Below are 57,671 nucleotides of genomic sequence, written 5' to 3' on the forward strand. Positions count from 1 at the left end.
GTATTTGGCCCAGGAGAAACGAAAGTAGCGCATTATCCAAACGAATATATAGAAGTTGATAAAATGATAGCTGCCGCAAAAATTATTGCATGTACATTACTAGATTGGTGTGAGGTGAAAAAATGAAATACTATGAATCTTTTAGAGAACAGACGAATGGCCATACAGTAGAAGGCGTTTTGGACTATTTTAATAAACGTATTCGAGTAGACCACTACACAGGAAATATTGAGAGAATCATCCAAACAATTGACGAATTAGCAGAGAAACATTCTTTCACTAAATGTATTGTTAAAGGAAAGGGAGAGCATGTTTCAACATGGCTCTCTTTCGGTTTTTTATTAGAAGCAACAATACCACATTATTTTCAAGGTCACGATGCATACTTCTTCGTGAAATTTAATAATGATGAAAGACGAAATAGTATTCATTGGGCTGAGGAAGATACTATTTTAAGCGGTGTAAAAGCAAAAGAAGTAAAGGAAAAAATAGTTCCGGAAAAATTCCTATTAAGAAAAGCGACAGAAGAGGACGCAGAAGAATTAGCAGCTGTCTTTGGAGAAGTATTTGAAGTGTATCCGACTCCTTTAAACGAAGCGAGTTATGTAAAACAAACGATGAAAGAAGACGATACAATTTACTATGTGTATGAATTCGAGGGGAAAATAATTAGTACAGCGTCTGCAGAAATGAATATAAAAGAAGGAAATGCAGAATTAACGAATTGTGCGACCTTACCCGAATATCGTAAACATGGGTTTATGAAAAGTTTATTAATTAAGTTAGAAGAAGAACTTCAAGAAAAATCGATTTTCTGTTCTTATACAATTGCTCGATCGCTTTCTTTCGGAATGAATGCAGCCTTTCATCAGTTAGGCTATACGTATACAGGAAGATTGGCGAACAATTGCTACATTTTTGATAAGCTAGAAGATATGAATATATGGGTAAAAGATTTGTCTAAATAGTACGTTATAAAAATAGAACGGAATCGTCATGCTTATAATCGCACATAGGTGTGCCGGAAATTCGGCATAGTATTTGCTGGATTTTCGGCAAGAGGGGGGATGACATTGCTAGCAGTTTCGACACAAGAAGTCATTGAGGCGATTTTGGGCAGTATTGATGAGGCTATACACGCAGTAGATGAAAATGGTATTACAATTTTCTATAATACTGTAGCTGCAAAACACGATGGATCAAAAATTGAAAAAGTGTTAGGTAAACATTTGTTAGAAGCGTTTCCTTCTTTATCTAGGGAAACAAGTACGTTGATGAAAGTATTAGATACAAAAAAGCCAATCGTTCATCAAGTGCAGCATTATCAAAACTTAAATGGGGAAGACATTTGTACAGTAAATACGACGTTACCTATTTTCATAGATGGAAATATTGCTGGAGCTGTTGAAATTGCAAAAGATTATTCCACAGTACAAAAACTTACCGATACAATAGTCGATTTGCAGTCGAAAATAAAGCGGTCATCTAGAAAAAAAGCGGTCAAAAAGGATGTTGCATTTGAAACGATCGTGACGAATGATGCTCGGTTTAAACAGACGAAAGAATTAGCACAAAAAGTAGCCCCAACCGATGCGAATGTTTTAATATATGGGGAAACAGGAACAGGGAAAGAGTTATTTGTACAAGCGATTCATGAAGCCTCTAAGCGAAAGAACAAGCCGTTTATTGCACAAAACTGTGCAGCTTTGCCAGAGTCTCTATTAGAAAGTTTATTGTTTGGAACGACGAAAGGTAGTTATACGGGGGCAATTGAACGAGCGGGATTATTTGAACTTGTAGATGGAGGGACATTGTTTTTAGATGAACTGAATTCAATGCCACTCGATTTACAAGCGAAAATGCTACGTGTATTAGAAGATGGTGTTATTCGTCGTATTGGTGATAATAAGACGAGAAAAGTAGATGTTCGCGTTATTACCGCAATGAATCAGCCACCAGAAATATGTTTAAAAGAGAATAAAATTCGCACTGATTTATACTATCGATTAAATGTCTTTTCATTATATATTCCGCCGCTCCGTGAAAGAACGGAGGATGTATTATTGTTAGCCTCTTATTTTTTGAAAGAATATAATAAAAGTTATAAAAAAGGTGTACTTCAAATGGATAAGGAAGCGAAAGAAAGACTACAAGCTTACCAATGGCCTGGAAATGTTCGGGAGTTAAAACATACGATTGAACATGCTGTCATTATTGCAGAAGGGAATACATTAACAGCTAATTGTTTACCGCGTACATTTCGGAAAGAGAGTTTTCCAAAGAAGAAGGGCATATTGCCTCTTAGAGAAGCACTTCATCAAACGGAAAAAGAATTAATAGATCAAGCGTTAATTGAAACAGAAGGGAATATATTACAAGCTGCAAAAATGTTAGGTATCCCTCGTCAGACGCTTCAATATAAACTGAGTAAGTACGACAAAACCGCCGAATAATTGGCGGTTTTTGTGTGTTTGCACCAATAAAAGAGCGTTTACATATATAAAAAGTAATGAATATGATAGTATGTATGGATTTCATACAGTGCTTAAAAATATTTTTTTCGCTTATATAATAGGGTTATCCGTACATTTACTTATCAATAAAGTAAAGTTGGCATAACTATTGCTTATATAAAGGATGAGCGTATAAAAAGGGGGAATAGCAATGTTACATGATGTATACAAACCAAATCGTCACTGGAAGGATATCGAATTATGGAAAGATGTTACTGAAGAGCAATGGAATGATTGGGTTTGGCAATTAACGAATACGATCAAAACGTTAGATGACTTAAAGAAAGTGATTAACTTAACACCTGATGAAGAAGAGGGCGTTAAAATTTCAACGAAAACGATCCCGTTAAATATTACACCGTACTATGCTTGGTTAATGAATCCTGATGACCCACGCTGTCCGATTCGGATGCAATCTGTACCGATCTCGGAAGAGTTATATAAAACAAAATATGATTTAGAAGATCCGCTTCATGAAGATGAAGATTCACCAGTTCCAGGGTTAACACATCGTTATCCTGACCGCGTACTATTCTTAGTAACGAATCAATGTTCTATGTATTGTCGTTACTGTACACGCCGTCGTTTTAGTGGACAAATTGGAATGGGTGTGCCGAAGAAACAATTAGATGATGCAATTGCTTACATTCGTGAAACACCACAAGTACGAGATGTATTAATCTCTGGTGGTGATGGTCTTCTTATTAACGATAAAATTTTAGAATATGTATTAAAAAATTTACGAGAGATTCCGCACGTTGAGATTATTCGTATCGGAACGAGAGCGCCGGTAGTATTCCCGCAGCGTATTACAGAAAACTTATGTAACATTATTAAAAAATATCATCCAGTATGGTTAAATACACATTTCAATACATCTATTGAAATTACTGAAGAATCGAAAAAGGCATGTGAAATGTTAGCGAATGCTGGTGTTCCAGTCGGAAACCAAGCAGTAATTTTAGCTGGTATTAATGACAGCGTTCCAATTATGAAAAAACTAATGCATGACTTAGTAAAAATCCGTGTACGTCCATATTATATTTATCAATGTGACTTATCTGAAGGTATTGGTCATTTCCGTGCACCAGTTTCTAAAGGTCTTGAAATTATTGAAGGTTTACGCGGACATACGTCTGGTTATGCAGTACCAACATTCGTTGTTGATGCACCAGGAGGGGGCGGTAAAATTGCGCTTCAACCAAACTATTTAATCTCGCAAAGTGCAGATAAAGTTGTACTTCGTAACTTTGAAGGTGTTATTACAACGTATCCAGAGCCAGAAAGCTACATTCCAGGAAGAGCAGAAGGGTACTTTAAAGAAATTTATCCAAACTACGAAGAAAAACGTTCAGATGTTGGTATCGCAGGCCTTATGAGTGATAAGAAATTCAACCTTGTTCCAGACGACTTACAGCGTATGAACCGTCGTAAAGACTATGAAGAGAATGAAACGCATGCAACATTAAAAGATAAACGTGATAAGCGGGACCAATTGAAAGATAAAAAATATCAAGCACAAATGGCTAAATTAGAAGAAAACGACAAAAAAACCGAGGGTGATGCAGTATGAATTGTATGTGGTGTGACAGTACAGAAGCAAAAGAAAGCTTAAATACTGTATATTGGGAATTGCCAGATGGTACGAAAGCCATTGAAATCCAAGAGACACCATGCATTTCTTGTTCCTCATGTGGTATGGACTATCAATCAGATCAAACAGTGAAAGAAATAGAAGATCAATTGTTTTTAATTTATACGAAAGATTTACCAAAACAACTAACATATGAAGAATTAATGGGAAGACCCCGTCTATTAAAAAGAAATTATTTTGACTTTTAACCAGCTTTTCTGCTGGTTTTTTTCTTTTTTGCCTTGTATAATGTACCCAAGTTAGAAAGGTAGGGAATATTTTTGAAAAAGACATTTTACCACTATATGATGAAGCATCGTGCAGCTTTATTTAGTAATGAAATATCGAATTTAGCAGAGGCAATGTACGATGATTTAAGTTTTCCGAAGCAATCTGAAGATTACGATGAAATTAGTTCATACTTAGAGCTAAGTGGAATGCTAGCAAGTATGTCTATATTTGATGAAGCGTGGGAGTTATACATACAAGATAGATAAAAACTATATGAACTTTTTTGACGTGAAGCTAGTCTATTTGCTAGCTTTTTTTACGTTGTAAATAAATTTTCATATAGTGATATTTTTTATTGAAAAAATTTATGAATATACGCTTCTGTGATAAGCGTTTTTATGTAGGTTGCATATACTGTTATCAAAATCACGACGTCAAAAAAAGGAGAGATATAGATGGCAAGGAAAAAGCAACCTAAATATAACGTAGGGGACATAGTCGTGATTACGCTATATGGAACCGTTGGTAAAATCACAAATATGAAGGTTTTAGATGGAGTTTACGTATACGAAGTCAATAATCATGATGGATTTTACGTAGAGCAAACATTGCAGCATGTTACTGAGCAAGATATGAAAAAAGGTGAAACTGAGTGGATTGAATTAAACTATAATTTCACATTTGGTGATCTCGTGCAAGTAACAGGATACGATAAAGATGTGTTTCGAATTGTTGGTTTTCGTACAGAAGTATGGAGATATAAAAATGACGCATGGGAAGATACAATATATGAACTATCACGAATTACGGATGGTGAATGGTTAGAAGCGGATGAGTCAGATTTAACGTTACTTGCTAATGCTCAAACGGCAAATGCAATTTTGAAGAAAATGAAACAAGATAAAGCAGGTATGAATAAATTAGATTTAGGAAAATTAAAGTCAATTAACAACTCAAAAAAAGTGAGTGTTAAGACAAATCGTCAAGAAATCATTGATGGATTACTTGATATTTATAACGATTATCAATTGTTATTTGATACATTTAAAGATGAAGAATACAAAATTGTTATGGATGTTGTTCATAATTATTTAGTTAAATTGACAGAGAAAAAATAGTTAACTAGAAAGAGAGAATGAATTGAACAACAACATATGCAGTATAAGGTATGCCTACAACTATTAAAAAAATAAAAAGCCATTTAATAAGAGAGTCTGCCCATTGATCTTCATGCATGAACTCTTCTTTTGTTTGCCCTACTTCTTGCGTTACCTCGTATTGATATTCCATAATTATTTCCCCCTTTTGATAGCTTGTACTACCATCGTATGCATCTCGTCCAAAGGATATGACCTATAAAAAAAGAAAAACTATTTTTCTAATCTCATATACATAATTTTGAGATTTTTTCATAAAACAGAAATAAAGGAGTGATGCTCATGAAGGAAATTGAAGTCGTAATTGATACGGAAGAGATTGCGGAGTTTTTTTATGAGCAACTAATTGAAAGAGGATACGTCCCAAAACGAGAAGAAATTGAAGATCTTGCAGATATTACATTCGAGTACTTATTAGAGAAATGTATGATTGATGAAGTTTTTGATGAAGAGGATGAGTGAAAGTAACGACGGGCCTAACTCGTCGTTTTTTACTCTTTACAAACTTGTCACAAATGTAGCCAGCAATAGTTGGTATAATTAAAAGAAAATTTTACTCAAGAGGTGAAGGGATGTTCAAAAAAATTATTGATTCTTTATTAGGAAAGAAAAAATATCGTTCGTATTCTAGTAGTGATTATCGCCATAGAGGTCGCTCTTATTCAAGTAGCGATTATAAACGACGTTCATCTGGTTATGGGCATCATCATTATAAAAGAAAACGTAAAAGCCGTAGCTTCTTTTCAAGTAGCTAATGAAATGGCGTCGTATACTAGCTTTATTAGATAGACCACTACGAAAAAACACAATTGTCGCAGAACGTTATAAAATTGAATCAGTAATTGGAATGGGCAGTTATGGGGTTACATATGTCGTTAATGATTTACAAATAAATAGATATAAAGTCTTAAAACAATTAAGACAAAGTAAACAAAGATATGAGTCCGGTAGAAAATCATTTGAGCATGAGAAAATGATTTTACAAACATTAAACCATCATGCAATTCCTAGTTTATATGATCATTTCGTATGGGAGAAAAAAAGCTTTTTTGTGATGGAATATATGCCTGGTAAAAATTTCGAGGATTATATTTTCTCGGATGGGCATGTATATACAGAACGTGAAGTTTTTAAAATTTTATATGAAATATTAGAAATTGTATCAGTTTTTCATAGTAAAGGTATTATTCACCGAGATTTACGCATTCCAAACATATTAATGAAAGAAAACGAAATTAGTATTATTGATTTTGGATTGGCGAAATTGAAAGGCGAGGGGGATGAACGAGCTACAACTTATGAGGGTGAACAAGCTTTGATGCGAGAAGTTCACTTTCGTAGCGATTTTTATGCGCTTGGTCATTTCTCATTATTTTTATTATATGCAGGCTATGAATCTAATGAAAAACATGAAAAGCCATGGTATGACGAATTAACTTTGGAAAATTACAACCGTGAAATGTTGATGCGTATGTTACAAATAAAAACGCCGTACTATGAGAATGTACAAGATTTAAAAAAAGATGTAGCTTTTGCTTTAGAAAGGATGGAGGATCCATGTTTCAAAAGTTTTTAGCAAGCGTTGGTATTAGGTTTTAAAGCGCGTCATATAGAATGTGAAGAATTACCGTATCGATTACGTAAGCAAGTTCCATTTGCACAAGAATTTGAGTTTGTTCCTGTTTCCGGAGAGTATTATGGAAAATTAGATGAACTAGAATTATTAATTTTACCAAGTGCTTACGATCGCCTAGAGATTATTATGGAAGTAGACAGAAAATCTCGCGGATTAGCAGGTTTATTTGCAGAAGCACTTGATCTTGATGAGAAAGTGAGTCGCTTTACAGTAATGAATGAAGATATTCCAACGATGAAAGAAACAATTAACAATTATATTTTTTAATAAACTATGCATAAAAAAGAAATGGAGAGGAAAACTAAAACAACCGCTCCATTTTTTTGCATAGTGAGGTTATGTATGTGAAACGATATCGACATTTATACTTGTTAAGTTTTACGCTACTCATTTGTTTTGTCGTATTATCACTTTCGTATCATACCGCTTGTATTGAGAAATTTGACAATATAGTCGCACATTTTATTCAAAGTTTTCGAAACGATTATTTGACAGCCTACTTTACTTGGGTGTCTTTTATCGGTTCCAAAAGAATATATTTTCCGTTACTCATTATTCTTGTAATGTATTTTCTCGTTAGAAAAAAGTTGCTTAGTGCTTTACTTCTAACAATTAATTATTATGGATCTCGTTATTTAAACAGTATGCTTAAACTATGGTACGAGCGAGCAAGACCTGATGTAACACAGCTTGTTACTGCAACTGGATATAGTTTTCCGAGCGGTCATACGATGAATGCTACTGCTTTTTTAGGATTTATTGCATACGTCACGATTACAGAAGAACGTATTACGTTGCATAAAAAATTGTTGATTATTTTTATAGCGAGCTTTGTTGTATTATCTATTTCAGTTAGCCGAATATATCTTGGCGTTCACTATCCATCTGACATATTAGCAGGATGGGCAGCTGGCGGTAGCTGGCTCGTTTTATGTGTTATATTTCATAAAACGTTCATTAAAAAAGAACCTATGTCATAATAGGTTCTTTTTCCATTGGTTCAACATGAATGTGCGCATGATAAATGCCAAATTTTTTCCGAAGCATTGCCTCGATGTTGTCAGTAATACAGTGACTTTCTCCAACATCCATACGAGCATCTACCTCGATTGTAATATCAACGTACGTTTGATTCCCGTACATACGAGCGCGAATATCTACGATGTTTTCCACGCCACCAATATGTTCAATCGCATCAGCGTACTCTTCCATCTTATCTGGATCGATTCCATCCGTTAACATATGAGAAGCTTCTACGAAAATCTCCCATGCAGTTTTACAAATAATAAGACCGACAATTAAAGCAGCAATAGGATCTAAAATAGGCATTTGGAACTGCGAACCGACAATACCTACTACTGTACCAATACTTACGAGGGCATCTGATAAATTATCCTTTGCAGCTGCTTCTAATGATTTACTTCTTGTTCGTGCTGCAATCTTTTTCGTATACAAATACACACAGTACATAACGACAGCAGAAAATAAAGCTACCCATGCAGCAAGTACATTAGGTGCAGCTTGTTTCGGATTTAAAAAAGATTGAATGGCACTAATAACAACTTCTAATCCGACCGTTGCCATAATAAAAGAAGCAACAAGTGATGCAATTTGTTCTGCACGCGAATGCCCATAAGGATGATCTGGATCACGAGGTTTCCGAGAGATTTTTAGACCAATTAATATAGCTAAAGAAGCACCGATATCCGTTAAGTTATTTAAACCGTCAGCACGTAATGCGCTAGAGAGGGTAATATAACTGATGATGATTTTCATAGAGGATAAAAATATGTAGGCCATAATGCTGACAATCGCACCTTTATCAGCTTCTTTATGAGAAAGAGTATCCATTTTAATCACTCACCTTTCTACAAGGAATTTCTTTCTATAAATAGAGTATCAAACGAAAGTCGTGTGGGTCTATACAAACATTGTTGACGTTTTTTAGCTTTTTAAGAAGGGGATAACAAAGTTTCGTGAAGGAAAAATATGTTGTAAAGTGCAAAGTTAGGATATGAACGCGATTTTTTAAGGGAGGAGAAGGGAGTTCAAATATGTTCAATTCTGACAGCTGATTTTTGAAAAAATAAAAACCCTCTAGAAAATATTTTTCAGAGGGTTTTCATCTTAGTATGCTTCTAAAAACTCAGTAACTTGCTCTTCAGTTTTTGCGTTAGCACTATGTAAGTGGCCTAGCTTCTCGCCATTTTGATATACAAGTAAACTTGGAATACCCATTACTTGATACTCTTCAGCGATACTTGGGAACTCATCTTTATTAATAGAATACCATTCAAACTTATTGAACTCTTCCATTACATCTCCGATAAAGTTGTCCATACGTACACAATCTGGACACCATGTAGTAAAGAACTTAACAACTACTGGCTCCTCGCTTGCGATGATGTCTTTGAATTCCTGTTCTGATTTGATTTCTTTCATGTTTTTGACTCCTCTCAATGTCAATCGGATATGCTAGTATTTTTATGCAAAATCCGTAATTGCAAACAATAGTTTTGATGAAATAAATTGTTTGCAATATCTTCGACTGCTTCTATGTCCTGATCATTCATTTGTGATTTTTGGATATACACCTTAAATCCTAGTAACGAATATTAGGAACCTCACTTTTCTTTATAAGCTTTTTCATGAGCTATGTCAAACTTCTGAAATTACATAGGTTACCGTTATATGGCGGACAAACCAAACCGTAGTTGTTATAGCCTTCAACCATATTGCTCGTTTTCCTCAGAAATTTTTTGCAGATGGTCATTTAATGCCATTAAAGTAATGTCAGGCAAAACCAGCAATCTATTTCCTATAGATGTTTTAGGTTTATGAAATTTTTTTGTGATATGAGAGAGGGAACGATTAATAGATAAAGTTCTTCCTTCAAAATCAATATCCTTCCATTACTATCAAATCATTGATTAGCGGTATCGCCATGATTTTCCGATTTTATACAGCTCAAATGAAGATGATGAGTGTTCACTTGAAACGTATATTGATGGGGAAGATCACGATGAAATTGACAAGTCAATAAAATACCAACTCATTGATTACGCACTAGACAAAAGAAATGAAAAACTGTTCCGTAAGTTGATTGCGAATTAAGGGGGAGGTGAAAGGCTAGTGGTCCTTTACAAATTCAAACTCACTACCATTTTCGAACAATGGCCGAATGAAGAATATGTGGTAGCAGAAACTGAAGGAAAGGCAAGATTCCTGTATTGGCGAAAGTTCAGAACAAAGTTTCTAATAATGCCGATGGCTGAATTCATGAAGTTTGTAACGTGCGAGAATGAAGGTGTTTTTGATAGCAAGCGAATGTATAGCGCAGAACAAGCGTTTAAGAAAATGTAGCTGGCATGTGGGGTACGCGATCGTTGGAAACTGGAAAACTGATCTATTCGTTTTGTTCGATGGGGAAATTGAGAAGCATAATTGCCATCCTTATTGGGAAATTGCTTACTATAATGATGAGGGGAACGTGGTTCGAAGCTACCAGAAGGGAGAGTATGCGATATAAGAAAAAGAGGACTAGCAGTCGTACCTGCCGTCCTTTAGTAGGAGAAAAGTATTCTTGGTTAAAACTACGAATAAACAGAAAATCTGCTTGTAATTAGTTTTAACCTAAATGTACGTGTCTATACAAAAAAAGGAGCTGTCTCATAAGTCTCTTTGGAAGTAAAATCACATGAAATTGAAAAAGCAGAAACGTTATTAAATCAACGTTTCTGCCTTTCACTTTTTATTCGATTTTGACTAAAAAGCACTTTTTGGGACAGTCTCTAGGAAGGGAAATCCCAAGCACCAAAATGGCTCGTATTGGTCTACAGGTTCAAAAGTAGTATATGTAAAACGAAAAAATCTCATACAAAAAGCAGACAACGATTTTGGTTGTCTGCCAGTGAGTCGAATGAGTTAGCTAATTGTGATAAATTGCATTCCCATTGCGAGAAGAGTGAAGCTGCTAGTTCAAACAGCTTGTTAGTATTATTTTCGATATTTTAAAAAATATACACAGAAAGCAGATAAGTGAAGAACCTATCTGCTTCTGCTGTAACAAAAGAAAGAAGTATTAGCCGTGGATACGGCGGCTTGAAAATAGTATGTATTTTTATTTGAAAAATATTCAAGGGGTGAAGACATAGGGAATCTTTGATAAACGGTGTCTATGAAAGTACTCAGTTAATCAATAAAGAAAAAGAGTAAATATAACAGCCATTGATTTAGTTTCATTTAGGAGATAGGAATGATGATAATGGTTAAAACAATATCAATTATCGTAGGCGTTGCTTGTGATCTGGTGGGCGTCTTGTTTGTTGTTAAGGAAAGATAAAGAGGTAGACTAGCAATTTGAAGAATAAATAGGAATATTATTAGTTTAAAACACAAAACATAGGCTAGTAAACAAGCTGTTTCCCCTTTTATTCATAGAATATAATGAATTCTATTTATAGAGGAGGTAATCATATTTATGGGATGGAATAATAATTTTCGAGATTGTGATAGATTTTGGGATGATTTAATGTTTGGCAGATGCAGACACAGAGATTGTGATGACCGTCGTTGTAGACGTGATCGTGACTGCGATTGTGATGAGTGTCGTCGCAGACGTAATCATGAACGTGATCGTGATCATGATCATGATGATCGTCGAAATTGGTAAATTCCTTGGAAAGAGTGCTTTGAAGAAAAGCGCTCTTTTTTGTTCAGGGATAATAGGGAAAATAAAAAAAGAGAGCTAATGCTCTCTTTTTTTGGATGTGGTAATTAATCACAAATTGGTATTCCAAGCACTCTTAGAGCCAATGCTACTTGAAGCGAAATCTCTAATCTAGCAATTTCGATACCAGCTACTGAAAGAACTAAAAAAGGTTGTCCATTTACAAACACAACGCAACTATCCATGGTTACGCCTCCTTTCTAGCAATCTACTATAGTATATGAACGGATTATTAATATGTAATAGTTGAATTGATTGATTTTATAGAATTGATAGATTAGTCCATTTAAACAAAACAAACGAACTCAACGAATTGAACAGGCAAAACAAAGGTTAGAAGAGGAAAAGAGACAGAAGTTCGCAGCAGAAGTACGTGATCTATAAAACAAAAGAGCTAGAAAAAGAGAAAAATTAAAAAAAGATTTATTAAGGATGGTTGATGGGAAAGTTATGTTTTATGAGGTTATCTCATTGATAGATAGTGGATATAACCCTTACTTGTTATCGAAAGCATTGAATATAGATTGCCAAACTATAATTACAATTAAAGAATATAGAAAAGGGTTTAAAGTACCACGGAATTATAAAAGGATGATTAAACATCAAGATATAATGTACTCCTTAACTGGGAAGGAAGGTAAAGGAAATTCAAGATTAAATCATTTACTATAAAGTAGCGAATTCGCTGCTTTTTATTTTATAAAGAAAAAAGCCCTATCTGGGGCTAGATGATTTTCTTCATGCTACAATGACGGCATTCTCTTGAGAAGATGAAATTTTTAATGGAACTTTTGAATACGGAATTACCACAATTATCACAGCGACCGCTGATCTTATCAGGATGTTCTTCGTATGTGTATATTTTGCTTAAATCGTATTTTTGTTCATGTTCTTTATTTTCCATTCGTTTCACCTGCATATCAATCTGAATTAAAACAGCTGAAGCACAATAACATGGAGTGTTCACGTAGTGGACGCTTTTTATTTTGCAAAAAGAACCTGCAAACATGCAGATTCTCCCGATAATGATTTATGAAGTAAGACCCGAAAATATAATACAATGATTTGAAAATGAGTTCAAGTAAATGAAAAGAACCCGCTGGAGTTCGGGTCCTTTTCAGAAGTGATGATGTTTTCTCGGCTTGGGAACTGAGAAAATACAAAAATATAATACAATGAGTTTTAGAGAATTTCAAGACTGAATTAGAGTAATTTTGGAAGAGAATGAAGGATGGATAATCAAAATAACAAACTGGAATTTGCAATTATTGAATTAAGAATTCAAGTTACTGGACTGCAACAAACGATTAATGAATTAACACGAAGAGTAATTATGTTAGAAAGGAATTAGTAATGAAAGTTGATACAAATCATGTTCAAGAAATAGTCAAATAATCTATGGTAATTAAAAAGATTAACGACAATAAATCGGTAGGGATGGATTGTAAAGTTGGGTATGTAAAGAGAAGCCCACATAGTACGAGTAGCCGTTTACTCAGAAGAGTCCGTATAGCATCTTATATTTGGGAGATTAAATCTGAAATGGTTGAAAATGTATTTAGGGAAGCGATGGATGTAAGGAATGAGAAAATTAAGATTGCTTTTGCAAATACGAAAAAAGGTCCTGTTGTTTTCAACAGGACCTTTCCTAAAATGGCAAAGAGTAACTCTTACCTTACTCTTCTCGTATATAATACATGAAAAAGATAGATGTGTATACAACAAGAAATTCCAATATAATTATTCTAATATAGTGTTTAAAAATAAAATGGTGGAATTTTAAATAAGGAATTAAATTACAAACGTTGATTTATCAATTGGTTTGAATGTTTTTCTATCAACTTGTAGTAAATAAAGTAATATTGAGATAACAAGATATGTAATTTTGCATACCGGATTGTCAAGCTGAATAAGGGGGTAAATGATACGGAAGTTGAAGGAGAGTAATACTGAAATTTCATTTGCCTGTTTACTGTGTGAAATAAATTCATTTGAATAGAAGCAAAAATAGAGGTTTGCCTTAGACATTTATGAAGGTTAAGAATATTTATAAAGAAAGGAGTAAATACACAGGGCCAATTTTTGTAATGATGGAGGGAATTGATGTGGACATAACTCAAAGTATGGCGCGAATAGTGGTTAATGGGAAAGATCTTCCGTTTAATTCAGTTAGAACTTCTGCATGGAATCAAGGGCCTGTAAATGATTTAATTGTTTTAACAAACCAAAGAGTCGAAGAGTTTTATCAATTCATGTGGTCACAAGTGCCAATTACACTTGCGATGTATTTTCTTCAAGGAGCGGACTTAATGAGGTTTGTTAGAATTATTGGGGTTAATCAAAGTGTAACGGGAGAATATATTTATCATTTTTCTTGGGGATAAAACGAATATAATGTAGCATAACAGCTGCTTTTTTATTTTGTGAAATTTTATAGGGTGGTGAATAGGAGGTTAGGAAAATAAGGTTAGAGCGTGATATAGATAATTTGTGAATCTATTTAAGCTCGTAAAGATACTCGGTTACTTTTTTTAATACAATGGGTTTTACAAACAAATGTATAGAAGTATACATAAGATAATATGAAATGAGACGAATAATATCCTCTTCATGTATATTACAATTAACACGAAGTACGTAGAGAAGGCGGCTATAAATATGAAATTTTTAAGGAGCACAAAAAATAAAAAAACAGAGAGACATATTTTGTCCCTCTGTTTTTTTATATTATTCACAAATAGTTCCGGTTGCTATACCAGTTGGGGCAACACCTACTGGAACCGTATCTATAACCGTATTTGTAGCAGTATTGATAACAGAAACAGTATTACTACCTTGGTTTGTAACGTATGCGAGAGTGCCGTCTGGTATGATCGTTACTTGATCCGGGGATAAAGCAACAGGAATTGTATCGATTACAGTATTTGTCGCCACGCTTATTACTGATACATTATTACTTACTTTATTTACAACGTAAATACGAGTGCCATCTGGTGTAATATCTATACCAACCGGTTCAGAACCTACGCTAATTGTATTAATAACGGAATTCGTAGTGGTGTCAATAACAGAAACAGTATTGCTATTTTGATTTGTGACATAGGCACGAGTGCCATCTAGTGTAAAGACGATTATTCTAGGACGAATGCCAACAGGAATGGTAGCGCTAACTGTATTCGTAGCAGTATCAATAACAGAAATATTGTTGCTTAATTCGTTTGCAACATATGCAAAGGCCCCATTTGGAGAAACAGTGATTCCTTGTGGAGCGTTGCCAACAGGAATGGTAGCAACAACTGTGTTAGTAGCAGCATTAATAACAGAGACCGTATTGTTACCGTGATTTCCAACATAAACAGTTGTGTTATTTGGAGAAACAGCTACACCGATTGGATTAGATCCAACAGGGATGGTAGCAATAACTGTATTCGTAGCCGTATTAATAACAGAAACGGTATTAGAAAAAATATTAGTAACATAAGCGCGAGTCCCATTTGGAGAAACGGTTACTTCGAGAGGTGCATTACCTACAGTGATTGTAGCAACAACTGTATTTGTTCCGGTGTTAATTACAGATACTGTATCATTTGTTAGATCATCTATGGCTCCTGCGTTTGTAACATAAACAAGGAAATTACATGCAGGTCCAGTCGGTGCGGTTGGTCCAGTCGGTCCAGTCGGTCCCGGTGGACATTCACACTCTCCAGTTGGCCCTGGTGGTCCTTCTGGTCCTTGAATACCTTGCACACCTTGAGGTCCAGTCGGCCCTGGTGGTCCTTCCGGTCCTTGCATTCCTTGCACACCTTGAGGTCCAGTCGGCCCTTCGAGTCCTTCTGGCCCTTGAAGCCCTTGGATACCTTGAGGTCCAGTTGGTCCTTCTGGTCCCTCCGGCCCTTGAATTCCTTGTACCCCCTGAGGTCCAGTCGGCCCTGGTGGTCCAGGAACTCCCATTCCGGTTCCGGATCCAGTTGGCCCTGGTGGTCCTGGTGGTCCTTGAATACCTTGCACACCTTGGGGCCCAGTCGGTCCCGGTGGTCCTTCTGGCCCTTGAAGCCCTTCCACGCCTTGAGGACCAGTCGCTCCTGCAAGTCCTTCCGGCCCTTGAAGCCCTTGTACACCTTGAGGTCCAGTCGCTCCTTCTGGTCCTTCTGGCCCTTGAATACCTTGTACACCTTGAGGTCCAGTCGCTCCTTTAGGTCCTGGAAATCCTCTAGGTCCAGTCGCGCCAGTAGGACCGGGTATTCCGGTAATATTTAATAGAGAACTATTCAATATTCCTTGCAAAATTAAGTTAAATGTTTGTTGTAACAATGGGTCCGATATATTGGAACAACTAATGAGCGAAGATAAATTTTGGAATAGAAATTGAAATAACGCAGAGATTTGAGTAAGCGATGCAGTAGGTAAGGAATTAATTAATTGAGTTATAGTTCGTATAACTAAATTTCTATTTGGAGTATTTGGTTGCACTGTAATAATTAAATCGTTTAATGCCTGTAATGCAGATTGGAGTATTTGTATAGTTGTCGGATTTGGCGTGGTAAAGAAAGGATTGCTTGGTTTAATTGGTTAATTAGGGACAATAATTCTTGTTGCTGAGAAAATGAGAAAAAAACAGGTGTACAACAATTACTTTGATTGCAAGAGGATATAGAAATAAAACAGGGAAATTGGAACTTTTTGCACGGGTCGTTTGAGTTTTGATTATTTTTCATAATTACCTCCTTTTAAAAAGTTTAAATAGTAAGTACATTTGATAATCAATATTTGCTTCTAATTGTAATGTGTTTATGAGTATAAGTTATATGTGAAATACCTAGGAACATTTTTTAAAAGTATATGTAAATAAAATGGAGGTGTTCTTATGAGACTAGTAATATTGTAAAAATTTGATGATAATTATAAGTTTAATTAAGTTAGAGTCTAATGAAGTTCCATTTAGAATTTTATGTAAGGTTATTCATTTTTTTATTATGCTTTAAAAATTCAATCATGTTTAATAATTGAAATATGAAATTGAAGATATTAAAAGAAAGAATAAAATGAGAAACTTACTAAAAGTTAACGTGCTAGTTTTCAGCACTTCCTAAAAAAAGAATCATACTATGATTTGTAATAGCTTATATGGAAGTGAGTTGGAAATAATGTTTTATTCATATTTTGCTAATCAACCTAGTATGCGACCAGCGTATGGTACATCAATCACGTTTAGCGGAGCACAAAGTACAGTTCAAGCTGTTCAACAAGCGTTACAAATGCAACAACAAATGCAAATGCAGCAACAAGGTATCCAGCCGTATTATTCATCCATGGAGTATTTTTATCCAGTGCATCAAATCACACCGTATGGAAGTTCTTTTCTTACTATCCCATATGGAACTGTATTTAATCTATAAAGAAAAATTTTTATTAATTGGGAGCAGGTTCCAAACGGATTATTAGCTCTTACCAATCAGGCAACACGGCTCCCACCTAACTTTTGCGTATGTGCCGAATTTTGAGATGTGAGTCTTATTGCTTACAAATGGCGGGTACAATTGAGGGGGATGAAATTGTGTTTATGTAAGCGTCAAATAGTTCCCACATATAATTTGTAAATAATCCATGAGATAATCCCCGTATATACTACAAGTTGAGTGTTTTGTGAGAAGAAACCGATTAAAGAAAGAATAGGAATTACCTTATTTATATCTTTTTATGCTACTGTTTTCTATATTTGGATTCATGTTAGGTTGGATGATAAGCTTTGGACCATAAAATGTGTGAAAGGACGAATGTAGATTCGTTCTTTTTTATGCATAAAAAGTAAAATAGATAAGGAAAGGATTTATCAAGTTTGAATAGAGATTACTATACTACTAGGTTGTGGTGTTATTGATATGTCTTCCGCTTACGTGTATATAAATAGGCGACAAGTATAGGGGGGGAAACAATAGTTCGTCCAAACATTGCGAATCTTTTTTACATAATCTGGAGTAATAAGCATGAAAGGGGAACGAGTATGTCTTGCTATTACTACTGTAAGTATTGTAAAGAATATAAAAAGAAACAGCATAACTGTAAGAACGATAGTAAGTGTAATGACAACAAGGACAACCTTGTTAGGGCATCAGCATTTAGAGCTAGAAATACGGTGGATCAAACGGTTCCTGCCAATACTTTTGTAAAGGTATTATTCCAGGATGAACAATTTGATTTAGCAAATGAGTATAATCCAGCAACATCTATTTTTATTCCGAAGACTAGAGGGGTTTACTCTATTATTGGTACGATTGGTTTTTTTCCAAATGATTTTAATTTAAATTATAGAGCTCGTGTAGAAATTCGTGTGAATGGAAACGCAGCAATAGCTATAGATAATGACTTTTTTGGTCCAATAGGTTTTGGAAATGTAGTAAGTGTTTCGACGATTATTCAATTGCATGAAGGAGATCAAGTTGAGGTTTATGCACAAAGTAGCATAGACGGAGTTTTAAGTACTTCGGAAGACGGCTCACATTTTGAAGCAGCAAGATTCCCTTCTCCAATTAAATAACGAAGAGAATAAAATACTTTTCAGTAGGTCTAGTTAATCCCCTGTACCGAATGGTGGGGGATTATTATTGTTTTTTTTAATATATAAGTAAATGGATTAAATATAGTTTGTTTCATGAAAATTTCATATGCTAAAGATGTAATGATGAAAGGTAAAGTTTTAAAATTATTTTTTACAGTTTTGATGTTGAAAGGACTATCTTATTTTAAGTATAGATCTTCTGCAGGTAATAAAAAGAGTAAGTAACAAGGTTGTAAAAGTTCTTTGGCGTTACATTTGCTAGTTGCCTAACGGTATAAAAAGATATCTTAATTTATGTCCGTATAATTACAGGCTTTTTCATTACTATATAGAAATTACATATTTAACATCGGTTTGTGCAGGTAGTGCTATTGATAACATTAAGAACAAGTACACTATACAAAAATAAAATAAATCCTAAGATGAGTAGTATCGGATGAAACTTGAACATATTTGACCTCCCTGAGTATATAAAGAATGTTAATACATCTTTGGTCAATTTAGAAGGAAAATATATTAGATGAATGATGCTTGAATGGATACACAAATTTAACAGAGTAGTGAGTGTATAATAAATAAAGGAGTATTGTGAGGGGAACCTTGACTAGATTGTTTACAAAAGGCAGGTCAATTTACCCCATGTGAAATATAAAAGTGATCCGGTTTATATTTCACGTGAAGTAAATAAAGAAAGAGCATACATAAAAAGTACGCTCTAAAGAAAGATAGGTTTTATGAGTGGATAATCTCCATACGATAATATATGTTCGGTTGATGTAAATGTGTGAAAAATCAATAAATTATCAATGGAATATCATGAAATGAGTAATTTTAGTCTATTAATAAGGTTGTGTAGTTAACCAAATTGTAAAGAGTTTGTATAGAATGGATTAACAGCTCGATAATGATCGTACTTCAGTTTCATATTTCGTATAGTTTGGATATTGTGTAATAGTTTGACATTTAGGTGTGGAAAGTTGATTAATTATAGAAACATTTGTAATTACTTCGTTACAAGGACCGAAAAATGTAACTTTTAATTTTGAATTTGGTGGGACTTTGAAAACAATAGGTTTTTTCTCCATGAAATCAGCTCCTATGATGCAGTATTGTATACTGCGTTTTTTCGTTCGTATTATAAAGACGTACTAATATAATATGAACTTTTAGTTGAGTTGATAATGATATGGAGTTTTATAGAATGGTAAAAATGTGGAAACAGAGTACAGACTAAGAATATTTTATGGAATGTTTAAATAATATAATATATAAAAGTGGAAAATAAGTAATCTATCTAATACACTTTTTTCCTTGCTACATATCATAATAGTAAGAATTGTATTAGGAGGTAATGAAAGAGTGCAAGAAAATGTACAAGCTCAGCTTTCACCGCCGTGGATCACATATTTTAATGAGTTAAAAAATTCAATTGGTGCTGATCCAACTGTTACAGTTGGTCCGTTGATTCCAGTTGGCGGGAATTATATTATTTTGGTGCACGCGTTAAGTGATGAAAAAGCGAGAGCGTTAGCAACGCTCCTAAAATCTTTTGTAGAATTTGGGAATGTAAGTGTAACAGTTATTGTCACTAATAAGGAAAATGACATTGTAAATCCATTTCCATGTCCTCTAGATGTATTTGAAATTGCCCATTTATTTCAAGTGGCGTTAGAAAATAATCCTTATTTTGAACAAGTTGTTGTACAACCACAGCTCCCTGGTGGGTCAAATGTTGTCTTTCCAGTTTTTGCTGCGCAAGTGATTCAATTTTTTAACGATGATATTTCTAATTTATGTCAAACATTTACTGGTGTTGCTGCAAATGTATTTCATGATGTAATGAACGATGACGTTTGTGGTATCCCAATATTATTCTCCACAAGCTGTGTTTCGAGCAGGGAAAGTGCACAATTACAAAATACAGATTTAACACCAAAACTGTTTTATTAAATTGTGAGAAGACATTTTCATTAATAGGAAATGTCTTTTTCGTATGCATTAACGTTACTTTGTAGAGTTATTGCGGGCGATAAACGAGGCTTCCACTGATAAAATTGTTACTGAATCTTATATAGAGTGTAAAGATAGTATTTTTGAATTGAAATATAAAAGAAATGAGAGATAAATTGTTTTTGTTAATATAGAATAATCACAAAAAATACAGTAAATTAGCGTTCATACATATGTTTCATCGTATAAAGAAGATTAATTACAAAAAACGAAGATTAGTAGTAATAGAGAAAATAATTCTAGTATTAGTGCAAAAGATAGATTGATTAACTAATGTTATATAATGGTACATAGTTTTTTCACATGAAATGAATTACATCTAGAAAACACATTGTATACACAACAACACTGTATAGTTATTCTTATATAATAATAAAAGTGAGGTATTTTGGATTGAAAAAGAAAAAGCTATTTTTAGGAACAATTATTTCATGCGTAGTACTGGCATTATCTGCATGTGGTTCCTCAGGTAACGTAGTAACATCAAAAGTAGGAAATGTTACAGAGAAAGAGTTAAGTAAAGAGTTAAGACAAAAATATGGGGAAAGTACTTTATATCAAATGGTGTTAAGTAAGGCATTGCTAGATAAATATAAAGTTTCAGATGAAGAAGCAAAAAAACAAGTAGAAGAAGCAAAAGATAAAATGGGCGACAATTTCAAATCGACTTTAGAGCAAGTTGGATTGAAAAATGAAGATGAATTAAAAGAGAAAATGAAGCCAGAAATTGCATTTGAAAAAGCGATTAAAGCTACTGTCACAGAAAAAGATGTCAAAGATAACTATAAGCCAGAACTGAAAGTAAGTCACATTTTAGTGAAAGATGAAAAGACTGCTAAAGAAGTGAAAGAGAAAGTAAATAATGGTGAAGACTTTGCGGCTTTAGCGAAGCAATACTCAGAGGATACCGGTTCCAAAGAACAAGGCGGAGAAATAGCTGGTTTTGCACCAGGGCAAACGGTGAAAGAATTTGAGGAAGCTGCATATAAATTAGATGCAGGACAAGTAAGTGATCCAGTAAAAACAACTTACGGTTACCATATTATTAAAGTGACAGATAAAAAAGAATTGAAGCCATTTGATGAAGTGAAAGATGATATTCGTAAAGATTTAGAACAGCAAAGACTACAAGACACGACAGGTAAATGGAAGCAACAAGTAGTCAATGATTTATTGAAAGATGCTGATATTAAGGTGAATGATAAAGAGTTTAAAAAGACATTTGAATTTCTAGAAAAGAAATAATGACTGTAATTAGAAAAGGGAACCTTTAAAGGTTCCCTTTTCTAGTTAGTGTGTGAGTTATAAATAGATAGTAAGACAATACAATATTACATATAAATATTAAGAATTACAATGGAAATTTATGTAATTATCTTGAAGTAGGTTAATCATTACTTCGTAGAATGTTGATATTATAATGTTTTGTTTCATCTCATTAAATATAAAACGAATTAATTAATTTTAGCCCATTATTTGTAGGCAGTAAGATTTGCGTAGGCTAATTATTAGTCAGGAATGAACAAAGCTTGAGTGGATTAAAGTTTCACTTTACCCCATTTTAATGGGCAGTAAGACCCCCATCTCAAAATTCAGCGAAAGCAAAGAAGTTAGATAGGGATGAACTGCCCATAAAAGTCCGATTGGTTCAACTAATAATCAGTGGGGGATGAAGAACCCCCCCACTGATTAAAGTTTCACTTTATAGAAGTGGATAAACATAATTTGCAGAATGAAACATACAATAAGATTGAAATATATTGACGTTAAATGAAGTGAAAAGCAGAGCATTCTATTAAGATGGATGTTCTTTTTAGTATGAAATTTTAAGGAGAAGAATGAATACTTTTAAATGAATTATTGAATAGATAAATAAATTATGTAGGGGGAGAAAATGTGAAAGTAATTTTTCAAAGAGAAGACGGAGGAAAAATTTTTGAATCGTATGATGAAGATATAAATAACCTATTAGCTATTTTAAAAGAAACGAAAGGGATTAAAATCGGGATGGTTGAATATGAGGTATTAAAATACGAATTAGAGTATTTTCGAAACCCGAAAAAAGCAGTAACAGAGAGGGAGTTACATATAATAGTACAACCAAAATATATTTAATAATTAGAGTGAATTATTAATGAATAGTTTTATGCAGTATGTACGAAAAGAGAGTGTTTAAATTGCTCTCTTTTCATAGAAATTCATAAGGAACGAATGGAGGTCCATTATAAATCCCTTAAATTTTGTGAGTTCGTTCTTTATAATATATGCTTTCATTTATAGATGGTTAATAAACTCGAAAAAATTAAAACTTTTTAGTTGATCTTTTCACCTCCCATTTAATAGGAAGTGAAAAGATCATTTGATGAAGAAAAAATAAATCTCTTCTCAAAAGAACGTAAGTTCGTGTATAATTAGAACGAATGTTCTTTTGAGTGTAGATAGTATAAGATTTAGAAATAAAGTGAAACTGTAATTAGCGGGTGTTTACGGGGAGTTGATCTTCGACTTACTTTCCTTGTATGTCTTGAATTTTGAGGTAGGAGATTTCTTACCTGTTCATGCGGGAGAAATATGAGCCGAGCAATTATTAAAGAATAATCGAAGCACAATATGTTTGAAATAGAATGGATAAATAATCGAGGAGATAGAGAAATGAATGATGTAAAGATGCAAAGAGCAAAAAGAGAATGGGTTCCATTTACAGTAATGTCGGAACAGTTATTAAGTATGCGAAAGGTTATTGGGGAGAAATTTAAAGTACAAAAACCATTCTTAACAAAAGAAGCAAAAGAGGGAATTTCTGATAAATTATTAATGTCATTATTGTCTGAGAAAGAAATATTGGTGACATATTTTGAAGATGGGTACATACTTACAAGCTATATGACAGTTGTACATATAAATCCGCTAAAGCGCATTGTAATGTGTACTGACGCGTTTTATAAAACTTACGTATTTAATACCACGGATATTATTGAAATAACGTAAAGTAAGCTAAAATTTAACTTTTAGCTTACTTTACGTTATGTTAGATGTGGAACAGAAAAAATGAAACGGAAAAGCAGCTAGCTTCATACTAGCTGCTAAGCCCCAGGGAAAGGGAGAAAAAGATAGGGTACTCCAAAAATCAACAATAGCTGTATAACAGCCTGATTATAGTATGGACAAATTTAAAATTCTTAAACAGAACGATGAAAAAATAGGGTTAAGCTGTACCGACTTGGTTTTGATCCGCAAGGTCAGAATCAAACGTATTAGTCGCACTCACACCATTAAAAGTATTAACAACAAAACCAACGTTGGAAGCGCCAGATCCATTATAAGCCTTCGTATTTTCTTTTGGAGAAACGTTGTAGAAATCACCTAAGTTAAATGAACCGTTACTATTTTGTACAACTAAATTCCCTACAACTGAGGGCATAGTTTTCACCCACTTTACAATCATTTGTTAACACTACTATATGGTCTTATAGTCCAAATGGTTCATCTAACAAAAATTGCGGAATAGTAAAACGTTTGAAGTGTAGCTTAATCCCATAATAAAAGTGTGTTAAACTGAATGTAAGGTTACGTAATTAAAAATGAAAATTGTATAATTATCATATACGAAAACAAAGGAGGCAAAATGTAATGAATAATGTTATAAAAAAAGTAGATTTAACAGATGCAAAGTCAAGTAATCTTGTTGCACTTATTTATAGCAATGAAGTTATATTGATTGAAGAAGCATTTTGTCCAAATGAAATAAAATTAAAGTTTAATGAAATTGCAATTTTATCGGCTATTAAAACGGCGCATATAATGAAAGTATCCATTAGAAAAGAGCTTGACGCGTTTTTTCATGACACGGGTGTTTTATTGGTGAAGCATAGTGCTGAGTATGGAAACAGTCAATCTATCACTATGCATTTTGAACAATTTAAAAAGTTACAACATGAGATTGAGTATTTAAGTAAAAGTATGTAATAAGACAAGATGAAGATTCTTTCATAGAGGTGAACAGTTCTATGTTGAAAAAATGGTTTGAAAATTTTTTAGACGAATCTCACTGTAAACATAAATATAGTTTTATTAAGATGCAGGATAATGAAGATTTCAAAAGTGGTAAGCTAGGTGTAGCTTATGTGTATAGGTGTGAGAAGTGCGGGAAAGAGAAGTTGAAATTTAAAAGCAATAATGAAATAAATAATGATTTTTTTGATATATAGGAAAGAGTAACTGTTATGGGTTACTCTTTTTTGTATTTTTAACACACTATAGAATGCACAAAATTAAATGTAGAAAATAAATATGAGTTAAAGGAGGGCATTTATGTATTTCGAAAGCACTAGAAAACTTCTAAATAGGTGATAAGAATGAATCTAAGCGGTTTAAAAGTGACAGGAGCATGGTTTCAAGTAGGAGGAAATCTTACAGCGGCAATTGGGACGACAAGAGGATTTATCGGGGAGGAGAAAGCTGAATCGAAAATTGTAATTGTAGGAAGCTCATTACAAGCCCTCGGGTATATATTGCAAATTATAGCGAGTAATGAAACCGAAGATGAAGGTGAAAGAGAAAATCAAAGTATGTGTTTGGAGAATAAAAGTGAAATGCTCGATAAAATGGGCATTGAGTTATTAGCGTTAGGAAATATATCAAATGTAATAGGAACATATTTTAATATAAAGGAACAATTGAAAGAGAATGATTATCTTATAATTATAGGGAATAGCTTACAATCGATTGGAGCTCTTTTAGGAGTAGAAGCGGCTTTGCTTCAGATTAAAACGGTACAGAAAATAATAATACTAGGCAATTCTCTGCAAAGTTTAGGGGCTGGACTTCAAGCGTATCAAGGCATTATTAATGTGATGAAGAATAGAATCGAAAATGAAGACAGTATAGTTGATCAGAAAGATGAGAGAATAATAGCACTCATTGGTGTTTGGATACAAGCGATAGGAACTGTTATTTCTGCAATTGGATTAACTATCATAGAGAAAGAAGAAAGATTAGAAAAAATAATCATATGAAATTGTTCATGGAAAGATTGTATGTAAAATTTCAATTTTACATAAGTAGAAAAGTTGAAGTGGTAGGTTTTTTGACATTGAAAGAGAATATATAACAGTAGAACAGTTATTAGTGGTTAATAAAAATATTAGAAATGCAAAAGTCATTGGTTTGTATAGCGTATGGAGAGAGAAAAATACAAAATAAGGAGTTTTCAAGAAATGATGTATTTGTTGGCAATTCTTCTTCCACCTGTAGCCGTATTATTTTGTGGAAAACCATTTCAAGCAATAATTAATTTCATATTAACATTAATATTTTGGGTTCCAGGCGTTATTCATGCGATATTAGTTGTACATGATAAAAAAGCAGATCGGCGTTTAAAAAAACAAATTCAAGCATATGATGAAATAAATAAAAAGAACAGAAGATAGCTGAGTTGTGAAACGATTTTAAAAAGAAAGGGGGGACCACCTCCTTTCTTTTTTTATTCTGGTTAAGTTTATATTTTGGTGTAGCGGTAAGAATTTTTAATATAAGTATTGTGATAATTCGTTTTTGAGTGTGCGTTTAGTAAACCGGTGTAAATGTTTTCAGGAACGTTAAAGAAATCATACAGTCCATTCTTTAATTGAATGCGTAAAATCATAGAAAAAGGATTATATCCAACAGCAACTATAGTTTTGGAAATCACGGGAGATAACTCCATCATTACGCAACTCCTCACTTTTCATTTTTAATAATTTCTTATAGCTGTTGAGGTTGTGATGTTGAAATCTTTATAATTAAAGAGGTATTATACTTATATGCAATATATTAAATGTTCGTTATACGTAATTATAAGGAAGTTCACACGAAGTACATATCGTTGTGCTATTTTTATTTCACCTTTGATTTATAAATAAGAAAATATTGACCATTTGAAAAAAAGGTATATTATTTATACGAGGTATTAAAAATTCACTTTTTACATTCTATGCTTAAAGGGGCAGCATTATTAGAAAAATAGAAGTGAAAATACTTTGTGTAACAAGCATTCTAAAATTTATAATCTGTGAATTAGGAAAATATTGAATGCTCCAGGTCAATATACTTTCTTAATTAAATTTATTTTAGAAAGTGACCTCAATATTTTTAAGTAAATCAACGGGAGAATTGAAAGGCAGGAGAAAGTAACATGTCAGAAAATTATCGTTCTCGAGAGGAGCGACGACAAGTTAAAAAGAAAAAACAGCCAGCTTCTAAAACACAAAAACCAAAAGGTAAAACATCATTTTTTCGCAAGTTTTTAATTACTTGTTTATTACTTGGTATTGTTGGTTTAGTGGGGGGAGTTGCTACCTTCTTCGTAATGATTAAGGATGCACCGAAACTTGAGAAAGCAAAACTTGTTAATCCGTTATCCTCAAAAATTTATGATAAAAATGGCGATTTGGTATATGAATACGGGAAAGAAAAGCGGACGAATGTTACGTATGATCAAATTCCTAAATTAGTAGAAAATGCATTTTTAGCAACAGAAGATTCACGTTTTTATGAGCATAGTGGAGTAGACTTTAAAGGTACTGCCCGTGCTGTCTTGGTGAGTCTTAAAGGAGATTACGGTTCACAAGGTGGAAGTACAATAACGCAACAGGTTATTAAAAACTACTTCTTATCGATGGAAAAAACATCAAAACGTAAGGTCCAGGAAATATATTTAGCGTATAAACTAGAACAACAATATTCAAAACATGAAATTTTAGAAATGTATTTAAATAAAATTAACTTAGGAAACCGTTCATATGGTATCGCAACAGCAGCACAAAACTACTATGGTAAAGAATTGAAAGATTTAACATTACCAGAAGTTGCGATGCTTGCAGGTTTACCGAAAGCACCGAATAACTATGATCCAACGAAAACGGAGAATATTCAAAGAGCAACAGAAAGAAGAAATGTTGTACTAGGATTAATGAATCGACATGGCTATATTACGAAGGCAGAAATGGAAGAAGCTTCAAAAGTTGAAGTGACAAAGGGACTTAAGACAGCAACGGAACTTCAAACAATGCCGCATACTGCATTTATGGATGCCGTAGTGAAAGAAGTAGAAAAAGAAATACCAGATGTTAATATTGGATCTGATGGCTTAGAAATTTATACAACATTAGACCCGAAAGCACAAGAATTTGCTGATAAGATTTTAAATGACAATATTATTAATTATCCAAATGATAAGTTCCAAGGTGCTTTCACATTTATGGATACGAAAACAGGAGAAGTTCGTGCTATAGGTAGTGGACGCGGTGAAAATAAAGCAGTATTTAAAGGGCATAATATGGCAATTGAATTAGATCGTGCAGCTGGTTCAACTATGAAGCCAATCTTTGATTACGGTCCTGCAATTGAATACTTAAAATGGGCTACGTATCATCAAATTGATGATTCTCCATTTAAATATTCAACTGGACAAGAACTTCGAAATGCGGATAGAAGTCACTTAGGCCCAATTACTATGCGTGAAGCGCTAAAAATGTCACGTAACGTTCCAGCAGTTAAAACTGCAAAAGAAGTAGGACTGAATAAATCAAAGGAATTCTCTGAGAAATTAGGTATTACATTTAATAAACCGCCGGCAGAATCTACAGCGATTGGTACAAACGAAGTATCACCAACTGAAATAGCAGGTGCTTATGCGACATTTGGTAATGGTGGAAAGTATGCAAAACCGCATTTTGTTAAGAAAGTAGTTTATCCAGACGGTAAGTCACAAAGTTTTGAGCAAAAACCAAAACAAGTTATAGCTGACTCTACAGCATATATGATTACTGATATGCTTCGTTCAGTAGTAACATCTGGTACTGGTACAGCGGCAAATATAAGTTCTTTAGATGTAGCTGGTAAAACAGGTACAACAAACTATGATTCAAAACAACTAGCGAAATATAACATTCCAGAAAGTGCAACCCGGGATAGTTGGTTTGCAGGTTATACGCCGCAATATACGATGGCGGTATGGACTGGATATATGAAAGATGGTAAAGACGAGTATATTAGTAGTAAAAATACGAAAATTGCACAGTTGATCTTTAAAGAAATGATGAGTAAGTTTGCTACTGACAAATCAAGCTTTAAAATGCCAAGTAGTGTTATTCAAGAAGGTAGTGAGCTACGTATAAAAGGGGAAAAACGTGATTCTTCTCCAAATACGAGCGTACCTGATACAACGGAACAACCAAAACAAGATCAACAGCAAAAGACTGAAGAAGAGAAAAAGCAAGAAGAATTAAAGAAACAAGAAGATCTTAAAAAACAAGAAGAACAAAAGAAACAAGAGGAACTTAAGAAGCAAGAAGAACAAAAGAAACTAGAAGAGCAAAAGAAACAAGAAGAAGAAAAGAAACAAAATGAACAAAATAATGGAAATGGCCAAGGAAATACAACACCTCCAGCAAATAACGGAGGAGGCCAAGGAAATACGACACCTCCAGCGAATAACGGAGGAGGTCAAGGAAATACGACACCTCCAGCAAATAACGGGGGAGGTCAAGGAAATACGACACCTCCAGCAAATAACGGAGGAGGCCAAGGAAATACGACACCTCCAGCGAATAACGGAGGAGGCCAAGGAAATACGACTCCACCAGCGACCACAGAACCAAATACTGGCGGTAATGCAGGAGAGGCCCCTGCTAATAATGGACAATAAGAAAATTTTATAAAAAATATTAAAAAGCACTTAAGATTTGTAAAAATTACAATCTTAAGTGCTTTTTTCTTTTAAATGCAGTAACTATGAGACAATGTATTTTAAATATTAAAAGTACCATAGAAGTTTTGAAAATAAATTGAAGGAAAATGATAAAAAATTTGAGACTGGGGTAACGGAGGATAGGCGTGGCTTTGAAAGGTGGTACTACTTGGATGTGCGCCATGATGCCAAAATGAGGGAGTAATTTGACCTGGAATTTGATATTGTTGCCAAGTTGCAGGAAGTTCAATTCCTACATCGGAACTAGCTGTATGAATGGCTGGAACGTGTATCCCAGGAGTCGAGGGAACGACGGCTGTTACTCTTGAAGAGATCCACATAACATAATCACTCCTAAATTGCGATAATAAAGTAGTATATTCTTTTCACACATATAAAGGTACAAATAAATGGGACTTTAGGCTAAAACATACGTATAAAGTTGTAAGACCAATTTAAATTGATTTTGGACCATTTATTATAAAAAGATACGTCTATTTACGGACGGAAAAGGAACGAAGAAACTGTAAAATGGAGGTGTTAATTGCAATAACTTACGTGTTTATGGAGGAATATGAATGGAACGATTATGGACGAAATCATTTATTCAAATGACTTTCGCAATGTTATTTTTATTTACAGGGTTTTATTTACTTGTTCCAACGCTCCCACTTTTTATTAAAGAGATAGGTGGCAATGAATCACAAGTCGGACTTATGATGGGAATGTTTACAATAGCGGCGGTTGTAATACGACCGATTATTGGAGGGATGTTGGATCAATATGGTAGAAGATCCTTTACTATTTTCGGGCTCATCTTTTTTGGGTTAACGATGTACTCTTATAATTTAGCGACGACTATTATCCTTTTAGCTATTTTACGTGTTATTCACGGAGTAACATGGGCTGTTTCTACAACAGCTATTGGAACAGCGATAACTGATATTATTCCAGATTCACGCCGTGGCGAAGGTATGGGTTGGTATGGGATGGCTATGACGATTGCAATGGCAATCGGCCCAATGATTGGATTATTGGTTGTACAAAATTATTCATTTCACGGCCTTTTCTTATTAGCAACTCTTTTATCCATTATGGCAGTCTTATTATCATTAATGACGAAAATGCCATTCACACCACAAAAAGAAAAAGGGAAAATGCAACTGTTTGAAAAATCCGTACTATCCATTACGATAGTTGTATTTTTTTTATCATTTGCATATGGAGGGATTACGACGTTTTTACCGCTATTTGCATCGTCAATTGATGTGAATCCTGGGACATTCTTTCTTGTGTATGCAATTGCTTTAACAATTGTAAGGCCAATTTCAGGGAAACTATTAGATAAATTTGGAGAAGTATTCATCATACTCCCAGCATTATGCATTACTATTTTAGCTATCGTTGTATTAACTCTTTCAAATGGTTTGACGGGTGTAATGATTGCAGCAATATTATACGGTATTGGATTTGGCTCAGCACAACCAGCTTTGCAAGCGGCGATGCTTACAATTGTTGACCCGAGTAAAAGAGGAGTTGCTAACGCTTCATTTTTTACTGCATTTGATTTAGGAATTGGATTGGGTGCGATTTTACTTGGAGTTGTTTCGCAAATGTTTGGTTACCGTATTTTATTTGCGGGTAGTGCAATTTCAGGGTTAATTGCTTTAATTATTTTTGTCGTTCTTGTAAAACAACGATTAAGTAAAAAAGAATTTGCGTAAACTGGAGGAACAAAGATGAAAATTTCAATTGATGATAAAGCTCTACAATGGTTTAAAGAAGAATTACGTATATCTTTAGAGATTGTTGCAGAGCAACCAGATGGGGAAATCGTGTCAGTTGAGAAGGAAGGCATTCTATTTTTTGTAGATGTTGATGATCTTTGGTACTTTCAAAACTATGATTTAGTTGTAGGTTATCATGAGGAAATGGAAGGAATTTAATTTAATTACGTAAAATAATAACTTTATTAAAAATAAATAAATTTTATATGGAAATTATATTTAGAGAATAGTGAAATAAATATAATGCGAAAAGCGAGCTGTATATGAATACAGCTCGCTTTTTTATTTAGTAAAAGCAATTGCAAAGTAGATACATATTTAATGGGATTATATGAATCAACTTTATATTTTGTTTTAAAGATAAATAAAGAGAAGTCTGTCCTTTCTTTATAAAATATGAAAGTTATTGTTGAAAAACTGTATTGTTACATCGGTAAAAGTATAGGAAACTTATCATTATAAAATAAATTGAAATCTTCTAAAAACTCTGATACATTGAAATAGAAATGTAGTTTCGCAATATTGTAAAGGCTTACAGTTATGTGCACGAAGATCTATTAGGATTGGAGGAAATAATGATGAAAGCTGAAGAAAAATTTTCCCCGGGATTAGATGGTATAGTGGCAGCGGAGACGAAGATTTCGTTTCTTGACACAGTAAAAGGTGAAATTGTAATTCAAGGGTATGATTTAATCGAACTCTCAAAAACAAAAGAGTATTTAGACATTGTGCACCTTTTATTGGAAGAACATCTACCAAATGAGGATGAAAAAGCAAAACTTGAAAAGAAATTAAAAGAAGAATACGCGGTACCAGAAGGTGTATTTAACGTATTAAAGGCATTACCGAAAGAAACACACCCTATGGATGGATTGCGTACAGGTGTGTCCGCATTAGCTGGTTACGATAATGATATTGAAAATCGCTCGTTAGAAGTAAACAAAAGCCGCGGATACAAGTTATTGAGTAAAGTACCAAACATTGTAGCGAATAGCTATCATATTTTAAATAATGAAGAGCCAATCGAACCACTTAAGGAATTATCATATAGCGCGAATTTCTTCTATATGTTAACAGGTAAAAAACCAACTGAACTTGAGGAGAAGATTTTTGATCGTTCCCTTGTTTTATATAGTGAACATGAAATGCCAAACTCTACATTTACAGCGCGCGTTATTGCGTCTACGCAATCCGACTTATATGGTGCTTTAACAGGTGCGGTTGCATCTTTAAAAGGTAGCTTACATGGCGGTGCGAACGAAGCGGTTATGTACATGCTTTTAGAAGCTGGTAATGTTGAAAAGTTTGAAGAGTTATTACAGAAGAAACTATATAACAAAGAAAAAATTATGGGCTTTGGACATCGTGTATACATGAAGAAGATGGATCCAAGAGCATTGATGATGAAGGAAGCTTTAAAGCAGTTATGTGATGTGAAGGGTGATTATACACTATATGAGATGTGTGAAGCTGGAGAAAAGATTATGGAGAAGGAAAAAGGAATTTATCCAAACCTTGATTATTACGCAGCTCCAGTATATTGGATGCTTGGTATTCCAATTCAACTGTACACACCAATCTTCTTTAGCTCTAGAACAGTAGGGCTTTGTGCACACGTTATTGAGCAACATGCGAACAATCGTTTGTTCCGTCCACGTGTAAATTATATTGGCGAGCGACATGTGCTTAGTAAATAAGAACAACTGGGGAGTTGTTAGCGCCGCCCGCCAGATGGGTGTTTGACCGACACCCATCCTTAATAATAACGAATTTTCGACAGAAAGGGAAGGATAGCATGATTAAAACAAATGAAATTAAACAAAAAGATGCATTATTAGAAGAGATTACCGATTATGTATTAAGTAAAGAGGTAACAAGTGCAGAAGCATTTAGTACTGCTCGTTACGTATTACTTGATACACTTGGATGCGGAATTTTAGCATTACAATATCCAGAATGTACGAAATTATTAGGACCAGTTGTACCAGGAACAATCGTGCCAAATGGTACACGTGTACCAGGCACGTCATATGTACTTGATCCTGTGAAAGGTGCATTTAATATCGGCTGTATGATCCGTTGGTTAGACTATAACGATACTTGGCTTGCAGCAGAGTGGGGACATCCATCTGATAACCTAGGCGGAATTTTAGCTGTGGCAGATTATATTAGCCGTGTTCGTATTTCAGAAGGAAAAGAACCGTTAAAAGTACGTGAAGTATTAGAAATGATGATTAAAGCACATGAAATTCAAGGTGTACTTGCTTTAGAAAACAGCTTAAACAGAGTTGGTCTTGACCACGTATTATATGTAAAAGTAGCAACAACTGCTGTAGTTGCAAAAATGCTTGGCGGAACACGTGAAGAAATCTTTAATGCATTATCACATGCGTGGATTGATAATTCTAGTCTTCGTACATATCGTCATGCTCCAAATACAGGCTCACGTAAATCATGGGCAGCAGGTGATGCAACGAGCCGCGGTGTTCATCTTGCAATGACTGCCTTAAAAGGTGAAATGGGTTATCCGACAGCATTATCTGCACCGGGCTGGGGATTCCAAGATGTATTATTTAATAAACAAGAATTAAAATTAGCAAGACCACTAGAGTCATATGTAATGGAAAATGTATTATTTAAAGTTTCATATCCTGCAGAATTCCATGCACAAACAGCTGCAGAATGTGCTGTGAAATTACATCCAGAAATTAAAGAAAGATTAGATGAAATTGACCGTATTACAATTACAACTCATGAATCAGCAATTCGTATTATTGATAAAGAAGGTCCATTAAATAACCCGGCTGATCGTGATCACTGCTTACAATACATTACGGCAATTGGTTTATTAAAAGGAGATATCGTTGCGGATGATTATGAGGATGCAGTAGCAAATGATCCACGTGTAGATGAATTACGTAATAAGATGGTTGTTGTTGAAAATAAACAGTACAGTTTAGATTACCTTGACCCGAACAAGCGCTCAATCGCCAACGCTGTTCAAGTTCATTTCAAAGATGGAACTGTAACAGAAAATGTGGAATGTGAATATCCACTTGGTCACCGTTTCCGTAGAGACGAAGCAATTCCAAAAGTTGTTCAAAAATTCACTGCAAATATGGCAGGTCATTATTCTAGTAAGCAACAAGAACAAATTCATGAAGCTTGTTTAAATGAAGAGAAACTAGAAAATATGAATGTAAATGAATTTGTAGATCTATTCTTAATTTAATAATAGGGGGAATTTAGAATGGCTTGGGTTGTGAATAAACAGTCAACACAAGAGGAGCTTGCGAATCGCTTCCGAGCTTTAGTAGAAGCAAATGAAATTTTGCAAATTCCAGGTGCTCATGACGCAATGGCAGCTCTTGTTGCGAAAAATACAGGTTTTTCAGCTCTTTATTTATCAGGAGCAGCTTATACTGCAAGTAAAGGGCTACCTGATTTAGGAATCGTGACTTCTACTGAAGTAGCAGAGCGAGCGAGGGATCTAGTAAGAGCTACAGACTTACCAGTTCTTGTTGATATTGATACTGGATTCGGTGGTGTCCTAAATGTAGCGAGAACAGCAGTAGAAATGGTGGAAGCGAAAGTAGCAGCTGTTCAAATTGAAGATCAACAATTACCAAAAAAATGTGGACATTTAAATGGTAAAAAACTCGTTACGACAGAAGAATTAGTTCAAAAGATTAAAGCGATCAAAGAAGTTGCACCGAGCTTATATATTGTAGCGCGCACAGATGCTCGCGGTGTAGAGGGCTTGGATGAAGCAATTGAAAGAGCAAACGCCTATGTAAAAGCAGGTGCAGATGCAATATTCCCAGAAGCGCTTCAATCAGAAGAAGAGTTCCGTCTATTTAATAGTAAAGTAAATGCACCTTTACTTGCCAACATGACTGAGTTTGGGAAAACGCCGTATTATAGTGCAGAGGAATTTGCGAATATGGGCTTCCAAATGGTTATTTACCCTGTAACTTCACTTCGTGTTGCAGCGAAAGCGTATGAGCATGTGTTTACTTTAATTAAGGAAACTGGTTCTCAAAAAGATGCACTTTCAAATATGCAAACGAGAAGTGAGTTATATGAAACAATTTCATATCATGACTTTGAAGAATTAGATACTGGAATTGCAAAAACAGTATTATCAGAAGATCAATAGATAAAACAACTAAGGCGATGAGAGTACATCTTTGGCAAAATAAACTGCTTGATGTGAAAATTCATCGCCTTCTGTTTTCAAAAATAAGATATTCCACTCATCGTAGACGAGCATATGTAGTAGCAAGTAAGGCCGAAATGATAGGGGGATTCAGATGGAGAAAACGAAGTTACCGTGGGATGAATTTTTTTCACTTAATAAAGATGTGAATCATGCTTTCTTTACGCCAGAAGATTTTTCAGGAGATGAAGATTTAATCGCAAAAACGACAGAACAATTCGTTAAACAAGAAATTGTTCCACAAATGGAGAATATTGAACAACATAACTATAAAGTTTCTCGTCAATTGTTTGAGAAAGCTGGAGAACTTGGATTGTTAAGTATCGAAGTCCCAGAAGAATATGGCGGATTCGAATTAGGAAAGGCAGTTTCAGGGCTTGTAGCAGAAAAAATGGGATACGCTGGTGCATTTAGCGTTTCATTTAATATACACGCTGGTGTAGGTACATTGCCTTACATATATTACGGAACGAAAGAACAAAAAGAAAAATATTTGCCGAAAATTGCATCAGGAGAATGGGTTGGGGCTTATGCTTTAACTGAGCCAAATGCCGGTTCTGATGCATTAAGCGCAAAAACGAGCGCAGTATTAAATGAAGATGGAACTGCTTGGAAGTTAAATGGTGAGAAGCAGTGGATTACAAATGCTCATATGGCAGATGTATACGTTGTTTTTGCGAAGACAAATAAAGGAATGACAGCGTTTATTGTCGAAAGAACATGTGAAGGCGTATCCATTGGACTAGAAGAAAAGAAAATGGGGATTAAAGGCTCTTCAACAGCGACTCTTATTTTAGAAGATGTTGTCATACCTGCTGAAAATGTTTTAGGGGAAGTTGGGAAAGGGCATCACGTAGCTCTTAATATTCTTAACTTCGCTAGATTAAAACTTGCCTTTGGAAATATTGGAACAGCAAAGCAAGCAATTGGATTGTCCGTTCAATACGGAAAAGAACGCAAACAGTTCCAAACGGAATTAGTAGACTTTACGATGATTCAAGAGAAAATTGCAAATATGATCATTGCTACATATGGAGCAGAAAGTGCAGCTTATCGTACAGCAGGTGTAATTGATGAAGCAATTCATGAGAGTGATGAGGATCTTATGAAGCAAATGTCTCAATTTGCTATTGAATGTGCACTGAATAAAGTAAATGCTTCTGAAACACTTGGTCATATCGTAGATGAAGCTGTACAAATTCATGGTGGTTACGGTTATATGCAAGAGTATGAAGTAGAACGATTATACCGTGATGCTAGAATTAGTCGTATTTTTGAAGGGACGAACGAAATTAATAGATTAACAGTTGCTAAAATGTTAATGAAACAAATGGAACAAATTGAAGATACTGAAATAGAGATTGATGTAGAAAATGTCGAAAGAAACCATCGTTACATTTTATTAGCGAAAAAATTGTTGAAACAATCTTTGAAAACGCTCTCTAAAACTCCAGGTTTAAAAATTGATCAAGAGCAAGAATATTCACGTGTATTATCAAATATGTTAACGGACGTGTACGTCATGGAATCAGCATTTTTACGTACGAGTAAAGCAATTAGTAAAAATGGTGCAGAAAAAGAGGGTACGAAACAAATGATAACTGACGTTATTTGTGAAGAAGGCTATCGCAAAGTAGAAGAAGCAGCGATTTCTATACTTTCCGCGGCTATTACAGAAGAACAAGATAGACACGTGATTTTAACTGAAATTCGTCAATTACTAGTGCCTTTATACACGAACGTATTTACAAAAAAGAGAGAAATTGCGAAAGCTATTATAAATCGCGGAAAGTATATTGTGTAAATAGGAGGAAAGCGATATGAAAAAGATTGGTTTTATCGGTTTAGGTAACATGGGTCTTCCGATGTCTAAAAATTTAGTTAAATCAAGTTACACAGTATATGGTGTGGATTTAAATAAAAATGCTGAAGCTTCTTTTGAAAAAGAAGGCGGAATTATCGGCTTATCAATTTCAAAACTAGCAGAAACATGCGATGTAATTTTTACAAGTTTACCTTCACCTCGCGCTGTTGAAGCGGTATATTTTGGCGAAGAAGGATTATTTGAAAATAGTCACTCGAATGTAGTTTTAATTGATACAAGTACTGTATCTCCACAGTTAAACAAACAGTTAGAGGAAGCTGCAAAGGAAAAGAAAGTAGACTTTTTAGCAGCACCTGTTAGTGGTGGGGTAATTGGAGCTGAAAACCGTACATTAACATTTATGGTTGGTGGATCAAAAGAGGTATATGAGAAAACGGAATCTATCATGGGTGTACTAGGTGCGAACATTTTCCATGTTAGTGAGCAAATTGATAGTGGGACAACAGTTAAATTAATTAATAACCTATTAATTGGTTTTTATACAGCTGGTGTGAGTGAAGCTTTAACATTAGCGAAAAAGAACAATATGGATTTAGATAAAATGTTTGATATTTTAAATGTAAGTTACGGTCAAAGTAGAATTTATGAACGTAATTATAAAAGTTTTATAGCACCCGAAAACTACGAGCCAGGATTTACTGTGAATTTATTAAAGAAAGATTTAGGGTTTGCAGTTGACTTAGCTAAGGAAAGTGAACTCCATTTACCAGTAAGCGAAATGTTATTAAACGTATATGACGAAGCGAGTCAAGCTGGATATGGAGAAAACGATATGGCTGCCTTATATAAGAAAGTTAGCGAGCAATTAATTTCTAATCAAAAATAAATTATACAAAGGAGAGAATACAATGATTACAACTGAAATTAAACGAGTAAAAAATCATATTAATGGTGAGTGGGTAGAATCTACTGGTACAGAAGTAGAAGCAGTTCCGAATCCAGCGACTGGAAAAATTATCGCTTACGTTCCGCTATCTCCGAAAGAAGATGTTGAAAAAGCTGTTGAAGCGGCAAAAGCAGCATACGAAACGTGGTCTAAAGTACCAGTTCCGAATCGTTCAAGACAATTGTATAAATATTTACAGCTTTTACAAGAAAACAAAGAAGAACTTGCAAAAATCATTACGCTTGAAAATGGTAAAACATTAACGGATGCAACTGGAGAAGTACAACGTGGTATTGAGGCAGTAGAACTTGCAACATCTACGCCAAATTTAATGATGGGACAAGCACTTCCGAATATTGCTAGCGGCATTGATGGATCAATTTGGCGCTACCCAATTGGAGTTGTTGCTGGAATTACGCCGTTTAACTTCCCGATGATGATTCCATTATGGATGTTCCCGCTTGCAATTGCTTGTGGTAATACATTCGTATTAAAAACATCTGAGAGAACACCACTTTTAGCAGAGCGACTTGTAGAGTTATTCTATGAAGCTGGTTTTCCAAAAGGAGTATTAAATTTAGTACAAGGCGGAAAAGATGTTGTAAATAGCATTTTAGAAAATAAAGATATTCAAGCTGTTTCGTTCGTTGGTTCTGAGCCGGTAGCTCGTTACGTATATGAAACAGGTACGAAACACGGGAAACGTGTACAAGCGTTAGCTGGTGCGAAAAACCATGCGATTGTTATGCCAGATTGCAATCTTGAGAAAACAGTACAAGGTGTAATCGGATCTGCATTTGCAAGTAGTGGAGAGCGCTGCATGGCATGTTCAGTAGTAGCAGTAGTTGATGAAATTGCAGATGAGTTCATCGACGTACTAGTAGCAGAGACGAAGAAGTTAAAAGTAGGTGACGGTTTCCACGAAGATAATTATGTTGGACCATTAATTCGTGAGTCTCATAAAGAACGCGTATTAGGCTATATTAACAGCGGTGTAGCAGATGGAGCTACTTTATTAGTAGATGGCCGTAAAATTAAGGAAGAAGTTGGAGACGGTTACTTTGTAGGTGCGACAATCTTTGACGGTGTAAATCAAGAAATGAAAATTTGGCAAGATGAGATTTTTGCTCCAGTATTAAGCATTGTACGAGTTAAAGATTTAGAAGAAGGTATTAAACTAACAAATCAATCTAAATTTGCAAATGGTGCAGTTATTTATACTTCAAACGGTAAACATGCACAAACGTTCCGTGATAACATCGATGCGGGTATGATCGGTGTAAACGTAAACGTTCCAGCACCAATGGCATTCTTCGCATTCGCAGGAAATAAAGCTTCATTCTTTGGTGATTTAGGTACAAATGGTACAGATGGCGTTCAATTCTATACACGTAAAAAAGTTGTAACTGAGCGCTGGTTTTAATATAAAGTAGACAGCCAAATCAGTTGTTAAAAGAAAACCACCACTATGAATAGTGGTGGTTTTCTTCTTGTTAATTGCTTTTTTCAAAAGCTAGTTTAATACCAAAACCAATTAAGACAATTCCCGTTAACCCTTGAATATAACGTTGTGTCTTCGGTTTTTTCATAAAAGCACTAATTTTATCAATTAAAAATATATAAAAAGCGAACCAAATAACTGTTAAAACTAGGTAAGTAAGGCCCATTATAAGAAGTTGGATAAACGTATTATGATTTGGATTTAAAAATTGCGGTAAAAATGTTAAAAAGAAGACTGCGATTTTAGGGTTTAATAAATTTGTAAGAAACCCTTGGCGAAAGCAAGAAGTATGCTCGTTTGCGTTATTCAAAGATATATCGTTCGTATTGACGCCTTCTTTATTTCTTACTGCTAAAAGGGCTTTAATACCAATATAAATTAAATATAGAGCTCCAACGTACTTGAAAATAGAAAATAAAAGAGCTGACTTTACAATAAGTGCGGAAAGTCCGATTACTGCTGCTAAAGTATGAATCAATAGTGCAACACATGTACCGAACACTGTTTTCACCCCGCCTACCTTACCAGCAACTAATGTGTTTTTCGTAGCCATTGCAGTATCAGGACCAGGTAAAATAATAAGACAAATAGACATAATGATGAAAAGAAAATAATTTTCAATCATAGTCGCTCCTCCTTCTTTTATTTTTAGAATATTTAATTAAAAATAGTGTAGCACATAATTCGATTTAATAAAATTAAATTTTATTAAAATTTATTAAATAGGAAAAAGGCTATATAGGCGTGTAATTATACGACTATATAGCCTCAATTTTATCCCGTATGAAAGGGCGATTGCTTCTACTAATAATAAGAGGGAGATAAACCCTACTTATTAAATTTTCACTTTACGCATTAAGTAAGTTAAAGAACCTGTTTACATCTTCTTCTGAAACATCACTTAACTGCTTATATTTATAATTTGGATTTTGGTCTTTATCAACGACAACAGATCGTACTCCTTCAAAGAAATCTTCATGTCTCATGAAGTTTTTAGCAAGTACAAGGTCAGTAGCGAAACATTCTTCAACGGACTTATCTTGTCCATCAATAAACTGTTTTAATGTTACTTTTAGTGAAATAGGAGATTTTGATAATAACGTTTCTTTCGCTTTTAAAGCAAAGGAACTTTGATCTTTCTCTAATGAATGAATAATTTCTTCAATTGTATCGAATGCAAAATGTGAATTAATTTCTTCTAATGAAGGAGCAAGCTCGCTTTCTAATGTTGGAGCAGTTGCAAATGTACGAATGACTTCTTTTAAATGAGTATGTACATCATCTTCTTTATGCCAATTTACACTTTCCAGTTCAGTAAGGAAATTTGGTAATGAATCAGATGCCATAAAATAATCAGCAGCGTTTATAAATAATACGTCAGAAGCTTTTAAAATAGATGCTGTTAAAGCGACATAGCGGCCAGCATACCCTGGAGCTTTATTCAAGAAATAAGCAGCACCGACGTCTGGGAAGAAGCCAATATTCATCTCTGGCATTGCCCATTTCGTACGCTCAGTTACAATTCGGTATTTCGCACCATTTGTAAGACCGACACCACCACCCATTACAATTCCATCTAAACAAGCGATAATCGGTTTTTTATATTGATAAATATATGTATCAATTTCATACTCTTCTTCAAAGAAACGTTCCGCATGCTGCAATGCAGCTTCATTTGAACGTGCTTCATAAAGAGTTTTAATATCGCCACCTGCACAAAAACCTTTTGTGCCAGCTCCTTTTAATACGATAAGCGCAATTCGCTCATCATTTTCCCACTCTTTCAGTTTTTGCCCAATTGGTTGCAACATGTCATAAGATAAAGAATTAAGTGCTTTTGGGCGGTTTAAAGTAATTGATGCAACGCCGTTTTCGCTAACAGAAAATAAAACGTGTTCAGTCATAATTCATCCTCCCTTACATATCTTCTTATTCTTAATTCTTTATACGTACTGAAATGTCCTTTATAAATTTTGTCTAAAGTTGGCGGTATATGTTAATTTGTTCACTGCATATTTTGACGAGTTATATTTGCAGGATTTTGGAGGTTGAAAATGAATATTACAACATTACTGTAATTGTAATTATTTGAAGTTACCATGATAAACACGCTATTATATATGTGTAAATTGTACATAATCACTTCGAAAAGAGTATTTGAAGTGATTATAATGAAAGAAAAATTGCTTTTCATTAGAAATAGAGAAAGGAGAAATCGGAATGCCAGTACCTTTACTATTGTCGGTGATTATTTTGTCTTCTTTAATGATAGGGATAACGCAGTATTTTCATCATACAGATACGACAGAGGAAGTGAAGGATAAAGTACGACTTGTATTTCCGATTTTTATCATATCTATTTCTTTTTGCATTTTATTAAATAAAGATGGGTACATTGTTGCAGTATTTTCATTTTTTGTAGCGATTGTTTTCATTACAGTTTTATATTATGTAATGAAAGACTTTATCCAAAAATAAAGATGTCATATGAGACATTTTTATTTTTGGAAAGAGTAAAATTTCACATACCGTATTATATGTGAAAATAAAAAAACATGTTGCAATAGAAAAGTATGTACTTTACCGTGTATTTACTTGTCAATCTTGCATAGCCAATATACTATTAATAGTGTAGAGATTAGAAAAAGGGGTTGTATCTATCATGAAATTTGAGATGCACACAAAAATTATTTCAAATGAAAAAGAAGTAAGATTACATATAGAAGAAAACATATTTCAATTAAAATTGGATGGCTATCACTTATTTACAGTTCAAGAAATATTACCTTTATATAAATCAAATGAAGAAAGAATCGGTAGTGCAATGATACAAAAGTTAGAATGGGAGAACGGAAAAACTACAATAAACTATCAACTTGTATCACTAAATTCAGTAAATTAAAAGGAGCAGGAAACCATGAAGTTATTTCATACAGCCGATTGGCATTTAGGAAAGCTTGTTCATGGCGTGTATATGACTGAAGATCAAAAGATTGTACTAGATCAGTTTGTACAAGCTGTTGAAGAAGAAAAACCAGATGCCGTAATTATTGCAGGGGATTTATATGACCGAGCAATTCCACCTACAGAAGCAGTAGACTTATTAAATGATGTGCTGCAAAAAATAGTGATTGATTTACAAACACCAGTTATTGCAGTTGCTGGGAACCATGATAGTCCAGATCGTATTCATTTTGGAAGTAGTTTAATGAAGAAACAAGGATTATTTATTGTGGGGCAATTTCAATTTCCATATGAGCCGATTATATTAAATGATGAATATGGGGAGGTTCACTTCCATCTCATTCCTTATGCGGATCCAAGTATAGTTAGACATGTATTGAAAAACGAAGACGTACGTTCTCATGATGATGCGATGCGTATTTTTATGAATGAGCTATCTGAAACGATGGATAAAGAAGCTAGACATGTGTTTGTTGGTCATGCATTTGTAACTTCTGCTGGAGAAGCGGAAGAGAATACAAGTGATGCTGAACGACCGCTTTCAATTGGTGGTGCTGAATACGTGAATAGTCATTATTTTGATAAGTTTCATTACACAGCGCTTGGACATTTACATCAAGCGCATTTCGTACGTAATGAGACAATTCGATATTCCGGTTCGCCACTTGCCTATTCTATTTCTGAAGAAAAACATAAAAAAGGATATTATATTGTGGAACTGAACGAGCAAGGTGAAGCAACAATTGAAAAAAGGTTACTTAATCCACGCCGTAAAATGCGAACAGTAGAAGCGAAAATAGATGAATTGTTACAACATCCAGTAAGTGAAGATTACGTGTTTGTAAAATTATTAGATGAAAATCCTGTCTTGCAGCCAATGGAAAAAATACGCTCTGTTTATCCAAATGCAATGCATGTTGAAAGAGCCATTCAAAGACGAGAGTTCACTGAGTCAAATGAAGTAACTGTTTCAAGACATAAAATGGATGATTTATCATTATTAAAGGCTTTTTATAAAGAAATGAAAGGCTTAGATTTATCAGAAGAGAAAGAACGTCTATTTGTAGAAGTATTACAAACAGTGCAAGAACGGGAAGGTGAACGAGGATGAGACCGATTCAGCTTATTATGACGGCATTTGGCCCATATAAACAGAAAGAAGTAATTGATTTTGACGATTTGGGAGAGCATCGTATTTTCGCCATTTCTGGAAACACGGGCGCTGGAAAGACAACGATTTTTGATGCGATTTGTTATGTTTTATATGGCGAGGCAAGCGGAGAAGAACGAAGTGATACGAGCATGCTCCGCAGTCAATTTGCTGATGATAATGTGTATACAAGCGTAGAATTAACCTTTCAGTTAAAAGGGAAACGTTATGAAATAAAACGACAACTGGGACATAAAAAACAAGGGAACAAGACGATTACGGGACATGCAGTAGAATTATATGAAGTAATTGATGAAGAGAAGATTCCGGCTGTTGATCGTTTCCATGTGACGGATGTAAATAAAAAAGTAGAAGATTTAATTGGTTTAAGTAAACATCAATTCAGCCAAATTGTTATGTTACCGCAAGGGGAATTCCGAAAACTATTAACATCTGAGACAGAAAACAAAGAAGAAATTTTGCGTCGTATTTTTAAAACAGATCGTTATAAGTTAATGCGTGAGTTACTTGACCAAAAGCGAAAACAATGGAAAGACGTCTTACAAGAAAAACAGAAAGAGCGAGAGCTATATTTCCGTAATGTTTTTAAATTACCAATTCGAGATGGAGCATTATTAGAAACTTTAGCGGAACAAGAGCATGTAAATACACATCAAGTAGTAGAAGCATTAGAACAAGAAACAGCTGTGTATAAGGCAGAGGTTGAGCAATTACAAGTAGAACAAGATGTTCAAACGAAGCAATTAAAGGATGCTGAAACACGTTTTCATGCAGCGAAGTCTGTAAATGAGAAATTTATAGATTTACAACAAAAGAATGAGAAATATAATACTTTACAAGAAAACCGTTCAGTAATTGAAATGAAAGAAATATCTTTTAAGCGTGCGGAACAAGCGAAGCGCTTATTACCATTTGAACAATGGCACGAAGAAGCGATGGAAAATGAGCAGAAATCTGAAAGTTTGTTAAAACAAATTATCGCTAAAAAAGAAAATATAATGAATAATTTTGAACTTGCTCAGGAGAAATATGAAGCAGTAAAGAATAAAGAACCTGAGAGAGAAAATGCAAAAAAACTTGTTCAAAGATTAGAAGAGTTACAACCGATTATTGCATCATTAGCTGAGAAACAGTTGAATTTACAAAATGCAGAAATTCAACTAGGAAAATTAAAAGAAAGTATGCAAAACTTAGATCGACAATTAGAAGAGCATACAAATCAAAAACAGCTAATGTCTGGTGAATTACAGCAATTAGAGCGAGCGCTTGAACGATATGTAGATAAAGTAGAAGAACTAACGAATATGCGAGAAGATGCAAAAGTTTTAAAGCAAGCATATGATGTATGGCAAGAAAAACAAAAATTCGAGCAAGAAAAAGAAACTGCATTTACTAAGATGCAAGAGACAGTTCGTGCATATGAGAATATGGAACGTCGCTGGTTAAGTGAACAAGCTGGTATATTGGCTCTTCATCTACATGATGGTGAATCTTGTCCAGTATGTGGCAGCACGAACCATCCGAAAAAAGCTTCAGAGCAAAGTGATGCCATTAATGAAAAAGAGTTAAATGATTTAAGAGACAAGAAGAATATTGCCGAAAAATTACATGTGCAAGTAGAGGAGAAATGGAATTTCTATCATCTTCAATATGAACAGATAATAGAAGAAGTTAAGAAGCGAGGCTACCAATCGGAAGAATTAGTTGAAACATATAGTGCGCTTGTTCAAAAAGGAAAACAATTAGCAACTGAAGTGAATACGTTAAAAGCAAGTGAAGAAACGCGTAAGCAAACAGCTGTGAAAATAAAAAGTATAGAAGAAAAAGTAGATGCACTTCAGAAACAAAAACATGAGGTAGAAACAGAACAGCACCGTATAGAAATGGATTGTATGCAGCTTCGTACGTCATATGAACATGATAAGAAAAACATTCCTGAAAACTTACAAACAGTCCAAGCTTGGAAAGTTCAGTTTGACCAAGCTATGCATGAGCTCAAATTAATGGAGGACGAATGGAAGAAAGTGCAGGAGGCGTATCAACATTGGCAAAATGAAAATATACGTATTCAAGCAGAACAGGAAGGTGCTTCTAATCAATTTGAAAGTGCAAAATTGAAGAAAGAGGAGACTTTCACGCGCTTTATGAAAGAGCTTGAACAGAGTGGATTTACAAATCAAATTACGTATAAAGAAGCGAAATTAAGTGATGCCGAGATGGATATGTTACAAAAAGAAATTCAAAGCTATTATTCATCTCTTGAAGTACTTGCAAAACAAATTGAAGAGTTACATGCTGAATTAAAAGATAAAGAGTATATGGATATTACGGCGTTAGGTGAACACATTAAAGAATTAGAAATTAACCTTGATATCATTAAAGAAAAACGTCAACGTGCGCAAAATGCGGTAACATATATTTCTGATTTACATGAAAATATTAGACGTATCGATGAGCAAATTCATGAGGAAGAAAAAGCTTTCCAAGAACTTGTTGACTTATATGAAGTAATGAAAGGTGATAACGAAAGCCGTATATCATTTGAACGTTACATCTTAATTGAGTATTTAGAACAAATTGTTCAAATTGCAAACGAACGATTACGTAAATTATCAAATGGACAATTTTATTTAAAACGAAGTGAACGAGTTGAAAAGAGAAATCGTCAAAGTGGATTAGGGTTAGATGTATACGACGCATATACTGGCCAAACACGCGATGTAAAAACATTATCTGGCGGCGAGAAGTTCAATGCCTCACTTTGCTTAGCGCTCGGCATGGCAGACGTGATTCAAGCGTATGAAGGCGGTATTTCAATCGAAACGATGTTTATCGACGAAGGATTCGGTTCATTAGATGAAGAATCATTAACGAAAGCAGTAGACGCCTTAATTGACTTACAAAAATCAGGCCGATTCATTGGTGTAATCTCACACGTTCAAGAGCTGAAAAACGCAATGCCAGCTGTATTAGAAGTAACGAAGCAGAAGGATGGATGTAGTCAGACAAGGTTTGTGGTGAAGTAAGTTCAATTGTAATTCATATTATTTGTGATTCTTTAGTATAGAACTTTTGATAAAATAAATGCCTCCTCTGTATTGAGGAGGCATTTATTTGTTATTCAAAATTAGATAATTCATCTATGAGTTATCTGTAGACGGCGGCGTATTTTCCAAACGGTTATAAGTTTTAAAAGCCGAAATTGCCGATATAACACCACCTACTAAAAATAAAGCCGATCCACCGACCAAGATGATACGACTGACATATGTTTCGCGCGCTTCTTCAACTTCTTCTTGTAGCATTGTTGGCATTTGAAATCCCCCTTAACAACATTTATTTTGTAGATAGTATATACAAATGCCTAAAATATGTTAAAATCACTGGATAGTGTTAGGAGGAAGTGAATAGTTACATGTGAATTGTTTGAAAAATCTTCATTACAAATTTATGCGAACTTCACATAGAGCACATATTAACATTGTATTATGTATATGTACCAAATAAATAAAATGAATTGTATTTCGTTCTGTTTTTAAAAATTTAAAATTCTATTATTTTTATATAAAGGTTTCACATCGGAGTTTTAAATATTTTGGAAATAGATCTAAATAAAAGGAATTCATATAAAAGGGGAATGTCTTATGACAACATATACGAGTGAAATGAGAAAAAGTTTAGTTTCAGAAGAAGATGTAGATATTTTAAAAATTATGGCGCACCCAATCCGATTACAAATTGTAAATGAATTAAGCACGAGAAAAACTTGTAACGTAACACAACTAACAGAATTACTAAATATTCCACAATCGACTGTTTCGCAACATTTATCAAAAATGAAAGGTAAAGTGTTACGAGCTGAGAGAAGAGGTTTAGAAATTTATTATCATATTAATAATTTAAAAGCGAGTAAGATTGTAAGTGTTTTAGGATATATAAACTAATGAAGTATTTTCATATAAAATAGCCGCTGCTGATGAGCAGGGGCTATTTTGTGTTGTTTTATCCCGCGTTAACGGACAGTAAAACTCTCATCTCAAAATTCAGTTGGAGCAAAGAAGTTAGATGGGAGTCGGGCTGTTCGTAAACGTCCGATTGGTTCAACTAATAATCAGTGGGGGATGAACAAAACTCCCACTGATTAAAGTTTCACTTTATGTATTCGCATTTAAAATTTTATAGTTTTTATGATTTACAATTGTTCGATCAAATTCAAAAGTACCACCGCTTACATTTGTAATTTCAACTAAGACCGATTCAGTATAAAGTTTTAGTACAGATCCTGTAATCTTTAAATTGTTTCGTTGAAAAAGTATAGTATCCCCTACGTTTGCTTTCATAGTACCTCCTCATTAAAGACAGAAATATTTTTTATTATATATATTAAACCACGTATAAGTATATTAGTGAATATTTAGTTTTATTTATCAAAAAAATATTTGTTGTCTATGTGTGCAGAATGAAAAGAAGTTTTAACAAAACGTATTAAAAATGCTTTCATTATAATGGAATTTGTAGAGCCGATTGTTACATTTGAAGAAACAATGATAAACGTATAAAGAAAGTCAGGATTATGAATTGACCTAATAAAACCGTCTCTTTAATGAACATTAAAGAGACGGTTTTATTGTTTCATTTTTTAGAAAGGGTTCAAAAACAAATGTGAATCAAACTTATACAAACCAATTTAAATAACTGTTACGTATTTAATAAGTAGTTTTTTGTATTTCATCCTTCGTTTTCTGTAACTGATTCCATGTTTTTGACGCTCTGTCTTGTAAGTGCTTACATGACTGAAAACATCTTATACAATGAAGGTGTTAAATCAAAAGAGGTGACCAAAATGAATATAAAAAAACAAGACTTAGCGAAAAGCATTGAAATAGAAAGAGGAGGCGGAAAGGTATGAAAAAATCAGCTGTTAATCCATGGCTTGTTGTCCTTGGTACAGTCATAGTTCAAATGGGACTTGGAACGATATATACATGGAGTTTATTCAATCAGCCTTTAGTTAGTAAATACGGTTGGAGTCTTAACGCGGTTGCGATAACTTTCTCAATTACTAGTCTTTCCTTAGCATTTTCAACTTTATTTGCAAGTAAATTACAAGAAAAATGGGGACTTCGTAAACTTATTATGATAGCTGGACTAGCATTAGGACTAGGATTAGTACTTAGTTCACAAGCTTCTTCGTTAATATTGCTTTATGTACTAGCAGGAGTTGTTGTAGGTTACGCAGATGGTACAGCTTATATTACTTCACTATCTAATTTAATTAAGTGGTTCCCTGAACGTAAAGGTTTAATCTCTGGTATATCTGTAGCTGCATATGGTACAGGTAGCTTAATTTTCAAATATATAAATGCAAAGTTAATCGATTCAGTTGGTGTATCGCAAGCGTTTATATATTGGGGTTTAATTGTTACAGCTATGATTGTCCTTGGAGCTTGTTTAATCCATCAAGCTGCTGATCAAGGTGCAGTTCAGGAAACAAACACTCATGAATATACAATGAAAGAAATGTTAGGCACAAAACAAGTATACTTATTATTCATCATGTTATTTACATCATGTATGAGTGGCTTATACTTAATTGGTATGGTAAAAGACATTGGTGTTCAACTTGTAGGGCTTAGCGCAGCGACAGCAGCTAATGCGGTGGCTATGGTTGCAATATTTAACACATTAGGTCGTATTATTCTAGGACCGTTATCAGATAAAATCGGCCGCTTAAAAATCGTTACGGGTACTTTTGTGGTTATGGCGAGTTCGGTATTAGTTCTAAGTTTCGTAGATTTGAATTACGGTATCTACTTCGTATGTGTAGCAAGTGTAGCGTTTTGCTTTGGTGGAAATATTACTATTTTCCCAGCTATTGTTGGTGATTTCTTCGGTATGAAAAACCATAGTAAGAATTACGGAATTGTGTATCAAGGATTTGGATTTGGAGCGCTTGCAGGTTCCTTTATCGGTGCACTTCTAGGTGGATTCAAACCAACCTTTATGGTGATCGGTGTATTATGTGTCGTGTCATTCATTATCGCAATTTTAATTCAAGCACCTAAACAGAAAAAAGAACAAGAAGAAGAGTATCGCAGTGTAGCATAAGTATATAAATCTTCTATAACACTATAGTTACGAAAAAGCATCCTGTTAAATAGGGTGCTTTTTTTGAGTTATTTTAACAAGGTTAAATTATTTTTTATTTTTTTTGATATAAAAGTGAGTGAAATGTCCATTTGGATTATATTGGAATATAATAAATCGATACATCATATTCGAAATATGTATTAAATCTTAAATAATAAAGAAAATATGCATTGATGTTTGCAAGATATATTTTCAGAAAAATATTGAGAAAATAAATGCTCGATTTTTTGTTAAGGCTTTGTAACTGAAGGGATCTCCAGTTTATCATCTTTAATTTTTACAAAGAGGAGTAAGAATTAAAGTATTAATGTAAGTATTTATTAATACTTTTAGATGTAATTGTATTGAAAAGCACTAAAGTTTTTGTCTGAAAAATAAAAATAGGTTGACAAGTTTATTGAGAAAGATTATCATTTCGGTGTAAGAACGTTAAATGAAAAACATTATCAATGAATAATATTTTAATGAAAAGTACACTTGACCAATTAGTTTAGTAAGTGTATTATTTTTTACATCGATAATGATAATCATTATCATTATTTGTTTAATTAGATTGATTTTTAAATGAAAGGATAGAGGAAATGAACTTAGGGGAATTTGATGGGAAAACTGTTTTAGTAACAGGTGCAGCTCAAGGTATAGGTAGTGTTGTTGCCAAAATGTTTTTAGAAAGAGGAGCTACAGTTATTGCGGTTGATCAAAATGAAGAGGGATTAAACGAACTCTTAAATGAAATACATTTGAAAACGTTTTGCTTAGATGTGAGTGATAGTACCGCAGTTGAACAGATGGTAAATGATATTGAAAATGAAATAGCGCCAATAGATATATTAGTAAATGTTGCAGGGGTTTTACGTATGGGAGCGATTCACTCGTTAAGTGATGAAGATTGGAATAAAACGTTTTCTGTAAATTCTACAGGAGTTTTCTATATGTCCCGAGCAGTAAGTAAACATATGATGCAAAGAAAGTCAGGGGCAATTGTTACAGTTGGTTCAAATGCAGCAAATACGCCGAGAATGGAGATGGCTGCATATGCTGCATCAAAAGCTGCTACGACGATGTTTATGAAATGTTTAGGATTAGAACTTGCAGCGTACAACATTCGCTGTAACGTAGTTTCTCCAGGTTCTACTGAAACTGAAATGCAAAGGCTACTATGGGCTGATGAGAATGGAGAAAAAAATATAATTGCTGGTTCTCAAAGTACATATAGACTCGGTATACCGTTACAAAAAATTGCACAGCCTTCAGAAATTGCTGAAGCAGTATTGTTTTTAGCTTCAGATAAAGCTAGTCATATTACAATGCATAATTTATGTGTTGATGGCGGAGCTACATTAGGCGTTTAATAAAAAATTCAGGGGGTTACTATACAATGAAGGAATTTACGGCTGTAAAGGAACTGTCAGAAAAATTACTAGAAGATTATAAGACTGAATCTTCATTCTTTTTCACTTCACCAACTCGAACGATATTAGCAGAAGGAGAGTTTACTACAGTAAAGCATCATGAAATTGAAAGTTTCCCAGAGCTTGTACAAGCAGTATTATGTAATGCAAAACAAGCCGGAAATCCGAATCCTATCGTTGTCGGTGCTTTGCCATTTGATCGTAGAAAAGAAGTCCAACTTATCGTACCAGAATATAGTAGGACTTCTGAGCGATTACAATTGGATACAACAAATCAGCTTGAAATAAATGAGAACTTAACATTCGAAATGACGCCTGTACCAGCGCCTGAAGTGTATATGAATGGTGTGAAGCAAGGAATTGCAAAAATAAAGGGCGGGGATTTAAAAAAAATCGTTCTATCCAGATCGTTAGATGTTAATTCTTCCGAAAAGATTGATAAGCAAAAACTTCTTCGAGAATTAGCAGCGCATAATAAGCACGGATATACATTTGCTGTGAATTTATCGAAAGATGAAAATGAGAATAGTAAGACGTTAATTGGAGCGAGCCCTGAATTACTCGTCTCACGTAATGGTATGCAAGTTATTTCTAATCCGTTAGCTGGTTCAAGGCCACGTAGTGAGGATTCAGTTGAAGATAAGAGAAGAGCAGAGGAATTACTTTCTTCTCCAAAAGATTTACATGAACATGCGGTAGTAGTAGAAGCAGTTGCTGCAGCGCTTCGTCCGTACTGTCATACATTACATGTTCCGGAAAAGCCATCCGTTATTCATAGTGAAGCGATGTGGCATTTATCTACTGAAGTGAAAGGTGAATTAAAGGATCCGAATACTACTTCTTTGGAATTAGCAATTGCTCTTCATCCGACGCCAGCAGTTTGCGGCACACCGATGGAAGAATCGAGAGAGGCGATTCAAAAAATTGAGCCATTTGACCGTGAATTCTTTACAGGAATGCTAGGGTGGAGTGATTTAAATGGAGACGGTGAATGGATTGTTACAATTCGTTGTGCTGAAGTACAAGAAAATACACTCCGTTTATATGCAGGAGCGGGCGTTGTTGCTGAGTCAAAACCAGAAGATGAATTAGCAGAAACATCAGCTAAGTTTCAAACAATGTTGAAAGCTTTAGGATTAAATGATAGTTCACTTAATGAAAAGTAGGGGGCAGAAAGAATGCTAACAGGTTATACAAAATGGCCAAAAGAATTTGCTGATCGTTATCGAGAGGAAGGGTGTTGGCTTGGGGAAACATTTGGCGTGATGTTAAGAGAGCGAGCTGAAAAATATGGCGATCAAATTGCAGTTGTAAGTGGTAATACGCATATTACGTATAGTGAGCTTGATAAAAAAGTAGATCGATTAGCTTCAGGGCTACTGAATTTAGGAATAAAGCAAGAGGATCGAGTTGTAATCCAGCTACCTAACGTTATCGAGTTTTTCGAAGTATGTTTTGCGCTATTTCGAATTGGGGCACTTCCTGTTTTTGCATTACCTTCACATCGAAGCAGTGAAATTAGTTATTTTTGTGAGTTTGGTGAGGCGAGTGCTTACGTTATTTCAGATAAAACTCTCGGTTTTGATTATCGAAAACTAGCAAGAGAAGTGAAAGAGAAAGTGCCAACTTTACAACATGTAATTGTAGTGGGAGAAGAAGAAGAATTTGTGAACATAAGTGATTTATATATAGATCCCGTTCCATTACCAGAAGTTCAGCCAAATGATATTGCGTTTCTCCAATTATCAGGGGGGACAACAGGACTTTCTAAATTAATTCCTCGAACGCATGATGATTATATTTATAGTTTACGTGTTAGCGCTGAAATTTGTAATTTAAGTGCAAAGAGTGTCTATATGGCCGTTCTTCCAGTAGCACATAATTACCCGATGAGCTCTCCTGGAACATTTGGAACTTTCTATGCGGGTGGAAAAGTAGTGCTGGCAACTGGAGGTAGTCCAGATGAGGCGTTTGCACTTATTGAAAAAGAAAAAGTTACGATTACTGCTCTTGTACCGCCATTAGCAATGATATGGCTTGATGCTGCATCTTCACGTAATAACGATTTATCGAGTCTAGAGGTGATTCAAGTAGGTGGCGCGAAATTTAGTGCTGAAGTTGCAAAACGTATACGCCCTACATTTGGATGTACATTACAGCAAGTATTCGGTATGGCGGAAGGATTAGTGAACTATACAAGATTAGATGATCCTGAAGAAATTATTATTCATACACAAGGTAGACCAATGTCTGCACTCGATGAAGTACGAGTTGTTGATGAAAATGACAACGATGTAAAACCTGGCGAAGTAGGTAGTTTATTAACAAGAGGGCCATATACAATTCGTGGTTATTATAAAGCAGAAGAGCATAATGCACAATCGTTTACAAAGGATGGATTTTATCGCACAGGAGATCTTGTGAAAGTAAATGAACAAGGTTACATCATTGTAGAAGGAAGAGATAAAGATCAAATTAATCGTGGCGGTGAGAAAGTTGCCGCGGAAGAAGTTGAAAATCATCTATTAGCACATGATGCAGTACATGATGTAGCGATTGTATCTATGCCTGACGATTATTTAGGAGAACGTACTTGTGCATTTGTTATAGCTCGCGGACAAGCTCCGGCAGTAAGTGAATTAAAAATGTTTTTAAGAGAACGCGGTATAGCAGCTTATAAGATTCCAGATCGAATTGAATTTATTGAATCATTCCCACAAACAGGCGTTGGAAAGATAAGCAAAAAAGAATTACGTAAAGTCATTGCTGAAAAACTTATTACAGTAAAACAATAATAAAAACAGGAAGGAAGTGATTAGATGGCTATCCCATCTATTTCAGTATATAAAATGCCAATTGAATCAGAACTACCAAAAAATAAAGTGAATTGGACACCAGATCCGAAACGTGCAGTACTTTTAATTCATGACATGCAAGAATATTTTCTTGATGCATATAGCGATAAAGAATCACCGAAAGTAGAACTTATTTCAAATATTAAAATGATAAGAGAAAAATGTAAGGAACTTGGTATACCAGTTGTTTATACAGCGCAACCTGGTGGGCAAACGTTAGAACAGCGAGGTTTATTACAAGACTTTTGGGGTGACGGTATTCCTGCTGGACCAGATAAAAAGAAAATTGTTGATGAACTTACTCCTGATGAGGATGATATATTCCTAACAAAATGGAGATATAGTGCATTTAAAAAGACAAATCTATTAGAAATTTTACATGAACAAGGAAGAGATCAACTCATTATTTGCGGTATTTATGCGCATATTGGCTGCCTTTTAACAGCTTGTGAAGCATTTATGGATGGTATTCAGCCGTTCTTTGTAGCAGATGCAGTTGCTGATTTTTCACTAGAGTATCATAAACAAGCATTGGAGTATGCATCTAATAGATGTGCAGTAACGACATCAACAAGCCTACTGTTAAACGATTTACAAAGTGTCAAAGGTGATGAGAGTGAAGGGATCACTATACAGGAAGTGCATGAATTAGTTGCACAACTACTTCGTGAGCCAGTAGAGAGTATTGATATTGATGAGGACTTATTAAATAGAGGGCTTGATTCGGTCAGAATTATGAGTTTAGTAGAGAAGTGGCGTCGTGAAGGGAAAGAAATCACTTTTGCAGATTTAGCAGAACGTCCAACTGTTGCGGGTTGGTACAGTTTACTATCTTCACAAACAGCACAGGTGCTGTAACAAATAGACTACATAATAAAGGGGTAGTAAAGAATGCCTAACAGTCAAAAGATTCGTCATTCGTTATCATCTGCGCAGTCTGGCATGTGGTTTGCGCAACAATTAGATCCACTTAATCCGATTTATAATACTGGGGAATATGTAGAAATAAACGGAAATATGAATCAAGAAATTTTCGAATTAGCAGTACGTAAAGTTGTAATGGAAGCTGAGGCACTTCATGTTCGTTTCGAAGAAGATGAAATTGGCCCATGGCAAGTTATTGAAGAATCACAGTTTCATATGCATTTTATTGACGTTCGTAAAGAAGAAAATCCTGAAGAGGCTGCTAAAGCATGGATGAAAAATGATTTATCTATGCCAGTCGATTTGAAAAAAGATACTTTATTTATTGAAGCGCTTATTCAAGTTGAAAATAATCGTTTCTTTTGGTATCAGCGCATCCATCACATTGTGATGGATGGCTATGGATTTTCACTTCTTAGCCAAAAGGTAGCGAATGAGTATACATCACTTATAGAAGAAACAAACAAGAATGAAAAGACATTTGGCTCTCTTGCAAAAGTTGTGCAAGAAGATATGGAGTATCGTGAGTCTAAACAATTTCAGGAAGATCGTGCTTTTTGGTTAGAAAAATTTGCGGATGAACCAGAAGTTGTAAGTTTGGCAGAACGAGCACCGAGAACATCAAATGGATTTTTACGCGAAACAGCTTGTTTATCTAGTTCTAGTACAAAAACTTTACTAGAAGATATCAATATTTCGTTAACAAGTTGGCCGGAATTCATTGTCGCTGTAACAAGTATTTATATGCATAAATTAACAGGTGAAAATGATATTGTTTTAGGTTTACCGATGATGGGACGTCTAGGTTCTGCATCTATTCATACACCTAGTATGGTAATGAATTTAGTACCACTTCGTCTTACTGTAACTCCAAATATAACTCTCGTAGAATTATTACAGCAAGTTTCTAAAGAAATCCAAGATGTACGTCGCCATCATAAATACCGTCATGAGGAATTAAGAAGAGACTTAAAGTTATTAGGTGAAAATCAAAGATTATTTGGACCGTTAGTGAATGTTATGCCTTTTGATTACGGGCTTAACTTTGGTGGGAATCGTGGTATTACGCATAACTTATCAGCAGGACCTGTGGATGATTTATCGATAAATGTATATAAACGTTTTGATCAAAATGAGCTAATGATTCATTTTGATGCGAATCCGGAAGTATATAATGGTGCGGAGCTAGCATTGCATAAAGAAAGATTTATGCAATTATTAGAATTAATGATAAATGCTTATCAAAAAGACGAGTCGATTGGAAAGATAAATATTACTCTTCCTGAAGAAAATCATAAAGTTTTATTGGAATGGAATGAAACGAAGGAAGACGATGAGTTAATCAGTCTACCTATATCATTTGAAAAACAAGTGCAAAAAACCCCAAATAAACTAGCGATTACTTGTGACGGTGTAAACTTTACGTATAAAGAGCTAAATGAACGAGCGAATGAACTAGCACATTATTTAGTAGAAGAAGGAATACGACCAAATCAGTTTGTAGCTTTAGTATTTCCAAGATCAACGGAAATAGTGGTTAGTATGCTAGCAGTTTTAAAGGCTGGTGCAGCGTATTTACCAATAGATCCAGAATATCCAGCTGAGCGAATAAATTATATAGTAAATGATGCAAAACCAGTTTGTATCATAACACATTCATCTGTTTCATCTAAGTTAGTTATAAAAAATGATATAAAAAAAATTGTATTAGATGATGAAGAAACGAAACTAGCATTACATACATCTTCTCGTATGAATATAGCATGTAAGAATGATGTATCACTTTTAAACTCAGCCTATACAATATATACTTCAGGCTCAACAGGAAACCCAAAAGGTGTAATTGTTCCTATGAGAGGTTTAAGTAACTTTTTAATGGCTATGCAACAAAAGTTTTTGTTATATGAACATGATCATTTATTAGCAGTTACAACATTTGCGTTTGATATTTCTGCTCTAGAAATTTATTTACCTCTTATTAGTGGTGCGAGTTTAACAATTGCGCAAAAGGAAGACATACAAGAGCCTTCTGCATTAACGACACTTTTACATGAAGAAAGAGTGACCATTATGCAGGCTACACCGACGCTTTGGCAGGCGTTAGTAACTGATTATCCAGAGAAGTTACAAGGGCTAAATATACTTGTTGGTGGTGAAGCTCTTCCAGGGCATTTAGCAAATAAATTAAGAGAATTAGGCTGCTCAATAACTAATTTATATGGGCCAACTGAAACGACGATTTGGTCTACCTTCATGAACATTGATGAAAGTGAAAAGGGGATACCTCCTATCGGAAAGCCAATTTGCAATACAGAAGTGTATGTATTGGATGCAGGGTTACAACCAGTTCCACCTGGAGTTATTGGTGAATTATATATTGCAGGGGAAGGACTTGCAAGCGGATATTTAGGAAAACCAGAGTTAACAGCTGAACGGTTTGTTGCAAATCCTTATGGAAAACCAGGGCAGCGCATGTACCGTACAGGTGATCTAGTAAAATGGCGCAGTGATGGTGTTTTAGAGTACATGAACCGCGCAGATCATCAAATTAAAATTCGTGGTTTCCGAATTGAATTAGCTGAAATCGAAATGGTAATACAACGACATGAAAATGTTAAGGAAGCAGTGGTTATGGTACGAGAAGATCGTCCAAATGATAAACGAATCATTGCGTATATTGTTGCCAAAAATAAGGAAATGATTAACCTTGCAGAAATTCGTTCT

The 57,671-nt window shown here is 34.4% G+C and carries 57 protein-coding genes and 4 pseudogenes (2 of these 61 running past the window's edge); 46 read left to right on the forward strand and 15 right to left on the reverse strand.

Annotated features, from left to right (window positions below; translation table 11 throughout):
- The 7 genes from RTP99_RS04535 to RTP99_RS04565 form a co-directional block, all read left to right on the forward strand.
- Positions 1 to 126, forward strand: the end of a protein-coding gene (locus tag RTP99_RS04535) for a peptidase (RefSeq protein WP_000436704.1). The gene continues 1,143 nt to the left of window position 1, outside the view; 126 of the gene's 1,269 nt are visible here — the last part of the coding sequence; its start codon lies off the left edge, out of view; it ends in the stop codon at positions 124 to 126.
- Entirely contained in the window at positions 123 to 968 is an 846-nt protein-coding gene (gene ablB / locus RTP99_RS04540) for a putative beta-lysine N-acetyltransferase (protein WP_000878610.1), read from the forward strand. The genes RTP99_RS04535 and ablB overlap by 4 nt, the downstream gene beginning before the upstream one ends.
- A gap of 99 nt (positions 969 to 1,067) precedes the next feature.
- The gene (rocR, locus tag RTP99_RS04545) at positions 1,068 to 2,453 is read left to right on the forward strand and encodes an arginine utilization transcriptional regulator RocR (protein WP_011040293.1); all 1,386 of its coding nucleotides are present in this window, start codon (positions 1,068 to 1,070) and stop codon (positions 2,451 to 2,453) included.
- A gap of 211 nt (positions 2,454 to 2,664) precedes the next feature.
- Positions 2,665 to 4,086, forward strand: coding sequence for a lysine 2,3-aminomutase (gene kamA / locus RTP99_RS04550; RefSeq protein WP_000902137.1), 1,422 nt, complete (start codon positions 2,665 to 2,667; stop codon positions 4,084 to 4,086).
- The gene (locus RTP99_RS04555; RefSeq protein ID WP_000995764.1) at positions 4,083 to 4,355 is read left to right on the forward strand and encodes a YokU family protein; all 273 of its coding nucleotides are present in this window, start codon (positions 4,083 to 4,085) and stop codon (positions 4,353 to 4,355) included. Before kamA ends, RTP99_RS04555 begins: the two co-directional genes overlap by 4 nt.
- Positions 4,356 to 4,427: 72 nt before the next feature.
- A complete protein-coding gene (locus RTP99_RS04560; RefSeq protein WP_000750723.1) occupies positions 4,428 to 4,643 on the forward strand; it encodes a YozE family protein in 216 nt (71 codons plus the stop codon).
- A gap of 189 nt (positions 4,644 to 4,832) precedes the next feature.
- Positions 4,833 to 5,495 carry a hypothetical protein gene (locus RTP99_RS04565; protein ID WP_000101501.1) on the forward strand — a complete coding sequence of 221 codons (663 nt, stop codon included), beginning with the start codon at positions 4,833 to 4,835 and terminating at the stop codon, positions 5,493 to 5,495.
- 4 nt (positions 5,496 to 5,499) lie between these two features.
- Here RTP99_RS04565 and RTP99_RS04570 read toward each other — a convergent pair whose 3' ends face one another.
- Positions 5,500 to 5,667 carry a DUF3930 family protein gene (locus RTP99_RS04570; protein WP_011040294.1) on the reverse strand — a complete coding sequence of 56 codons (168 nt, stop codon included), beginning with the start codon at positions 5,665 to 5,667 and terminating at the stop codon, positions 5,500 to 5,502.
- 149 nt (positions 5,668 to 5,816) lie between these two features.
- Here RTP99_RS04570 and RTP99_RS04575 point away from each other — a divergent pair, with 149 nt between their 5' ends.
- From RTP99_RS04575 to RTP99_RS04595, 5 genes and pseudogenes are all read left to right on the forward strand, one after another.
- Entirely contained in the window at positions 5,817 to 5,996 is a 180-nt protein-coding gene (locus RTP99_RS04575) for a YozD family protein (RefSeq protein ID WP_000658451.1), read from the forward strand.
- A 110-nt stretch (positions 5,997 to 6,106) separates the two neighbouring features.
- The gene (locus RTP99_RS04580; protein ID WP_000473370.1) at positions 6,107 to 6,289 is read left to right on the forward strand and encodes a hypothetical protein; all 183 of its coding nucleotides are present in this window, start codon (positions 6,107 to 6,109) and stop codon (positions 6,287 to 6,289) included.
- Positions 6,289 to 7,110 carry a serine/threonine protein kinase gene (locus RTP99_RS04585; protein ID WP_000872048.1) on the forward strand — a complete coding sequence of 274 codons (822 nt, stop codon included), beginning with the start codon at positions 6,289 to 6,291 and terminating at the stop codon, positions 7,108 to 7,110. The genes RTP99_RS04580 and RTP99_RS04585 overlap by 1 nt, the downstream gene beginning before the upstream one ends.
- A 12-nt stretch (positions 7,111 to 7,122) precedes the next feature.
- Positions 7,123 to 7,437: pseudogene (locus RTP99_RS04590) on the forward strand (sporulation protein); the annotation flags it as partial.
- Positions 7,438 to 7,514: 77 nt separating this feature from the next.
- Positions 7,515 to 8,150, forward strand: a complete 636-nt coding sequence (locus RTP99_RS04595) for a phosphatase PAP2 family protein (RefSeq protein ID WP_000833365.1) — start codon at positions 7,515 to 7,517, stop codon at positions 8,148 to 8,150.
- Here the strand turns inward: RTP99_RS04595 and RTP99_RS04600 are convergent.
- From RTP99_RS04600 to RTP99_RS04610, 3 genes and pseudogenes are all read right to left on the reverse strand, one after another.
- Positions 8,140 to 9,021, reverse strand: a complete 882-nt coding sequence (locus RTP99_RS04600) for a cation diffusion facilitator family transporter (protein WP_000380386.1) — start codon at positions 9,019 to 9,021, stop codon at positions 8,140 to 8,142. The two genes, RTP99_RS04595 and RTP99_RS04600, sit on opposite strands and share 11 nt — an antisense overlap.
- A gap of 276 nt (positions 9,022 to 9,297) precedes the next feature.
- Complete coding sequence (locus RTP99_RS04605) at positions 9,298 to 9,612, reverse strand: thioredoxin family protein (RefSeq protein ID WP_000658777.1); 315 nt, start codon at positions 9,610 to 9,612, stop codon at positions 9,298 to 9,300.
- A 214-nt stretch (positions 9,613 to 9,826) separates the two neighbouring features.
- Positions 9,827 to 10,025: pseudogene (locus RTP99_RS04610) on the reverse strand (site-specific integrase); the annotation flags it as partial.
- 277 nt (positions 10,026 to 10,302) lie between these two features.
- Here RTP99_RS04610 and RTP99_RS04620 point away from each other — a divergent pair.
- Positions 10,303 to 10,533 carry a hypothetical protein gene (locus RTP99_RS04620; RefSeq protein ID WP_071713386.1) on the forward strand — a complete coding sequence of 77 codons (231 nt, stop codon included), beginning with the start codon at positions 10,303 to 10,305 and terminating at the stop codon, positions 10,531 to 10,533.
- Positions 10,534 to 11,650: 1,117 nt separating this feature from the next.
- Positions 11,651 to 11,842, forward strand: a complete 192-nt coding sequence (locus tag RTP99_RS04625; protein WP_071713387.1) for a hypothetical protein — start codon at positions 11,651 to 11,653, stop codon at positions 11,840 to 11,842.
- Between the two features lie 104 nt (positions 11,843 to 11,946).
- On the opposite strand, the gene RTP99_RS04630 is transcribed toward RTP99_RS04625, so the two are convergent.
- Complete coding sequence (locus RTP99_RS04630; RefSeq protein WP_000376554.1) at positions 11,947 to 12,084, reverse strand: DUF3956 domain-containing protein; 138 nt, start codon at positions 12,082 to 12,084, stop codon at positions 11,947 to 11,949.
- Between the two features lie 539 nt (positions 12,085 to 12,623).
- Positions 12,624 to 12,803, reverse strand: a complete 180-nt coding sequence (locus tag RTP99_RS04635) for a DUF8096 family protein (protein WP_079995151.1) — start codon at positions 12,801 to 12,803, stop codon at positions 12,624 to 12,626.
- Between the two features lie 542 nt (positions 12,804 to 13,345).
- On the opposite strand from RTP99_RS04635, the pseudogene RTP99_RS04640 reads away from it, so the two are divergent.
- Both RTP99_RS04640 and RTP99_RS04645 read left to right on the forward strand, forming a co-directional pair.
- Positions 13,346 to 13,510, forward strand: a pseudogene (locus tag RTP99_RS04640) (terminase small subunit); the annotation flags it as partial.
- A 419-nt stretch (positions 13,511 to 13,929) separates the two neighbouring features.
- Entirely contained in the window at positions 13,930 to 14,283 is a 354-nt protein-coding gene (locus RTP99_RS04645; RefSeq protein WP_000865321.1) for a hypothetical protein, read from the forward strand.
- A gap of 343 nt (positions 14,284 to 14,626) precedes the next feature.
- Here RTP99_RS04645 and RTP99_RS04650 read toward each other — a convergent pair.
- Positions 14,627 to 16,614: pseudogene (locus RTP99_RS04650) on the reverse strand (beta-propeller fold lactonase family protein).
- A gap of 429 nt (positions 16,615 to 17,043) precedes the next feature.
- On the opposite strand from RTP99_RS04650, the gene RTP99_RS04655 reads away from it, so the two are divergent.
- Positions 17,044 to 17,295 carry a DUF3947 family protein gene (locus tag RTP99_RS04655; RefSeq protein ID WP_000500083.1) on the forward strand — a complete coding sequence of 84 codons (252 nt, stop codon included), beginning with the start codon at positions 17,044 to 17,046 and terminating at the stop codon, positions 17,293 to 17,295.
- A 605-nt stretch (positions 17,296 to 17,900) separates the two neighbouring features.
- Positions 17,901 to 18,434, forward strand: coding sequence for a C1q-like domain-containing protein (locus RTP99_RS04660; protein WP_011040300.1), 534 nt, complete (start codon positions 17,901 to 17,903; stop codon positions 18,432 to 18,434).
- Positions 18,435 to 19,345: 911 nt separating this feature from the next.
- Here RTP99_RS04660 and RTP99_RS04665 read toward each other — a convergent pair.
- Positions 19,346 to 19,540 (reverse strand): hypothetical protein, encoded by a 195-nt coding sequence (locus RTP99_RS04665; RefSeq protein WP_000412568.1) that lies wholly within the window; start codon positions 19,538 to 19,540, stop codon positions 19,346 to 19,348.
- 274 nt (positions 19,541 to 19,814) lie between these two features.
- On the opposite strand from RTP99_RS04665, the gene RTP99_RS04670 reads away from it, so the two are divergent.
- The 4 genes from RTP99_RS04670 (at position 19,815) to RTP99_RS04685 (ending at position 23,453) form a co-directional block, all read left to right on the forward strand.
- Positions 19,815 to 20,405 (forward strand): hypothetical protein, encoded by a 591-nt coding sequence (locus RTP99_RS04670; RefSeq protein ID WP_001157701.1) that lies wholly within the window; start codon positions 19,815 to 19,817, stop codon positions 20,403 to 20,405.
- Positions 20,406 to 20,858: 453 nt separating this feature from the next.
- Positions 20,859 to 21,710 (forward strand): peptidylprolyl isomerase PrsA, encoded by an 852-nt coding sequence (locus RTP99_RS04675; protein ID WP_000727491.1) that lies wholly within the window; start codon positions 20,859 to 20,861, stop codon positions 21,708 to 21,710.
- A 651-nt stretch (positions 21,711 to 22,361) separates the two neighbouring features.
- Positions 22,362 to 22,580, forward strand: a complete 219-nt coding sequence (locus tag RTP99_RS04680) for a hypothetical protein (RefSeq protein ID WP_000864286.1) — start codon at positions 22,362 to 22,364, stop codon at positions 22,578 to 22,580.
- A gap of 537 nt (positions 22,581 to 23,117) precedes the next feature.
- Positions 23,118 to 23,453: a YolD-like family protein gene (locus tag RTP99_RS04685; RefSeq protein WP_001000621.1), complete on the forward strand. Its 336-nt coding sequence runs from the start codon at positions 23,118 to 23,120 to the stop codon at positions 23,451 to 23,453.
- 217 nt (positions 23,454 to 23,670) lie between these two features.
- On the opposite strand, the gene gerPF is transcribed toward RTP99_RS04685, so the two are convergent.
- Positions 23,671 to 23,886: a spore germination protein GerPF gene (gene gerPF, locus RTP99_RS04690; RefSeq protein ID WP_001141565.1), complete on the reverse strand. Its 216-nt coding sequence runs from the start codon at positions 23,884 to 23,886 to the stop codon at positions 23,671 to 23,673.
- 209 nt (positions 23,887 to 24,095) lie between these two features.
- Here gerPF and RTP99_RS04695 point away from each other — a divergent pair, with 209 nt between their 5' ends.
- The 4 genes from RTP99_RS04695 to RTP99_RS04710 all read left to right on the forward strand — a co-directional run bounded on the left by RTP99_RS04695 (position 24,096) and on the right by RTP99_RS04710 (position 25,894).
- Positions 24,096 to 24,431 (forward strand): hypothetical protein, encoded by a 336-nt coding sequence (locus tag RTP99_RS04695; RefSeq protein WP_001066864.1) that lies wholly within the window; start codon positions 24,096 to 24,098, stop codon positions 24,429 to 24,431.
- A 41-nt stretch (positions 24,432 to 24,472) separates the two neighbouring features.
- Entirely contained in the window at positions 24,473 to 24,673 is a 201-nt protein-coding gene (locus RTP99_RS04700; RefSeq protein WP_000915130.1) for a hypothetical protein, read from the forward strand.
- Positions 24,674 to 24,820: 147 nt separating this feature from the next.
- A complete protein-coding gene (locus RTP99_RS04705; RefSeq protein WP_001053889.1) occupies positions 24,821 to 25,480 on the forward strand; it encodes a DUF6944 family repetitive protein in 660 nt (219 codons plus the stop codon).
- A gap of 201 nt (positions 25,481 to 25,681) precedes the next feature.
- The gene (locus RTP99_RS04710; protein WP_000990223.1) at positions 25,682 to 25,894 is read left to right on the forward strand and encodes a YqaE/Pmp3 family membrane protein; all 213 of its coding nucleotides are present in this window, start codon (positions 25,682 to 25,684) and stop codon (positions 25,892 to 25,894) included.
- Positions 25,895 to 25,962: 68 nt separating this feature from the next.
- Here RTP99_RS04710 and RTP99_RS04715 read toward each other — a convergent pair whose 3' ends face one another.
- Positions 25,963 to 26,172, reverse strand: a complete 210-nt coding sequence (locus RTP99_RS04715; RefSeq protein ID WP_000970366.1) for a KTSC domain-containing protein — start codon at positions 26,170 to 26,172, stop codon at positions 25,963 to 25,965.
- A 465-nt stretch (positions 26,173 to 26,637) separates the two neighbouring features.
- On the opposite strand from RTP99_RS04715, the gene RTP99_RS04720 reads away from it, so the two are divergent.
- Positions 26,638 to 29,151 (forward strand): PBP1A family penicillin-binding protein, encoded by a 2,514-nt coding sequence (locus tag RTP99_RS04720; RefSeq protein WP_001293992.1) that lies wholly within the window; start codon positions 26,638 to 26,640, stop codon positions 29,149 to 29,151.
- 101 nt (positions 29,152 to 29,252) lie between these two features.
- On the opposite strand, the gene RTP99_RS04725 is transcribed toward RTP99_RS04720, so the two are convergent.
- Complete coding sequence (locus RTP99_RS04725; protein WP_000265000.1) at positions 29,253 to 29,534, reverse strand: hypothetical protein; 282 nt, start codon at positions 29,532 to 29,534, stop codon at positions 29,253 to 29,255.
- A 237-nt stretch (positions 29,535 to 29,771) separates the two neighbouring features.
- Between RTP99_RS04725 and RTP99_RS04730 the strand changes: the two genes are divergently transcribed.
- The 8 genes from RTP99_RS04730 to RTP99_RS04765 all read left to right on the forward strand — a co-directional run bounded on the left by RTP99_RS04730 (position 29,772) and on the right by RTP99_RS04765 (position 39,393).
- On the forward strand, positions 29,772 to 30,917 hold the full coding sequence (locus RTP99_RS04730; RefSeq protein WP_000440678.1) for an MFS transporter: 1,146 nt from the start codon (positions 29,772 to 29,774) through the stop codon (positions 30,915 to 30,917).
- Positions 30,918 to 30,932: 15 nt separating this feature from the next.
- Positions 30,933 to 31,139 carry a hypothetical protein gene (locus tag RTP99_RS04735; protein WP_000703223.1) on the forward strand — a complete coding sequence of 69 codons (207 nt, stop codon included), beginning with the start codon at positions 30,933 to 30,935 and terminating at the stop codon, positions 31,137 to 31,139.
- Between the two features lie 416 nt (positions 31,140 to 31,555).
- Positions 31,556 to 32,677, forward strand: coding sequence for a citrate synthase (mmgD, locus tag RTP99_RS04740; protein ID WP_041184530.1), 1,122 nt, complete (start codon positions 31,556 to 31,558; stop codon positions 32,675 to 32,677).
- Between the two features lie 98 nt (positions 32,678 to 32,775).
- Positions 32,776 to 34,212: a 2-methylcitrate dehydratase gene (gene prpD, locus RTP99_RS04745; RefSeq protein WP_000598149.1), complete on the forward strand. Its 1,437-nt coding sequence runs from the start codon at positions 32,776 to 32,778 to the stop codon at positions 34,210 to 34,212.
- Positions 34,213 to 34,230: 18 nt separating this feature from the next.
- Entirely contained in the window at positions 34,231 to 35,139 is a 909-nt protein-coding gene (gene prpB, locus RTP99_RS04750; protein ID WP_000312648.1) for a methylisocitrate lyase, read from the forward strand.
- A 154-nt stretch (positions 35,140 to 35,293) separates the two neighbouring features.
- Positions 35,294 to 37,003, forward strand: a complete 1,710-nt coding sequence (locus tag RTP99_RS04755) for an acyl-CoA dehydrogenase family protein (RefSeq protein ID WP_000416029.1) — start codon at positions 35,294 to 35,296, stop codon at positions 37,001 to 37,003.
- 16 nt (positions 37,004 to 37,019) lie between these two features.
- The gene (locus RTP99_RS04760) at positions 37,020 to 37,910 is read left to right on the forward strand and encodes an NAD(P)-dependent oxidoreductase (RefSeq protein ID WP_000719434.1); all 891 of its coding nucleotides are present in this window, start codon (positions 37,020 to 37,022) and stop codon (positions 37,908 to 37,910) included.
- 22 nt (positions 37,911 to 37,932) lie between these two features.
- On the forward strand, positions 37,933 to 39,393 hold the full coding sequence (locus RTP99_RS04765; protein ID WP_000633356.1) for a CoA-acylating methylmalonate-semialdehyde dehydrogenase: 1,461 nt from the start codon (positions 37,933 to 37,935) through the stop codon (positions 39,391 to 39,393).
- A gap of 70 nt (positions 39,394 to 39,463) precedes the next feature.
- On the opposite strand, the gene RTP99_RS04770 is transcribed toward RTP99_RS04765, so the two are convergent.
- A complete protein-coding gene (locus RTP99_RS04770; protein WP_000572338.1) occupies positions 39,464 to 40,096 on the reverse strand; it encodes a LysE family translocator in 633 nt (210 codons plus the stop codon).
- Between the two features lie 223 nt (positions 40,097 to 40,319).
- Complete coding sequence (locus RTP99_RS04775) at positions 40,320 to 41,375, reverse strand: enoyl-CoA hydratase/isomerase family protein (RefSeq protein WP_000134913.1); 1,056 nt, start codon at positions 41,373 to 41,375, stop codon at positions 40,320 to 40,322.
- Between the two features lie 316 nt (positions 41,376 to 41,691).
- Between RTP99_RS04775 and RTP99_RS04780 the strand changes: the two genes are divergently transcribed.
- From RTP99_RS04780 to RTP99_RS04795, 4 genes are all read left to right on the forward strand, one after another.
- The gene (locus tag RTP99_RS04780) at positions 41,692 to 41,949 is read left to right on the forward strand and encodes a hypothetical protein (RefSeq protein ID WP_001145040.1); all 258 of its coding nucleotides are present in this window, start codon (positions 41,692 to 41,694) and stop codon (positions 41,947 to 41,949) included.
- Positions 41,950 to 42,133: 184 nt separating this feature from the next.
- Positions 42,134 to 42,373 (forward strand): DUF2584 domain-containing protein, encoded by a 240-nt coding sequence (locus RTP99_RS04785; RefSeq protein WP_000667348.1) that lies wholly within the window; start codon positions 42,134 to 42,136, stop codon positions 42,371 to 42,373.
- A 15-nt stretch (positions 42,374 to 42,388) separates the two neighbouring features.
- Complete coding sequence (locus RTP99_RS04790; RefSeq protein ID WP_000765139.1) at positions 42,389 to 43,546, forward strand: exonuclease SbcCD subunit D; 1,158 nt, start codon at positions 42,389 to 42,391, stop codon at positions 43,544 to 43,546.
- Positions 43,543 to 46,632 carry an AAA family ATPase gene (locus RTP99_RS04795; RefSeq protein WP_001247427.1) on the forward strand — a complete coding sequence of 1,030 codons (3,090 nt, stop codon included), beginning with the start codon at positions 43,543 to 43,545 and terminating at the stop codon, positions 46,630 to 46,632. The genes RTP99_RS04790 and RTP99_RS04795 overlap by 4 nt, the downstream gene beginning before the upstream one ends.
- Before the next feature lie 114 nt (positions 46,633 to 46,746).
- Here RTP99_RS04795 and RTP99_RS04800 read toward each other — a convergent pair whose 3' ends face one another.
- Positions 46,747 to 46,920, reverse strand: coding sequence for a hypothetical protein (locus RTP99_RS04800; protein ID WP_001142748.1), 174 nt, complete (start codon positions 46,918 to 46,920; stop codon positions 46,747 to 46,749).
- A gap of 330 nt (positions 46,921 to 47,250) precedes the next feature.
- Here RTP99_RS04800 and RTP99_RS04805 point away from each other — a divergent pair, with 330 nt between their 5' ends.
- The gene (locus RTP99_RS04805; RefSeq protein WP_000214798.1) at positions 47,251 to 47,550 is read left to right on the forward strand and encodes an ArsR/SmtB family transcription factor; all 300 of its coding nucleotides are present in this window, start codon (positions 47,251 to 47,253) and stop codon (positions 47,548 to 47,550) included.
- A 210-nt stretch (positions 47,551 to 47,760) separates the two neighbouring features.
- Here the strand turns inward: RTP99_RS04805 and RTP99_RS04810 are convergent, their stop codons facing one another.
- On the reverse strand, positions 47,761 to 47,946 hold the full coding sequence (locus tag RTP99_RS04810) for a YkvS family protein (RefSeq protein WP_000646789.1): 186 nt from the start codon (positions 47,944 to 47,946) through the stop codon (positions 47,761 to 47,763).
- Positions 47,947 to 48,511: 565 nt separating this feature from the next.
- Between RTP99_RS04810 and RTP99_RS04815 the strand changes: the two genes are divergently transcribed.
- From RTP99_RS04815 to RTP99_RS04840, 6 genes are all read left to right on the forward strand, one after another.
- Positions 48,512 to 49,714 carry an L-lactate MFS transporter gene (locus RTP99_RS04815; protein ID WP_000747888.1) on the forward strand — a complete coding sequence of 401 codons (1,203 nt, stop codon included), beginning with the start codon at positions 48,512 to 48,514 and terminating at the stop codon, positions 49,712 to 49,714.
- A 623-nt stretch (positions 49,715 to 50,337) separates the two neighbouring features.
- Positions 50,338 to 51,108 (forward strand): 2,3-dihydro-2,3-dihydroxybenzoate dehydrogenase, encoded by a 771-nt coding sequence (gene dhbA / locus RTP99_RS04820; protein ID WP_001048422.1) that lies wholly within the window; start codon positions 50,338 to 50,340, stop codon positions 51,106 to 51,108.
- A 26-nt stretch (positions 51,109 to 51,134) separates the two neighbouring features.
- Complete coding sequence (gene dhbC, locus RTP99_RS04825; RefSeq protein WP_000657806.1) at positions 51,135 to 52,334, forward strand: isochorismate synthase DhbC; 1,200 nt, start codon at positions 51,135 to 51,137, stop codon at positions 52,332 to 52,334.
- Between the two features lie 12 nt (positions 52,335 to 52,346).
- Entirely contained in the window at positions 52,347 to 53,963 is a 1,617-nt protein-coding gene (locus RTP99_RS04830; RefSeq protein ID WP_000955358.1) for a (2,3-dihydroxybenzoyl)adenylate synthase, read from the forward strand.
- Between the two features lie 24 nt (positions 53,964 to 53,987).
- Positions 53,988 to 54,881: an isochorismatase family protein gene (locus RTP99_RS04835; RefSeq protein ID WP_001007251.1), complete on the forward strand. Its 894-nt coding sequence runs from the start codon at positions 53,988 to 53,990 to the stop codon at positions 54,879 to 54,881.
- Between the two features lie 33 nt (positions 54,882 to 54,914).
- Positions 54,915 to 57,671 carry the 5' end (the start) of an amino acid adenylation domain-containing protein gene (locus RTP99_RS04840; RefSeq protein WP_001133934.1) on the forward strand. 4,401 nt of this gene lie beyond the right edge of the window, so the window shows 2,757 of its 7,158 coding nt (coding positions 1-2,757); it begins with the start codon at positions 54,915 to 54,917; its stop codon lies off the right edge, out of view.

It is taken from the genome of Bacillus sp. (in: firmicutes) (assembly GCF_031983925.1).
Lineage (GTDB): Bacteria > Bacillota > Bacilli > Bacillales > Bacillaceae_G > Bacillus_A > Bacillus_A pacificus.

What these genes read in the sequence shown, in the direction of transcription:
- RTP99_RS04835 (WP_001007251.1), top strand. Translation starts at nt 53,988, where the DNA reads ATGGCTATCCCATCTATTTCAGTATATAAAATGCCAATTGAATCAGAA.
- RTP99_RS04605 (WP_000658777.1), bottom strand. Translation starts at nt 9,612, where the DNA reads ATGAAAGAAATCAAATCAGAACAGGAATTCAAAGACATCATCGCAAGC.
- RTP99_RS04600 (WP_000380386.1), bottom strand. Translation starts at nt 9,021, where the DNA reads ATGGATACTCTTTCTCATAAAGAAGCTGATAAAGGTGCGATTGTCAGC.
- RTP99_RS04580 (WP_000473370.1), top strand. Translation starts at nt 6,107, where the DNA reads ATGTTCAAAAAAATTATTGATTCTTTATTAGGAAAGAAAAAATATCGT.
- RTP99_RS04625 (WP_071713387.1), top strand. Translation starts at nt 11,651, where the DNA reads ATGGGATGGAATAATAATTTTCGAGATTGTGATAGATTTTGGGATGAT.
- RTP99_RS04720 (WP_001293992.1), top strand. Translation starts at nt 26,638, where the DNA reads ATGTCAGAAAATTATCGTTCTCGAGAGGAGCGACGACAAGTTAAAAAG.
- RTP99_RS04685 (WP_001000621.1), top strand. Translation starts at nt 23,118, where the DNA reads ATGAATGATGTAAAGATGCAAAGAGCAAAAAGAGAATGGGTTCCATTT.
- gerPF (WP_001141565.1), bottom strand. Translation starts at nt 23,886, where the DNA reads ATGCCCTCAGTTGTAGGGAATTTAGTTGTACAAAATAGTAACGGTTCA.
- dhbC (WP_000657806.1), top strand. Translation starts at nt 51,135, where the DNA reads ATGAAGGAATTTACGGCTGTAAAGGAACTGTCAGAAAAATTACTAGAA.
- rocR (WP_011040293.1), top strand. Translation starts at nt 1,068, where the DNA reads ATGACATTGCTAGCAGTTTCGACACAAGAAGTCATTGAGGCGATTTTG.
- ablB (WP_000878610.1), top strand. Translation starts at nt 123, where the DNA reads ATGAAATACTATGAATCTTTTAGAGAACAGACGAATGGCCATACAGTA.
- RTP99_RS04695 (WP_001066864.1), top strand. Translation starts at nt 24,096, where the DNA reads ATGAATAATGTTATAAAAAAAGTAGATTTAACAGATGCAAAGTCAAGT.
- RTP99_RS04655 (WP_000500083.1), top strand. Translation starts at nt 17,044, where the DNA reads ATGTTTTATTCATATTTTGCTAATCAACCTAGTATGCGACCAGCGTAT.
- RTP99_RS04660 (WP_011040300.1), top strand. Translation starts at nt 17,901, where the DNA reads ATGTCTTGCTATTACTACTGTAAGTATTGTAAAGAATATAAAAAGAAA.
- RTP99_RS04760 (WP_000719434.1), top strand. Translation starts at nt 37,020, where the DNA reads ATGAAAAAGATTGGTTTTATCGGTTTAGGTAACATGGGTCTTCCGATG.
- RTP99_RS04790 (WP_000765139.1), top strand. Translation starts at nt 42,389, where the DNA reads ATGAAGTTATTTCATACAGCCGATTGGCATTTAGGAAAGCTTGTTCAT.
- RTP99_RS04785 (WP_000667348.1), top strand. Translation starts at nt 42,134, where the DNA reads ATGAAATTTGAGATGCACACAAAAATTATTTCAAATGAAAAAGAAGTA.
- RTP99_RS04730 (WP_000440678.1), top strand. Translation starts at nt 29,772, where the DNA reads ATGGAACGATTATGGACGAAATCATTTATTCAAATGACTTTCGCAATG.
- RTP99_RS04780 (WP_001145040.1), top strand. Translation starts at nt 41,692, where the DNA reads ATGCCAGTACCTTTACTATTGTCGGTGATTATTTTGTCTTCTTTAATG.
- RTP99_RS04815 (WP_000747888.1), top strand. Translation starts at nt 48,512, where the DNA reads ATGAAAAAATCAGCTGTTAATCCATGGCTTGTTGTCCTTGGTACAGTC.
- RTP99_RS04775 (WP_000134913.1), bottom strand. Translation starts at nt 41,375, where the DNA reads ATGACTGAACACGTTTTATTTTCTGTTAGCGAAAACGGCGTTGCATCA.
- RTP99_RS04570 (WP_011040294.1), bottom strand. Translation starts at nt 5,667, where the DNA reads ATGGAATATCAATACGAGGTAACGCAAGAAGTAGGGCAAACAAAAGAA.
- RTP99_RS04770 (WP_000572338.1), bottom strand. Translation starts at nt 40,096, where the DNA reads ATGATTGAAAATTATTTTCTTTTCATCATTATGTCTATTTGTCTTATT.
- RTP99_RS04645 (WP_000865321.1), top strand. Translation starts at nt 13,930, where the DNA reads ATGAAGGTTAAGAATATTTATAAAGAAAGGAGTAAATACACAGGGCCA.
- RTP99_RS04725 (WP_000265000.1), bottom strand. Translation starts at nt 29,534, where the DNA reads ATGTGGATCTCTTCAAGAGTAACAGCCGTCGTTCCCTCGACTCCTGGG.
- RTP99_RS04715 (WP_000970366.1), bottom strand. Translation starts at nt 26,172, where the DNA reads ATGATGGAGTTATCTCCCGTGATTTCCAAAACTATAGTTGCTGTTGGA.
- RTP99_RS04810 (WP_000646789.1), bottom strand. Translation starts at nt 47,946, where the DNA reads ATGAAAGCAAACGTAGGGGATACTATACTTTTTCAACGAAACAATTTA.
- RTP99_RS04555 (WP_000995764.1), top strand. Translation starts at nt 4,083, where the DNA reads ATGAATTGTATGTGGTGTGACAGTACAGAAGCAAAAGAAAGCTTAAAT.
- mmgD (WP_041184530.1), top strand. Translation starts at nt 31,556, where the DNA reads ATGATGAAAGCTGAAGAAAAATTTTCCCCGGGATTAGATGGTATAGTG.
- prpD (WP_000598149.1), top strand. Translation starts at nt 32,776, where the DNA reads ATGATTAAAACAAATGAAATTAAACAAAAAGATGCATTATTAGAAGAG.
- RTP99_RS04565 (WP_000101501.1), top strand. Translation starts at nt 4,833, where the DNA reads ATGGCAAGGAAAAAGCAACCTAAATATAACGTAGGGGACATAGTCGTG.
- dhbA (WP_001048422.1), top strand. Translation starts at nt 50,338, where the DNA reads ATGAACTTAGGGGAATTTGATGGGAAAACTGTTTTAGTAACAGGTGCA.
- RTP99_RS04575 (WP_000658451.1), top strand. Translation starts at nt 5,817, where the DNA reads ATGAAGGAAATTGAAGTCGTAATTGATACGGAAGAGATTGCGGAGTTT.
- RTP99_RS04635 (WP_079995151.1), bottom strand. Translation starts at nt 12,803, where the DNA reads ATGGAAAATAAAGAACATGAACAAAAATACGATTTAAGCAAAATATAC.
- RTP99_RS04765 (WP_000633356.1), top strand. Translation starts at nt 37,933, where the DNA reads ATGATTACAACTGAAATTAAACGAGTAAAAAATCATATTAATGGTGAG.
- RTP99_RS04800 (WP_001142748.1), bottom strand. Translation starts at nt 46,920, where the DNA reads ATGCCAACAATGCTACAAGAAGAAGTTGAAGAAGCGCGCGAAACATAT.
- RTP99_RS04700 (WP_000915130.1), top strand. Translation starts at nt 24,473, where the DNA reads ATGTTGAAAAAATGGTTTGAAAATTTTTTAGACGAATCTCACTGTAAA.
- RTP99_RS04710 (WP_000990223.1), top strand. Translation starts at nt 25,682, where the DNA reads ATGATGTATTTGTTGGCAATTCTTCTTCCACCTGTAGCCGTATTATTT.
- RTP99_RS04805 (WP_000214798.1), top strand. Translation starts at nt 47,251, where the DNA reads ATGACAACATATACGAGTGAAATGAGAAAAAGTTTAGTTTCAGAAGAA.
- RTP99_RS04755 (WP_000416029.1), top strand. Translation starts at nt 35,294, where the DNA reads ATGGAGAAAACGAAGTTACCGTGGGATGAATTTTTTTCACTTAATAAA.
- prpB (WP_000312648.1), top strand. Translation starts at nt 34,231, where the DNA reads ATGGCTTGGGTTGTGAATAAACAGTCAACACAAGAGGAGCTTGCGAAT.
- RTP99_RS04705 (WP_001053889.1), top strand. Translation starts at nt 24,821, where the DNA reads ATGAATCTAAGCGGTTTAAAAGTGACAGGAGCATGGTTTCAAGTAGGA.
- RTP99_RS04630 (WP_000376554.1), bottom strand. Translation starts at nt 12,084, where the DNA reads ATGGATAGTTGCGTTGTGTTTGTAAATGGACAACCTTTTTTAGTTCTT.
- RTP99_RS04795 (WP_001247427.1), top strand. Translation starts at nt 43,543, where the DNA reads ATGAGACCGATTCAGCTTATTATGACGGCATTTGGCCCATATAAACAG.
- RTP99_RS04735 (WP_000703223.1), top strand. Translation starts at nt 30,933, where the DNA reads ATGAAAATTTCAATTGATGATAAAGCTCTACAATGGTTTAAAGAAGAA.
- RTP99_RS04830 (WP_000955358.1), top strand. Translation starts at nt 52,347, where the DNA reads ATGCTAACAGGTTATACAAAATGGCCAAAAGAATTTGCTGATCGTTAT.
- RTP99_RS04585 (WP_000872048.1), top strand. Translation starts at nt 6,289, where the DNA reads ATGAAATGGCGTCGTATACTAGCTTTATTAGATAGACCACTACGAAAA.
- RTP99_RS04665 (WP_000412568.1), bottom strand. Translation starts at nt 19,540, where the DNA reads ATGGAGAAAAAACCTATTGTTTTCAAAGTCCCACCAAATTCAAAATTA.
- kamA (WP_000902137.1), top strand. Translation starts at nt 2,665, where the DNA reads ATGTTACATGATGTATACAAACCAAATCGTCACTGGAAGGATATCGAA.